At 72.4% G+C, this 55424-nt stretch carries 58 protein-coding genes and 1 pseudogene (1 of these 59 running past the window's edge); 21 read left to right on the top strand and 38 right to left on the bottom strand.

What is annotated here, in order from left to right; genetic code table 11:
• The 10 genes from ACGFMK_RS36390 to ACGFMK_RS36345 all read right to left on the bottom strand — a co-directional run.
• Positions 1 to 772, bottom strand: partial view of a GNAT family N-acetyltransferase gene (locus tag ACGFMK_RS36390; RefSeq protein WP_392773278.1) — the 5' portion only. 143 nt of this gene lie to the left of the window's left edge; only the first 772 of its 915 coding nucleotides appear in the window; the start codon lies at positions 770 to 772; the stop codon falls past the left edge of the window.
• Positions 769 to 1200: a type II 3-dehydroquinate dehydratase gene (gene aroQ, locus ACGFMK_RS36385; RefSeq protein WP_392773275.1), complete on the bottom strand. Its 432-nt coding sequence runs from the start codon at positions 1198 to 1200 to the stop codon at positions 769 to 771. The genes ACGFMK_RS36390 and aroQ overlap by 4 nt, the downstream gene beginning before the upstream one ends.
• On the bottom strand, positions 1197 to 2306 hold the full coding sequence (aroB, locus tag ACGFMK_RS36380; protein WP_392773272.1) for a 3-dehydroquinate synthase: 1110 nt from the start codon (positions 2304 to 2306) through the stop codon (positions 1197 to 1199). Before aroB ends, aroQ begins: the two co-directional genes overlap by 4 nt.
• 7 nt (positions 2307 to 2313) lie before the next feature.
• The gene (locus tag ACGFMK_RS36375) at positions 2314 to 2838 is read right to left on the bottom strand and encodes a shikimate kinase (protein ID WP_392773269.1); all 525 of its coding nucleotides are present in this window, start codon (positions 2836 to 2838) and stop codon (positions 2314 to 2316) included.
• Positions 2835 to 4022 (bottom strand): chorismate synthase, encoded by a 1188-nt coding sequence (gene aroC / locus ACGFMK_RS36370; protein WP_392773267.1) that lies wholly within the window; start codon positions 4020 to 4022, stop codon positions 2835 to 2837. Before aroC ends, ACGFMK_RS36375 begins: the two co-directional genes overlap by 4 nt.
• Before the next feature lie 276 nt (positions 4023 to 4298).
• Positions 4299 to 4907 (bottom strand): prepilin peptidase, encoded by a 609-nt coding sequence (locus ACGFMK_RS36365; RefSeq protein WP_392773264.1) that lies wholly within the window; start codon positions 4905 to 4907, stop codon positions 4299 to 4301.
• Positions 4908 to 4990: 83 nt separating this feature from the next.
• On the bottom strand, positions 4991 to 5152 hold the full coding sequence (locus ACGFMK_RS36360; protein ID WP_392773262.1) for a hypothetical protein: 162 nt from the start codon (positions 5150 to 5152) through the stop codon (positions 4991 to 4993).
• Positions 5153 to 5817: 665 nt separating this feature from the next.
• Positions 5818 to 6477 (bottom strand): anti-sigma factor family protein, encoded by a 660-nt coding sequence (locus ACGFMK_RS36355; protein WP_392773260.1) that lies wholly within the window; start codon positions 6475 to 6477, stop codon positions 5818 to 5820.
• Positions 6474 to 6986, bottom strand: a complete 513-nt coding sequence (locus ACGFMK_RS36350; RefSeq protein WP_392773258.1) for a sigma-70 family RNA polymerase sigma factor — start codon at positions 6984 to 6986, stop codon at positions 6474 to 6476. Before ACGFMK_RS36350 ends, ACGFMK_RS36355 begins: the two co-directional genes overlap by 4 nt.
• A 4-nt stretch (positions 6987 to 6990) precedes the next feature.
• Positions 6991 to 7359, bottom strand: coding sequence for a hypothetical protein (locus ACGFMK_RS36345; protein WP_392773255.1), 369 nt, complete (start codon positions 7357 to 7359; stop codon positions 6991 to 6993).
• Positions 7360 to 7472: 113 nt separating this feature from the next.
• Between ACGFMK_RS36345 and ACGFMK_RS36340 the strand changes: the two genes are divergently transcribed.
• Positions 7473 to 7910, top strand: coding sequence for a ubiquinol-cytochrome c reductase iron-sulfur subunit (locus ACGFMK_RS36340; RefSeq protein ID WP_392773252.1), 438 nt, complete (start codon positions 7473 to 7475; stop codon positions 7908 to 7910).
• Positions 7911 to 7985: 75 nt separating this feature from the next.
• On the opposite strand, the gene ACGFMK_RS36335 is transcribed toward ACGFMK_RS36340, so the two are convergent.
• Together ACGFMK_RS36335 and ACGFMK_RS36330 are read right to left on the bottom strand one after the other, a co-directional pair.
• On the bottom strand, positions 7986 to 8441 hold the full coding sequence (locus tag ACGFMK_RS36335; RefSeq protein ID WP_392773249.1) for a PTS glucose transporter subunit IIA: 456 nt from the start codon (positions 8439 to 8441) through the stop codon (positions 7986 to 7988).
• Positions 8438 to 8677 carry a PTS glucose/sucrose transporter subunit IIB gene (locus ACGFMK_RS36330; RefSeq protein WP_364568054.1) on the bottom strand — a complete coding sequence of 80 codons (240 nt, stop codon included), beginning with the start codon at positions 8675 to 8677 and terminating at the stop codon, positions 8438 to 8440. Before ACGFMK_RS36330 ends, ACGFMK_RS36335 begins: the two co-directional genes overlap by 4 nt.
• A gap of 242 nt (positions 8678 to 8919) precedes the next feature.
• On the opposite strand from ACGFMK_RS36330, the gene ACGFMK_RS36325 reads away from it, so the two are divergent.
• The 5 genes from ACGFMK_RS36325 to ACGFMK_RS36305 all read left to right on the top strand — a co-directional run bounded on the left by ACGFMK_RS36325 (position 8920) and on the right by ACGFMK_RS36305 (position 13642).
• Positions 8920 to 9705, top strand: coding sequence for a GntR family transcriptional regulator (locus tag ACGFMK_RS36325; protein WP_392773247.1), 786 nt, complete (start codon positions 8920 to 8922; stop codon positions 9703 to 9705).
• Positions 9705 to 10943 (top strand): PTS transporter subunit EIIC, encoded by a 1239-nt coding sequence (locus ACGFMK_RS36320; RefSeq protein WP_392773244.1) that lies wholly within the window; start codon positions 9705 to 9707, stop codon positions 10941 to 10943. Before ACGFMK_RS36325 ends, ACGFMK_RS36320 begins: the two co-directional genes overlap by 1 nt.
• A gap of 40 nt (positions 10944 to 10983) precedes the next feature.
• Positions 10984 to 11250, top strand: a complete 267-nt coding sequence (locus ACGFMK_RS36315) for an HPr family phosphocarrier protein (RefSeq protein ID WP_013224593.1) — start codon at positions 10984 to 10986, stop codon at positions 11248 to 11250.
• 92 nt (positions 11251 to 11342) lie between these two features.
• Positions 11343 to 12158 (top strand): serine hydrolase domain-containing protein, encoded by an 816-nt coding sequence (locus ACGFMK_RS36310; RefSeq protein ID WP_392773239.1) that lies wholly within the window; start codon positions 11343 to 11345, stop codon positions 12156 to 12158.
• Positions 12155 to 13642, top strand: a complete 1488-nt coding sequence (locus ACGFMK_RS36305; RefSeq protein ID WP_392773236.1) for an alpha/beta fold hydrolase — start codon at positions 12155 to 12157, stop codon at positions 13640 to 13642. Before ACGFMK_RS36310 ends, ACGFMK_RS36305 begins: the two co-directional genes overlap by 4 nt.
• A gap of 203 nt (positions 13643 to 13845) precedes the next feature.
• Here ACGFMK_RS36305 and ACGFMK_RS36300 read toward each other — a convergent pair whose 3' ends face one another.
• Positions 13846 to 14775 carry a D-2-hydroxyacid dehydrogenase family protein gene (locus tag ACGFMK_RS36300; RefSeq protein WP_392773233.1) on the bottom strand — a complete coding sequence of 310 codons (930 nt, stop codon included), beginning with the start codon at positions 14773 to 14775 and terminating at the stop codon, positions 13846 to 13848.
• A gap of 4 nt (positions 14776 to 14779) precedes the next feature.
• A pseudogene (locus ACGFMK_RS36295) lies at positions 14780 to 15555 on the bottom strand (endonuclease/exonuclease/phosphatase family protein).
• A 152-nt stretch (positions 15556 to 15707) separates the two neighbouring features.
• Here ACGFMK_RS36295 and ACGFMK_RS36290 point away from each other — a divergent pair.
• Positions 15708 to 16151, top strand: coding sequence for a hypothetical protein (locus ACGFMK_RS36290; RefSeq protein WP_392773231.1), 444 nt, complete (start codon positions 15708 to 15710; stop codon positions 16149 to 16151).
• Between the two features lie 25 nt (positions 16152 to 16176).
• The gene (locus ACGFMK_RS36285) at positions 16177 to 16836 is read left to right on the top strand and encodes a TetR family transcriptional regulator (protein ID WP_392773228.1); all 660 of its coding nucleotides are present in this window, start codon (positions 16177 to 16179) and stop codon (positions 16834 to 16836) included.
• Here the strand turns inward: ACGFMK_RS36285 and ACGFMK_RS36280 are convergent.
• The 7 genes from ACGFMK_RS36280 to ACGFMK_RS36250 all read right to left on the bottom strand — a co-directional run bounded on the left by ACGFMK_RS36280 (position 16823) and on the right by ACGFMK_RS36250 (position 25004).
• A complete protein-coding gene (locus ACGFMK_RS36280) occupies positions 16823 to 18079 on the bottom strand; it encodes a GrpB family protein (protein WP_392773225.1) in 1257 nt (418 codons plus the stop codon). The genes ACGFMK_RS36285 and ACGFMK_RS36280 overlap by 14 nt on opposite strands.
• Positions 18080 to 18138: 59 nt before the next feature.
• The gene (locus ACGFMK_RS36275) at positions 18139 to 18999 is read right to left on the bottom strand and encodes a shikimate dehydrogenase (RefSeq protein WP_392773222.1); all 861 of its coding nucleotides are present in this window, start codon (positions 18997 to 18999) and stop codon (positions 18139 to 18141) included.
• The gene (gene mltG / locus ACGFMK_RS36270; RefSeq protein ID WP_392773219.1) at positions 18989 to 21097 is read right to left on the bottom strand and encodes an endolytic transglycosylase MltG; all 2109 of its coding nucleotides are present in this window, start codon (positions 21095 to 21097) and stop codon (positions 18989 to 18991) included. The genes ACGFMK_RS36275 and mltG overlap by 11 nt, the downstream gene beginning before the upstream one ends.
• Positions 21094 to 21630, bottom strand: a complete 537-nt coding sequence (ruvX, locus tag ACGFMK_RS36265; protein ID WP_392773216.1) for a Holliday junction resolvase RuvX — start codon at positions 21628 to 21630, stop codon at positions 21094 to 21096. The genes mltG and ruvX overlap by 4 nt, the downstream gene beginning before the upstream one ends.
• Entirely contained in the window at positions 21587 to 24247 is a 2661-nt protein-coding gene (gene alaS, locus ACGFMK_RS36260) for an alanine--tRNA ligase (protein ID WP_392773213.1), read from the bottom strand. The genes ruvX and alaS overlap by 44 nt, the downstream gene beginning before the upstream one ends.
• A gap of 71 nt (positions 24248 to 24318) precedes the next feature.
• Positions 24319 to 24621: a hypothetical protein gene (locus ACGFMK_RS36255; RefSeq protein ID WP_392773212.1), complete on the bottom strand. Its 303-nt coding sequence runs from the start codon at positions 24619 to 24621 to the stop codon at positions 24319 to 24321.
• Entirely contained in the window at positions 24618 to 25004 is a 387-nt protein-coding gene (locus ACGFMK_RS36250; protein WP_323335218.1) for a DUF948 domain-containing protein, read from the bottom strand. Before ACGFMK_RS36250 ends, ACGFMK_RS36255 begins: the two co-directional genes overlap by 4 nt.
• A 149-nt stretch (positions 25005 to 25153) precedes the next feature.
• On the opposite strand from ACGFMK_RS36250, the gene ACGFMK_RS36245 reads away from it, so the two are divergent.
• Positions 25154 to 26032 (top strand): hypothetical protein, encoded by an 879-nt coding sequence (locus ACGFMK_RS36245; RefSeq protein WP_392773209.1) that lies wholly within the window; start codon positions 25154 to 25156, stop codon positions 26030 to 26032.
• On the opposite strand, the gene ACGFMK_RS36240 is transcribed toward ACGFMK_RS36245, so the two are convergent.
• The 4 genes from ACGFMK_RS36240 to ACGFMK_RS36225 form a co-directional block, all read right to left on the bottom strand.
• Complete coding sequence (locus ACGFMK_RS36240) at positions 26015 to 26863, bottom strand: NAD(P)-dependent oxidoreductase (RefSeq protein WP_392773207.1); 849 nt, start codon at positions 26861 to 26863, stop codon at positions 26015 to 26017. The two genes, ACGFMK_RS36245 and ACGFMK_RS36240, sit on opposite strands and share 18 nt — an antisense overlap.
• A gap of 111 nt (positions 26864 to 26974) precedes the next feature.
• The gene (locus ACGFMK_RS36235; RefSeq protein WP_392773204.1) at positions 26975 to 27352 is read right to left on the bottom strand and encodes a VOC family protein; all 378 of its coding nucleotides are present in this window, start codon (positions 27350 to 27352) and stop codon (positions 26975 to 26977) included.
• Between the two features lie 147 nt (positions 27353 to 27499).
• Positions 27500 to 29110 (bottom strand): purple acid phosphatase family protein, encoded by a 1611-nt coding sequence (locus ACGFMK_RS36230; RefSeq protein ID WP_392773202.1) that lies wholly within the window; start codon positions 29108 to 29110, stop codon positions 27500 to 27502.
• A gap of 100 nt (positions 29111 to 29210) precedes the next feature.
• Positions 29211 to 30587, bottom strand: coding sequence for a replication-associated recombination protein A (locus tag ACGFMK_RS36225; protein WP_392773199.1), 1377 nt, complete (start codon positions 30585 to 30587; stop codon positions 29211 to 29213).
• Positions 30588 to 30719: 132 nt separating this feature from the next.
• Here ACGFMK_RS36225 and ACGFMK_RS36220 point away from each other — a divergent pair, with 132 nt between their 5' ends.
• On the top strand, positions 30720 to 31415 hold the full coding sequence (locus ACGFMK_RS36220) for a TetR/AcrR family transcriptional regulator (protein WP_392773197.1): 696 nt from the start codon (positions 30720 to 30722) through the stop codon (positions 31413 to 31415).
• 31 nt (positions 31416 to 31446) lie between these two features.
• Complete coding sequence (locus ACGFMK_RS36215) at positions 31447 to 32664, top strand: cytochrome P450 (RefSeq protein ID WP_392773194.1); 1218 nt, start codon at positions 31447 to 31449, stop codon at positions 32662 to 32664.
• Between the two features lie 31 nt (positions 32665 to 32695).
• Here the strand turns inward: ACGFMK_RS36215 and ACGFMK_RS36210 are convergent, their stop codons facing one another.
• The 12 genes from ACGFMK_RS36210 to ACGFMK_RS36155 all read right to left on the bottom strand — a co-directional run bounded on the left by ACGFMK_RS36210 (position 32696) and on the right by ACGFMK_RS36155 (position 47694).
• The gene (locus ACGFMK_RS36210) at positions 32696 to 33550 is read right to left on the bottom strand and encodes an SGNH/GDSL hydrolase family protein (protein ID WP_392773291.1); all 855 of its coding nucleotides are present in this window, start codon (positions 33548 to 33550) and stop codon (positions 32696 to 32698) included.
• A 475-nt stretch (positions 33551 to 34025) separates the two neighbouring features.
• A complete protein-coding gene (locus tag ACGFMK_RS36205; protein WP_392773192.1) occupies positions 34026 to 35207 on the bottom strand; it encodes a phosphotransferase in 1182 nt (393 codons plus the stop codon).
• 79 nt (positions 35208 to 35286) lie between these two features.
• On the bottom strand, positions 35287 to 36234 hold the full coding sequence (locus tag ACGFMK_RS36200) for a DUF389 domain-containing protein (protein WP_392773189.1): 948 nt from the start codon (positions 36232 to 36234) through the stop codon (positions 35287 to 35289).
• Positions 36234 to 38012: an aspartate--tRNA ligase gene (gene aspS / locus ACGFMK_RS36195; protein WP_392773187.1), complete on the bottom strand. Its 1779-nt coding sequence runs from the start codon at positions 38010 to 38012 to the stop codon at positions 36234 to 36236. The genes ACGFMK_RS36200 and aspS overlap by 1 nt, the downstream gene beginning before the upstream one ends.
• Positions 38013 to 38118: 106 nt before the next feature.
• A complete protein-coding gene (gene merB / locus ACGFMK_RS36190; protein WP_392773184.1) occupies positions 38119 to 38721 on the bottom strand; it encodes an organomercurial lyase in 603 nt (200 codons plus the stop codon).
• Between the two features lie 588 nt (positions 38722 to 39309).
• Positions 39310 to 41220 carry an intein-containing Rv2578c family radical SAM protein gene (locus tag ACGFMK_RS36185; protein WP_392773182.1) on the bottom strand — a complete coding sequence of 637 codons (1911 nt, stop codon included), beginning with the start codon at positions 41218 to 41220 and terminating at the stop codon, positions 39310 to 39312.
• A 68-nt stretch (positions 41221 to 41288) separates the two neighbouring features.
• Positions 41289 to 42701 (bottom strand): Si-specific NAD(P)(+) transhydrogenase, encoded by a 1413-nt coding sequence (sthA, locus tag ACGFMK_RS36180; RefSeq protein WP_392773180.1) that lies wholly within the window; start codon positions 42699 to 42701, stop codon positions 41289 to 41291.
• Between the two features lie 269 nt (positions 42702 to 42970).
• Positions 42971 to 43921, bottom strand: coding sequence for an LLM class F420-dependent oxidoreductase (locus tag ACGFMK_RS36175; protein ID WP_392773177.1), 951 nt, complete (start codon positions 43919 to 43921; stop codon positions 42971 to 42973).
• Positions 43918 to 46017, bottom strand: a complete 2100-nt coding sequence (locus tag ACGFMK_RS36170) for a prolyl oligopeptidase family serine peptidase (protein ID WP_392773174.1) — start codon at positions 46015 to 46017, stop codon at positions 43918 to 43920. Before ACGFMK_RS36170 ends, ACGFMK_RS36175 begins: the two co-directional genes overlap by 4 nt.
• A gap of 20 nt (positions 46018 to 46037) precedes the next feature.
• Positions 46038 to 46892: a PPK2 family polyphosphate kinase gene (locus ACGFMK_RS36165; RefSeq protein WP_392773171.1), complete on the bottom strand. Its 855-nt coding sequence runs from the start codon at positions 46890 to 46892 to the stop codon at positions 46038 to 46040.
• Positions 46893 to 46909: 17 nt separating this feature from the next.
• Complete coding sequence (locus ACGFMK_RS36160) at positions 46910 to 47377, bottom strand: SRPBCC family protein (RefSeq protein ID WP_392773168.1); 468 nt, start codon at positions 47375 to 47377, stop codon at positions 46910 to 46912.
• On the bottom strand, positions 47374 to 47694 hold the full coding sequence (locus ACGFMK_RS36155; protein ID WP_392773165.1) for an ArsR/SmtB family transcription factor: 321 nt from the start codon (positions 47692 to 47694) through the stop codon (positions 47374 to 47376). The genes ACGFMK_RS36160 and ACGFMK_RS36155 overlap by 4 nt, the downstream gene beginning before the upstream one ends.
• Positions 47695 to 47838: 144 nt before the next feature.
• On the opposite strand from ACGFMK_RS36155, the gene rocD reads away from it, so the two are divergent.
• The 3 genes from rocD to ACGFMK_RS36140 all read left to right on the top strand — a co-directional run bounded on the left by rocD (position 47839) and on the right by ACGFMK_RS36140 (position 51229).
• Entirely contained in the window at positions 47839 to 49071 is a 1233-nt protein-coding gene (rocD, locus tag ACGFMK_RS36150; protein WP_392773162.1) for an ornithine--oxo-acid transaminase, read from the top strand.
• 157 nt (positions 49072 to 49228) lie between these two features.
• Entirely contained in the window at positions 49229 to 50587 is a 1359-nt protein-coding gene (locus ACGFMK_RS36145; protein ID WP_392773159.1) for a DUF2252 domain-containing protein, read from the top strand.
• 90 nt (positions 50588 to 50677) lie between these two features.
• Positions 50678 to 51229, top strand: coding sequence for a phosphatase PAP2 family protein (locus tag ACGFMK_RS36140; RefSeq protein ID WP_392773289.1), 552 nt, complete (start codon positions 50678 to 50680; stop codon positions 51227 to 51229).
• Here the strand turns inward: ACGFMK_RS36140 and zapE are convergent.
• Complete coding sequence (gene zapE, locus ACGFMK_RS36135) at positions 51183 to 52205, bottom strand: cell division protein ZapE (protein WP_392773156.1); 1023 nt, start codon at positions 52203 to 52205, stop codon at positions 51183 to 51185. The genes ACGFMK_RS36140 and zapE overlap by 47 nt on opposite strands.
• A gap of 100 nt (positions 52206 to 52305) precedes the next feature.
• Between zapE and ACGFMK_RS36130 the strand changes: the two genes are divergently transcribed.
• The 7 genes from ACGFMK_RS36130 (at position 52306) to ACGFMK_RS36100 (ending at position 55359) form a co-directional block, all read left to right on the top strand.
• Entirely contained in the window at positions 52306 to 53049 is a 744-nt protein-coding gene (locus tag ACGFMK_RS36130; RefSeq protein WP_392773153.1) for a pyrimidine reductase family protein, read from the top strand.
• Positions 53046 to 53606: an RNA polymerase sigma factor gene (locus ACGFMK_RS36125; protein ID WP_392773150.1), complete on the top strand. Its 561-nt coding sequence runs from the start codon at positions 53046 to 53048 to the stop codon at positions 53604 to 53606. Before ACGFMK_RS36130 ends, ACGFMK_RS36125 begins: the two co-directional genes overlap by 4 nt.
• Complete coding sequence (locus ACGFMK_RS36120) at positions 53606 to 54019, top strand: Asp23/Gls24 family envelope stress response protein (RefSeq protein WP_392773147.1); 414 nt, start codon at positions 53606 to 53608, stop codon at positions 54017 to 54019. The genes ACGFMK_RS36125 and ACGFMK_RS36120 overlap by 1 nt, the downstream gene beginning before the upstream one ends.
• Before the next feature lie 90 nt (positions 54020 to 54109).
• On the top strand, positions 54110 to 54547 hold the full coding sequence (locus ACGFMK_RS36115; protein WP_392773143.1) for an Asp23/Gls24 family envelope stress response protein: 438 nt from the start codon (positions 54110 to 54112) through the stop codon (positions 54545 to 54547).
• Positions 54544 to 54792 (top strand): hypothetical protein, encoded by a 249-nt coding sequence (locus ACGFMK_RS36110; protein WP_392773140.1) that lies wholly within the window; start codon positions 54544 to 54546, stop codon positions 54790 to 54792. The genes ACGFMK_RS36115 and ACGFMK_RS36110 overlap by 4 nt, the downstream gene beginning before the upstream one ends.
• Before the next feature lie 43 nt (positions 54793 to 54835).
• The gene (locus ACGFMK_RS36105) at positions 54836 to 55012 is read left to right on the top strand and encodes a hypothetical protein (RefSeq protein WP_013224542.1); all 177 of its coding nucleotides are present in this window, start codon (positions 54836 to 54838) and stop codon (positions 55010 to 55012) included.
• Positions 55009 to 55359, top strand: a complete 351-nt coding sequence (locus ACGFMK_RS36100; protein WP_392773136.1) for a hypothetical protein — start codon at positions 55009 to 55011, stop codon at positions 55357 to 55359. Before ACGFMK_RS36105 ends, ACGFMK_RS36100 begins: the two co-directional genes overlap by 4 nt.
• Positions 55360 to 55424: the final 65 nt, after the last annotated feature.

The raw sequence follows: 55424 nt of genomic DNA, 5'->3' as shown, positions 1-55424 counted from the left end.
CCCGGGCGGCCAGGTCGTCGACGTGAGCGCGGGTGTCCACGTGCAGCGCCAGGTGGTTCAGCCCGGGCCGGGTGCGTTCGTGCGCGGGTGCGCTCATCGCCGGGGATGCCTCGACGACGAGGTAGGTCGCGCCGAGCCGCCAGCTGACGCCGTCCGGCCAGCGCTGGAACTCGCGCCAGCCCAGCTCGCCCAGCAGCCAGCCCCAGCTCCGCTCGGCCGCGGCGAGATCGGGCACCCACAGCTCGATGTGGTGTGGCCGCCCGTGCGTGGCCGGCAGGGCGACCAGCACGCGGTGCAGGTCGCCGTAGTGGATGCCGCTGCCGACGTCGAGGAAACCCAGGCGCCCGGCCACTTTCCGGCTCGCCGCGTTGTTCTCGTGCACCAGCGCCCAGACCGCGGGCAGGCCGAGCCCGTCGAGCCCGTGGTCCAGCACCGCGCGGGCGGCCTCGGACGCGAGGCCCTGCCCGGCGTGCGCGGTGCCGACGTAGTAGCCCAGCTCGGGCACCCCGCCCGGCAGTTCGGGCGACGGGCGCAGGTGCGCGACGCCGATCACCTCGCCGTCGCGCTCGATCACCCAGTGGCCCTGCCCGGCCGGGCCGCGGTAGGCCAGCCGCCGGTCCACCATCCCGCTCGCCGCGGCCGGGTCGGCGAAGTCCGCGGCGAAGAAGCGGCTCATCTCCGGGTCGGAGAACACCTTCACGACGCTCTCGCGATCGGCCTCGACCAGCTGCCGCAGCTTCAGCCGCGACGTGGTCAGCGTCGGCAGGTTCATGCCGGGTGCGCGGCGAGCCAGCGCAGGGCCAGCGGGTAGCCGTCGACGCCGAGGCCCGCGATCACCGCGGTCGCGATGTCCGACAGCACGCTGTGGTGCCGGAACTCCTCGCGCTTGTGCACGTTCGAGATGTGCAGCTCGATCAGCGGCGCGGACAGCTGCGCCGCCGCGTCGCGGACCGCGATCGAATAGTGCGTCCAGGCGCCGGCGTTGAGCACCACCGGGTGGCCGCCGTCGGCCGCTTCGTGCAGCCAGCCGACCAGCTCGCCTTCGTGGTCGGTCTGCCGGACCTCGACCTCGATCCCCAGTTCCTCGCCGGCCTTCACGCACAGCGCGGCGAGGTCGTCGTGGGTGGTCGAGCCGTAGACCGACGGCTCGCGCTTGCCCAGCCGCCCCAGGTTGGGGCCGTTGAACACGAACGCCTTCACAGCAGCACACTCCCGCCGTTCTTCGGGGCGTCCGCCGCGATCGCCGAGTACGCGGCCGCGAGCAGCGACGGGTCCGGTCCCTCGAGCCGGCCGGGTTTGCCGAGGCCGTCGAGGACGACGAACCGCAGCACCCCGGAGCGGGTCTTCTTGTCGCCCTTCATGGTTTCCAGCAGCTGGGACAACGCGTCGGCGTCGTAGGTCGTCGGCAGCCCGAGCAGCTTCAGCACCGAGGCGTGCCGCTCGGCCGTGGCGTCGTCGAGCCGCCCGGCCAGGCGCGCCAGCTCGGCGGCGAACACCAGGCCGACGCTCACCGCGGCGCCGTGACGCCACCGGTACCGCTCGCGGCGCTCGATGGCGTGGCCGAGGGTGTGGCCGTAGTTGAGGATCTCCCGCAGGTCGGACTCGCGCAGGTCGGCGGCCACGACATCGGCCTTGACCTTGATGGACCGGCGGACCAGCTCGGCCAGCACTTCCCCGGTCGGGTCGAGCGCGGCGGCGGGGTCGGCCTCGATCAGCTCGAGGATCCGCGGGTCGGCGATGAAGCCGGCCTTGACGACCTCGGCCATGCCGGCGACCAGCTCGTTGGGCGGCAGCGTCTCCAGCGTCGTCAGGTCCACGAAGACCGCGCTCGGCTCGTGGAACACCCCGACGAGGTTCTTGCCGGCCTCGGTGTTGATGCCGGTCTTGCCGCCGACCGCGGCGTCGACCATGCCCAGCAGCGTGGTCGGCACGTTGACCAGCCGGACCCCGCGCATCCAGGTGCCCGCGACGAACCCGGCGAGGTCGGTGACCGCACCGCCGCCGAGGCCGACGACGACCCCGCGCCGGTCCAGCCCCATCCGGCCGAGCACCTCCCAGCAGAAGCCGGCGACGGTGAGCGCCTTGCCGTCCTCGGCGTCCGGGATCTCGACGCGGTGGGCCTCGAGGCCCGCCGCGGCCAGCTCCTCGCGGATGGCCTCGGCGGTGGTGGTCAGCGTGGGCGGGTGGATCAGCGCGATCTTGGAGGCGTCGGCCAGCTGCGCGGTGAGCTCGCCGAGCAGGCCGCGCCCGACCACGACGTCGTAGGGGCGGGCGGTGGCGACGGGGATGCGCACCGGTTCGGGCACGGGTGACTCACTCCTTGGCTTCGGCGGGGACGACGAGCCCCTTGACGAGGTCGGCGACGATCTCGGCGGGCTTCCGGTCGTCGGTGACGACCTCGACGGTGGCCACCTCGCGGTAGACCGATACGCGTTCGTCGAGCAGTTTCTTGAACGTGGCGCGGGGGTTCACCCCGGCCAGCAGCGGCCGCGCGCTCGACAGCCCGGTGCGCTGCACCCCGGCGGCGAGGCCGACGTTGAGGAACACGACGGTGTGCTCGGCCAGCCGGGCGCGGGTGCCGGGGGTGAGCGGCGCGCCGCCGCCGAGCGAGAGCACGCCGTCGTGCTCCGCCAGCGCGGTGGCGACCGCTTCTTCTTCCAGCGCACGGAAAGCGGGCTCGCCGTCGTCGGCGAAGATGTCGGAGATGCTGCGCCCGGTACGGGCGACGATGTCGGCGTCGCTGTCGCGGAAGACCAGGCCGAGCGCCTCGGCCAGCAGCGGCCCGACGGTGCTCTTGCCCGAGCCCGGCGGGCCGACGATGACCGCCCGGGGACTCACCAGCGCTCCTCGAGGGCCTTCAGGTACGCGTCGGCGTTGCGCTTGCTCTCGACGAGGGAGTCGCCGCCGAACTTCTCCAGCGCGGCGTCGGCGAGGATCAGCGCCACCACCGACTCCAGCACGACCCCGGCACGCGGCACCGCGCAGACGTCGGAACGCTGGTGGATGGCGACCGCCGGCTCACCCGTCCGGACGTCCACAGTGGACAGTGCTTTGGGGACGGTCGAGATCGGCTTCATCGCGACGCGCACCCGCAGCGGCTCACCGTTGGTGATGCCGCCCTCCAGGCCGCCCGCGCGGTTGGACCGGCGGGTGACGCCGACCGGGCCGGAGCCGCGGTCGATCTCGTCGTGCGCCTGGCTGCCCCAGCGGCGGGCGGTGGTGAAGCCGTCGCCGACCTCGACGCCCTTCATCGCCTGGACGCCCATCAGCGCACCGGCCAGCCGCGCGTCGAGGCGGCGGTCCCAGTGCACGTGCGAGCCGAGGCCCGGCGGCAGGCCGTAGGCGATGACCTCGATCACTCCGCCGACGGTGTCACCCGCCTTCCGCACGGCGTCGACCTCGGCGACCATCGCGTCGGTGCCTTCCTTGCTGAAGGCGCGCACCGGGCTCTCGTCGATCGCGGCCAGGTCCGCCGGCTTGGGCAGGTCCCCCTCGGGGGCGTCCGCCCCGCCGATCGACACGACGTGGCTGAGGATTTCGACGCCCAGCAGCTGCCGCAGGTAGTTCCGCGCGACGGTGCCCAGCGCGGTCCGCGACGCGGTCTCCCGCGCGCTGGCCCGCTCCAGGACCGGGCGGGCCTCGTCGAAGCCGTACTTCTGCATGCCGGGCAGGTCGGCGTGACCCGGCCGCGGCCGGGTGAGCGGTTCGTTGCGGGCCAGGCCCTCGAGGATCTCCGGGTCGACCGGGTCGGCCGCCATGACCTGTTCCCACTTGGGCCATTCGGCGTTTTCGATCTGCACGGCGACCGGGCCGCCCTGGGTGAGCCCGTGGCGGACGCCGCCGAGGAAGGCGATGTGGTCGGTCTCGAACCCCATCCGCGGGCTGCGCCCGAACCCGAGCCGGCGGCGGGCCAGCTGCCCGGTGACGTCGGCGGTGGTGACCGACACCCCGGCGGGCATCCCTTCGAGCACCGCGGCCAGCGCGGGTCCGTGCGATTCACCTGCGGTGATCCAGCGCAACATGTCCTCAATCCTGTCACGGCCGCCGAGGGCCCCGGGGAAGCGCCCCGGCCCCTCCAAGCGGAGCCGCGGTGATGGCGCGAGCGAAGCAGCACGCGCCGCCGGGCGGCAGCCTTCCCAGAGCTGCCACGACCAGGCCGGACAACGCCGCACCGTCACCCCGCGAACGGGAAGACCACACACAACCAAGCCCCGGTGATGGCGCGAGCGAAGCAGCACGCGCCGCCGGGCGGCAGCCTTCCCGGAGCTGCCACGGCCGGACCGGACAACGCCGCACCGTCACCCCGCGAGCGGGAAGACCACGCACAACCAAGCCGCGGCAAGGAGTGCGGGCCCGTGCGGGACGCGGCCCGTCCGCCGGGCGGCCGCCATGACGAGGGTGAGCAGTGCGGCCAAGAGCGTCGCCAGGGCGAGGGCGGGCCAGCCCGCCGCGCCCAGGACGGCGCCGAGGCTGCCGGACAGCTTCACGTCCCCCGCGCCGAGGCTGCCCGGCGCGAGCTGGCGCACCGCCGCGTGCGCGCCGCCGAAGAGCAGCGCGCCGGCCACGGCCCGGACGGCGAGCGAGGGCCCGCCGCCACCCAGCGCGGCCGCGCCGATCGCGGCGCCGAAGAGCGGGTACGCGGGCAGGGTCAGCACGTCGGGCAGCCGGAGGTGCCGCAGGTCGGCGAGGGCGAGCGGCACCGCCACGACGGTCAGCAACGCCGGCACCGGCAGCCACCAGCCGGGCCAGCCGCCGCTCAGCCAGCGCCCGGTGACGGCCGTGACGCCGAGGGCGGCCAGCCCGGCCGCGGTGGCGACCGGGATCGGCGCGGCCGCGTGCCGCAGCGCCCACGCCGCCACCGGTGCGGTGGCCGCCGCGGCCACGGCGATGAGAAGGAAGAAGATCACCTCGCCAGCCTGCTGCGACCGGGCTGACCAGCGCAAACCCCGAGCGGCACGAACGGTCCGTTCGCGACGCCCCGGCGCCGGTTTCACTCCTGTGGGCGACAGCCGGCGGCGGCTTCGGCCGGCCAGCGGGCGCAGAACGGCAGCGCGAAGGCGGTCACCGGCTCGCGGCGACACCGGACCCGGTCGCGCGGGCGCCGGCCCATGATGTCCACGGTGTACCCGGTCTCGCGGAGCACCTGCAGCACGCGTTCGCGGGTCTCGGGGGGTGATGCGCAGGCTGTCGGAGCCGTTCAGGGCCATCGAGACGACGGTCGGCGTGACAGCAGCACGGAAACACGACGCGAGGCGGCCAGTGGACGCACCAGCGCGGATCGAAGGCGGTTCACGGGCGCAGAACAGCGGACCGAGGCAGCCAACCGGGCACCGAAGGACGCCGCGAAGGTTCTGATCGCCACCATGAGGGGACCTGGTGTCACACGTTCAAGTCGTTCGATGGTCGGGGGCGGCCGCCTGCAACGGTTCCACCCCAAGGCGGCCTTCGGTGCCGTGAGCCGCTTATGGCCCGCGTAGACACGTGATCGGTGTGGCGGCAGGGTCTCCCGAGGTTGCTGTGCCGAGGTGCGATGCACCCGCCGCTGCCCAAGGTCGAGACTTCGGCGTCGCCGGACGCGCCGCGCGATCAGGATCACCGGTGGTTCCAGGTGAGACGGAACAAGGCGGCCTACCGGACCACCGCCGACCAACCTCGGACGCGCGAGACCTGATACCCCCTGGTGACCTTCAAAGCCGCGGACGACCAGGCCCGGCAGCAAGGGAGCGCCCGGCGTGAGAGAACCCGAATCGCCGAGGTCAACGAGAGAGTGGCCCGTCCGGGACCCCCTGCGTCCCGGACGGACCACGGCCACGGACGTCACAAACTCAGCCGCAGCAACGCCCGCCCGCTGCCGCCACGGACCTCGAGCGCCGCCATCTGCGGGGTCTTCAGCGCCGTGCCCACCACGATGCGGGCGGTGTTGTCCGGCAGCGCCTTCCAGGTCGCCAGCTCCGTCTCCTTGCCGTCGCGGTCGATCGCCACCAGGACGTACTCGCCGCCGCTGCGGCCGCCCGTGTAGCTGCACGACATGTCGACTTCGGTGCCCCACTCGTGGTCGCCGAGGCGCGCGTCGGCGCGGACCGGGAACTCGCCCAAGGCCGTCAACGCGAGCGGTTGCGGGCCGGCGGGAGCGACCGCCGGCGCCGGCAGCGACGCCACCACGCCGAGGGCGATGCACGCCGCCACCGCCACCGCGGCCGACACGGACGTCACCGCGTTGCGGATCCGGCGTCCCCGGCGCACCCGCTTCAGCACCGACGACAGCAGGTCCGGCGGTGGCGGACCGGCGTCCACGACCGCGCTGACCTGCGGTGGGCCGCTCTGGGCGAGCAGCCCCGGCAGGCCGGCCAGCTCGCGCACCGCGGCCGCGCACCGCTCGCAGCCGCGCAGGTGCTGCTCGAAGCGCGCCCGGTCCTCGGGGGACAGCGCCCCCAGCACGTACGCGGCGTCGAACGTCGCGAACGGGTCCTCGCTCACTGGGTCACCCCCCTCTCCTCCAGCACCAGGCGGAGCGCGCGCAGCGCGTAGTGCGTGCGCGACTTGACCGTCCCTTCGGCCACTCCCAGCGCCACCGCGGCGTCCGCTACGGAATAGCCCTGGAAGTAACACAGCACCAGCACCTCGCGGTGCCGTTCCGACAGCTCCGCGAGCGCCTCCGCGACCAGCCAGCCCTGCACCGCGCGGTCCGTGCCGTCCGCGACGGCCCGCTCCGGCGGCTGGTCGGTCGTCACCTCGGAGCGCGCCGACGCCGAGCGCCAGCCGTCGATCGCGATCCGCCGGGCGACCGTGAACAGCCACGCCCGCGCCGACCCCTGCGACTGGTCCAGCACCGTCGTCGACCGCCAGGCCCGCAGCAGCGTCTCCTGGACGACGTCTTCGGCGCGGATCCGGTCGCCGGAGGTCAGGTGGAGCGCGTACGACCACAGCGCGGCCGCGTGCTCCTCGTGCAGCGCGCGCATCAGCGCGTCTTCCGCGACTTTTCCCACCGGGCTAGACCGCGACGCGCCGCCGGTCCTTCACGAACATCAGCGCGAGGCCGCCGACGATGCAGACCGCCTCGGTGATCACGCCCCAGTACTCCGGCTGGCTGTTGAACTGGTCGTGGTTGCCGGCGAAGCCGACCGTCGCGGCCAGCACGTACGCACCGAGCGTCAGCACCCCGAACCCGGCCGCACCCAGCGCCGGCAGCCAGTGCCGCCAGGCCAGGACGGCGATCGCGAGCACCAGGCCGCCGATCGCGTCCAGGAGGAACAGCGGGCCGACGATGCCCGGGTAGTCCTCCGTCCACAGCACGTAGTGCACCCCCGCCGAACCCAGCAACGCCGCCGCCACGACGATCCGCAGAACCCAACCCACCATGATCGTTCCTCCGCTCCACACCCACTCGGGTACATACACGGAACAGGGGCCCTTCCGGTTCACCCGGCCCAGTGGGAATTGAACCGATCCGATGTCGATCTCGTTTAACGGGCATGACTGCCGAACTGCACTCCCGCCGCACCGTCCTCACCACGGGGGCCACCGTCGCCGGTGTCGCCGTGGGCGCCGTCGCGCTCACCGCCTGTAGCTCCTCGGACGACTCGAAATCCGGCACCGCGCAGGCGCCCATCGCCGCGGGCACCCCGCTCGTGGCCCTCGACGAGGTCCCGGTCGGCCAGGCCAAGGCGGCCAAGGCGCCGGACGGCTCCGACGTGATCGTGTCCCGCACCTCCGACTCGGCCGTCGCCGCGTTCAGCGCGATCTGCACGCACCAGGGCTGCACCGTCGCGCCGAAGGGTGCCGACCTGGTCTGCCCGTGCCACGGCTCGGTGTTCAACGCCCTCACCGGCGAGGTCAAGCAGGGGCCGGCGAAAAAGCCGCTGCCGCCGGTCCAGGTGAAGGTCGAGAACGGGAAGGTCGTCACCGGCTGACGGGCCGGGAGACAGCGAAGGGCCCTTGTGGACGGTGATCGTCCACAAGGGCCCTTCGTGTGTGACAAAAGCGACTCAGGCGTCCCAGGCGAACAGCCGCTCGCCCGCCGTGACGTCGCGGTCGCCGTCCAAACCGGACAGCACCTCCGCGCCGGCGTCCAGCGCGACGACGGGCACGATCGCCGAGTAGCCCGCCGCGGTCACCGCCTCCGGGTCCCAGCTGACGATCGGCTGCCCGGCCCGCACCTGCTCGTCCTTGACGACGTGCAGCGTGAAGCCTTCGCCCTTCTCCTTCACCGTGTCGATCCCCAGGTGCACGAGCACGGCCTGGCCGTCGTCGGTCTGGACGACGAAGGCGTGCGGGTGCAGCGTCTTGATCGTGCCGTCGACCGGGGAAACCGCGTCCGACCGGCCGCCCGAGGGCTGCACGGCGATGCCCGGCCCCACCATGGCCTGCGCGAACACCGGGTCCGGGACCTCGGTGATCGGCACCACGCGCCCGGCGACCGGGCTGAGGATCTCCAGGCTCACAGCAGGTCCTCGATGTCGCTGGCGATCGTGTCCGCCTCCGGCCCGACGATCACCTGCAGCGCGGTGCTCCCCATCTTGACGACGCCCATCGCGCCGGCCTTCTTCAGTGCCGCCTCGTCGACGAGGCCCATGTCCTCGACCTCGCACCGCAGCCGTGTGATGCAGCCCTCGACCTCGGTGAGATTGTCCGCGCCGCCGAGTGCCGCGAGGATCTTTTCCGGCCTGTCATCCGCCATCGCGGTCTCCTTGATCACTGTTTGTTCCCAACCTGACGCCCACCGCGTGTCCACCTGTACTACGCCGTTCGTCGGCATGCACCCCGCCGCGGGCCACGAACGGATAACGGTGGTTGACACCCGTCCGCACGGCGGAGCATCCTGCCCCATCAGATCATTGGTCTAGACCGGAACGTACCAATGTTCCGGACCGGACGCGAGCACCGGTCCCCCGGGACCCAGGAACAAGGAGGGTGACGCCGATGAGCGCGGCCGCGCACGTCCCGCCACCCGACCGGGTCGTCAACGGGCCCACGCCCAAGCACGCCCAGCTGCGGGAAATCCTCCGCCGCACGGTGGAGCGCGAGCTCCCGCCGGGTGCGCCGATCCCGTCGGAACGCGAGCTGGCGCAGCGCTACGGCGTGTCGCGGCTCACGGTCCGGTCGGCGATCGGCAAGCTGGTCGAGGAGGGCCTGCTCGCCCGGGTCCGCGGCAAAGGCACCTTCACCGCGGCCCGGCGGATGGAGCTCCAGCTCTACCTGATGTCGTTCACCGACGACATGCGGCGGCGGGGGCTGACCCCGACGACCGAGGTGGTCTCCGCGGCCACCGAGGTCCCACCCACCGCCTCCGCACACGCCCTCGGACTGGCCGAGGGTGCCGCCGCACACCACCTCGTGCGGTTGCGCCACGCCGACGGCGTACCCCTCGCCGTCGAACGTGGCTGGTACCACGCGGGCCGGGCTCCCGGCCTGCTCGAGCTCGACCTGACCCAGTCCCTCTACGCACAGCTGGCCGAGACGTACGACGTGCGTCCCGACCAGGCGTGGCAGACGGTCTGGGCCGAAGGAGCGGACCGCGAGACGGCCCGGCTGCTCGGCATGCGCGCCGGCAGTCCCCTGCTCGTGTTCCGCCGGGTCTCCAGCGCCAACGGCGACCCGATCGAAGACATCACGTCCTGGTACCGGGGAGATCACTACCAGGTGACCATGCAGTTGGACCGGAACACCCCGGAGTCCGGTACCCCACCCCACTATGGAGGTTCCTGATGAGCTCCACCACCGCGGAAGGGGCGACGAAGAAGAGCGGCAGCGGTCTTGCCGGTCTTCAGCGCTTCGGCCGTAGCCTCATGCTCCCCATCGCTGTGCTCCCGGCGGCGGGGATCCTGCTGCGTTTCGGGCAGGACGACATGCTCGGCAAGGACGGCCTCGGCTGGAACAAGGTCGCCTCGGTGCTGGGCGCCGCGGGTGGCACGCTGTTCAACTGGCTGCCCCTGCTGTTCGCGGTCGGCATCGCCGTCGGCTTCGCCCGCAAGGGTGACGGCTCCACCGCCGTCGCCGCGGTCGTCGGCTTCTTCGTCTTCAGCGCCGTCATCCAGGTGTTCGCCCCGCTGGCCGACCTGCCCGGCTACAAGGCGGGAGCCACCGAGCTCGCGCCGATCAAGTGGCCCTACTCCGTACTCGCCGGCGTCGTCGTCGGCATCGTGGCGGCGTTGCTCTGGCAGCGTTACCACCGCATCAAGCTGCCGGCCTACTTGGCGTTCTTCGGCGGCCGCCGGTTCGTCCCGATCATCACCGCGCTGGTCATGGTGGTCCTCGGCGTGATCTTCGGCCTGGTCTTCCACTGGGTCGACAGCGGCATCCAGGCGGCCGGTGACGCGGTCACCGCCTCGCCGATCGTCGGTGGCGGGATCTACGGCGCGCTGAACCGGCTGCTCATCCCGGTCGGTCTGCACCAGCTGCTGAACGTGCCCGTCTGGTTCATCTTCGACGGCGGCGACATCAACAACTTCGTCGCGGGCAAGCTGTCGGCCGGTGCCTTCACCACGGGCTTCTTCCCGATCTTCATGTTCGCGCTGCCCGCGGCGGCGCTGGCGATCTGGCAGACGGCCCGCCCGGCGCAGAAGAAGGTCGTCGGCGGTGTGATGATCGCCGGCGCGCTGACCTCGTTCCTCACCGGTGTGACCGAGCCGATCGAGTTCTCGTTCATGTTCGTGGCGTGGCCGCTGTACCTGTTCCACGCGATCATGACCGGCACCTCGCTGGCGATCTGCAACGCGCTGGGCATCCACCAGAGCTTCAACTTCTCGGCCGGCGCGATCGACTACCTGCTCAACTTCAACGCCCCGGCCGCCCAGAAGCCGTGGCTGCTGATCCCGATCGGGCTCGTCTACGCGGTGATCTACTACGTGGTGTTCCGCTTCGTGATCACCAAGTGGAACCTGCGCACCCCGGGCCGCGAGGACGACTCGGTCCAGAACGACCTCGAGGCCACGGCCGCGAAGTAACATCGGTACCGACGTAGAACCCTGAAGCGAGAGGACGAACATGCCGGAGAAACGCGTCGCCGTCGCGAGCAAGGTGGGCCTGCACGCCAGGCCGGCCGCGCTGGTGGCGAAGGCGGCCGCGGCGCAGCCCGTCGCGGTGCAGATCGCCAAGGCCGGGGGATCCCCGGTGGCCGCCGGCAGCGTGCTCAACCTGATGACCCTCGCCGCCGGGTACGGCGACGAGGTCGTCATCAGCGCCGAGGGCGAGGGCGCCGAGGAGGCCGTGGAAGCGGTCGCCCAGCTGGTCGCCACCGACCTCGACGCCTGAGTGACACCCCCGCTGTAACACGCCATGAAGGCCCCTTCACCGGTCCCCGACACCGGTGCGGGGGCCTTCGTGGCGTTTCGTAGGGTGGACGCATGGAGAGCGTGCGCCTGATCGACGAGTGGCCGGTGGACAACGCCGCGACGGCCGTGGTGGCCGCCGACGGGACCGTGGTGGGCCGCCACGGCGACACCGCGCGGAAGTTCCGGCTGGCCTCGGTCAGCAAGCCGCTGACCGCCTACGCGGCACTGATCGCGATCGAAGAGGGCGTCGTCGAGCTCGACACCCCGGCCGGCCCCGAGGGTTCGACCGTGCGGCACCTGCTCGCCCACACCTCCGGGCTCGCCTTCGACGCGCACAAGGCGATGGCCGCGCCGGGCACCCGGCGGCTCTACTCCAACGCCGGCTTCGAGCAGCTGGCCGACACGCTGGCCGAGCACTCCGGCATCCCCTTCGCGCAGTACCAGGCCGAGGCCCTGTTCGGGCCGCTCGGCATGACCGGCAGCAGCCTCGACGGCTCGCCCGCGTCCGGCGCGGTGTCCACTGTGGACGACCTGGCCGCCTTCGCGGCCGAGCTGCAGGCCCCGAAACTGCTTGCCCCGGCCACCGTCACCGAGGCCACGAACGTCGTCTTCCCCGGCCTTTCCGGTGTCCTGCCCGGGTTCGGCCACCAGAAGCCCAACGACTGGGGCCTCGGTTTCGAGATCCGCGACCACAAGAGCCCGCACTGGACCGGCTCGGCGAGCTCACCGCGGACCTTCGGGCACTTCGGGCAGTCGGGCACGTTCCTCTGGGTCGACCCGGACGCCGGCGCGGCCTGCGTCGCGCTGACCGACCGCGCCTTCGGGCCGTGGGCGGCCGAGGTCTGGCCGCGCTACACCGACGCCGTGCTGGCGGACCTGGGCGCGTGAAACGGCTCCTCCTTGCCGCACTGCTCCTGCTCGCCGCCTGCAGCGCGCCCGAAGCCGCGCCCGCGCCGCCGGTGTCGCCACCGCCGGCGGCCGCCGACGCTCCCCCGGCGCTGGGCACCAACGGTGCCGCGGTGCCCGCGCTGCACTGGACGCCGTGTCACGGCGGCTACCAGTGCACGCCCGCGTCCGTGCCGCTGAGCTACCGCGAGCCGAAGGGCCGGGCGATCACGCTCTCGGTGATCCGGCTCCCGGCGAGTGATCCCGGACGCCGGATCGGTTCGCTGTTCTTCAACTTCGGCGGCCCGGGCACCGACGGCGTCGGCGAGCTGACGCGGTTCGCCGCGCGCTACCCCGACGAGCTGCGCGCCCGGTTCGACCTGGTGAGCTTCGACCCGCGCGGGATCGGCGGGTCGGCGCCGATCAGCTGCCCGGGCGCGGACCACCCGCCGGCGACCCCGTCACCGCTGCGGCAGCCGGACGTCTTCTTCGCCGCGAGCGCGGCGCCCGGGAAGGCGTGCGCGGCCGGTTCCGGCGACCTGCCGGCCCACCTCTCGACGGCGAACGTCGCGCGGGACATGGACCTGCTGCGCCAGGCCGTCGGCGATCCGGCGCTGAACTTCTACGGTTACTCCTACGGCACCTACCTCGGCGGCACGTACGCGAACCTGTTCCCGGACAAGGTGCGCGCGATGACCCTCGACGGCACGCTCGACCTGGTCGCGAACGCCACCGGCAAGCCGGGGCAGGAGAAGCAGCCGGTCGACGTCCGGGCCGACGTCGCCGCCGCGCAGCAGCAGGAGCTGGACCAGTTCTTCACGGTGTGCGCCGCGGCCGGGCCGAAGTGCGCGTTCTCCGGCGGTGACCTCAAGGCGAAGTTCGCCGGCGTCTTCGCCCACGCTTCGCGCGGGGCGGGCGTGTCCTCCCTGATGCGGACGATCGACAGCGCGTTGTACCAGTCCGGCCGCTGGAAGCGCCTCGCCGAGACGTTCGCGGCCCTGCCGTCGGATCCGGGCGCCGCTTCGCCGGTGCTGGACCCGTACGTACCGACGCACTCCCCCAGCTTCCTGGCGGTCCAGTGCGTCGACAGCGACAACCCCTCGGCCCCGGCCGACTACGCCGCGCTCGCGGCGAGCGAAAGCAAGCGGCAGCCGTACTTCGGGCTCGGCGCGGTGTTTTCGATGGCGCAGTGCGCCGGCTGGCCCGCGCACGACGCCGACCGCTACACCGGCCCGTGGAACCGGGCCCGCAAGAACCCGGTGCTGGTGCTGAACAACCGGTTCGACCCGGCGACCCCGCTGCACAACGCCCAGGCGACGGCGGCGGAACTGGGCGACGGCCGGGTCCTGGTGGTCGACGGCTACGGCCACACGTCCCTGGACGTCCACAGCGCCTGCGCCACGGCGGCCGTGACCCGGTACCTGACCGACCTGGCCGTCCCGGCGGCGGGAACGACCTGTGCCCCGGACACGGTGCCGTTCCCCTGAACCGGAGCGGTCGTGAGTGGGAAACAGGGTTAGAACACTGTTTCTCACTCACGACCAACCCGCACCGCGCGTTCAGCCGGATGGCCGCGCCGGGCAGGGTCTTTGGACCCTGCCGCCGCCGTGGGCCGGGTGGTGTCATCTAGGGGTGCGGGCCCGCCGCCGGGCCGGTGCGGGGACCTCGGGCCCCGGCGGGCCGCACACCACTACTCCATGACGCGGATCGGGGACCCCGCCTGGAAGGCCGCGATGTCCTCGACCGCGTCGCCGTAGAAGATCTCGTAGACCTCCCGCGTGACGAAGCCGATGTGCGGGGTGAGGGTCGCGTTCTCGAGTGTCCTCAGTGGATGGTCGGCCGGGAACGGCTCGGTGTCGTAGACGTCGATCGCCGCGCGGATCACCTTGCGGCGCAACGCGTCCACCAACGCGGCCTCGTCGACGATCGGGCCGCGCGAGGTGTTCACCAGCAGCGCGCCCGGCTTCATCGCCGCGATTTCGTCCGCGCCGACCAGGCCGCGGCTGCGGTCGCTGAGCACGAGGTGGATCGACAGCACGTCCGAGCGGGCGAACAGGTCCTCTTTGGACACCGCCGTTACGCCGTGCGGCTCGGCCTTTTCCGGCGTGAGGTTCTGGCTCCAGGCGATGGTCTCCATCCCGAAGACCTGACCGATCTTCGCCGCGCCCGCGCCGAGCCGCCCGAGGCCGAGCAGGCCGAGCGTTTTGCCGTGCAGCATGGTGCCGACGCTCGTCTGCCAGCCGCCTTCGCGCATGGAGCGGAACTCTTGCGGCAGGTTGCGCGACGCCGCGAGGATCAGCGCCCACGTGTGCTCGGCGGTCGGCTCACCGATGTAGCCGGTGGCCGACACGACGACGCCGTTGCGCCGCGCGGCCGGCACGTCGATGGCCGCGTTCCGCTTGCCGGTGCTGACGAGCAGCTTCAGGTCGGGCAGCCGGTCGAGGACCTCGGCGGTGAACCGGGTCCGCTCGCGCATCGCGACGACCGCTTCGAAGCCCTGCAGCTGCTTGACGACGTCGTCCAGCGGCTCGGTGAAGACCGTGATGTCGGCCTCCAGCGAGTCCCAGTCCCCGAAGGTGCGGGAGACGTCCTGGTAGTCGTCGAGAATGGCGATCCGCATGATCTCACCGTAGCGGCACGAAGACGTCCACGCGGACCAGGTGATGGTCGGACGCGTCGTTCAGCCGGGACAGCTCGTCCGACGGCACCGGCCAGAACACCTCGGCGTACCGGGGCAGCAGGCCCTTCGACGGCAGCACGTGGTCCGTGCGCAGGTTGCCCGGCGTGACGTCGCCGAAGTCGCCGGTGTCGTAGAACGGGTCGCTCTTCTGGCCCACGTTCGCACCGCCCTGGGCCTGGGCGGCCGGCACGGCGCCGCGGCTGCCCGGGCGGGTCTGGATCACCCGGGGCGCGTTCAGCAGCTGCTGGATGGCGCCGGGCACGCTGTCGCCGTCGAGCGGGTCGGAGTTGTCGTCGCCCGCGACGACGAACCGCTCCCCCGCGCCCAGGCCGCCGCGGTGCCCGCGGTCGTCGCCCGTCGGGACGCCGGTGTTGACCGGCGCCGTGTAGCCGTACGGGTAGTCGATCGGCTTGGCGCCGTGCCGGCCCACGGCCAGGTAGTTCTTGCGGAACGCGTCGGCCGCGGCGTTGCCCGGCACGTAGTCGAACTCGTTGATCAGCTGGACGTCGGCGCGGTTGCGCTGCACGACCTCGGCGACCTTCTGCGCCTGGGCGTTGCCCGGCGTCGACAGGTCGGTCAGCAGCTGCCCGGCGGCGGCACGGTTGAGCGACGCGTTGAAGGCGGCGAAGCGGACACTCTGCCCGAAACTCGCGGAAGCGGAAGCGGCACGGCCAGCGCGACGAGCGCAGCCACCGTAAGCCCTACGGCGATGCGTTTCACGGTGGTACCTCCCGGTCGGCGGCCACCTTATGCGCCGAAAGCGCCCCGCCGAGCGACCGTCGGGTGAACAGGCGACGTGACCCAGCTCTCTTGAACGTGTTCAAAACTAGGCCTACAGTCCGCCTTGAACACGTTCAAAACTTGGAGGGACCATGGAACCCGTTGTTGTCGCCTACGCGCTCTACCTGCTGATCAGCATCCCGTTGACGGTGCTCGTCGCCCGGACGCTCAGCAAGCACGGCCGCACCTTCCTCACCCAGGTCTTCGAGGACAGCCCCGGCCTGGCCAACGCCGTCAACCAGCTGCTGGTCGTCGGCTTCTACCTGATCAGCCTCGGCTTCGTGACGCTCTTCCTGACCAGCCACGCCGACGTGCACGGCGCCCGCGAGGTGTTCGAGCTGCTGTCGGTGAAGGTCGGCGTAGTCGCGCTCGTGCTCGGCGTCATGCACCTGTTCAACGTGCTGGTGTTCAACGGCATCCGCCGCCGCCACCTGGCCCCGAAGGCCGTCCCGGTGCCCGGGCCGGTGCTCGCCGGCCGTCCCGTCCCCTACCCCGGCGCGCCCGGCCCGCAGGTCCCGCCCTTCCCCGCGCCCTGACGTGAGCGGCACTAACGTGCAGAGCGTGCCGAAGAGCGAGGAAACACGGTCCCTGATCGTCACCACCGCCATGCGGCTGTTCACCGAGAACGGCTACGACCGCACGACGATGCGCGCGATCGCCGCCGAGGCCGGGGTCTCGGTCGGGAACGCGTACTACTACTTCTCCTCGAAGGAACAGCTGATCCAGGGGTTCTACGACGAGATCGCGCGGCTGCACCTCGACGCCGCCCGCGCGCTGCTCACCGGCGAGCCCCGGTTCGCGGAGCGGCTGAAGGCCGTCCTGCTCTGCTGGCTGGAGCTGGCCGAGCCCTACCACCGCTTCGGGACGCAGTTCTTCGTCAACGCGGCCGACCCGGAGTCGCCGCTGAGCCCGTTCAGCGACGAGTCTTCGGCCGCCCGCAACGCCTCCATCGAGCTGATGCGCGAGGTCGTGGACGGCTCCGACGTCAAGCTCGACCCGGAGCTGCGCGCGCAGCTGCCCGAGCTGCTCTGGCTGTTCCAGATGGGTGTGGTGCTCTTCTGGGTGCACGACCGCTCGGCCCGCGAGAAGCGCAGCAAGATGCTGGTCGAGCGCAGTGTCCCGCTGCTGGCCCGGCTGGCCGCGCTCTCCCGGCTGCGGGTGTTCCGCCCCGTCAGCCGGGAGATCGTCGACCTGATCCAGGACCTCGCTAAGCGGGATTGACCGCCCGGAAGTACAGGAAGCGCGGCTTGCTCCGGAGGTTCTTCGCCCACTTCGGGTCGGTTTTGTCGGCTTCCGGCACCGGCATCGGCTCCACCAGGCGGTCGACGGCGAAGCCGGCGCCGCGGACCTCCTCGAACGTCCAGCTCAGCGGCCGCCGGTAGAACTGGACCGGGTGCTCGATGCCTTCGAGGCCGAAGTCGTCGTCGAGCAATTCGACCTCGAAGTAGTTCTCCTTGCCGAACCAGTGCCAGTCCTCGCCGGGGTGGTGCACGGAGAACACGAGGACGCCGCCGGGCTTGAGCACCCGCCGGAACTCGGCGAGGGTGGCGCCCCAGTCCTTCAGGTAGTGCAGCAGGAGCGACGCCGTGATGACGTCGATCGAGCCGTCCTCGACGGCCAGGGGCCGGGTGACGTCCGCCTGCTCGAAGCGGGCGACGTCGCCGAACTTGCGGCGGGCGACGGTGATCATGCCCGCGCTGGCGTCGACACCGAGGACGTCGGCGCCCCGCGCGGCCAGCAGCGCGCTCAGGTGCCCGGCCGCGCAGCCGACGTCCAGCACCCGCTTGCCCTCGACGTCGCCGGCCAGGTCCACGATCGCGGGCCGGTCGTAGAGGGCGTTGGTGACGGACTTCCCGGCGTGCTCGGCGTAGGCCTCGCTGTAGGCGTCGTACTGCTCGGCCCGCGCCCGGCCGATGATCTCCTCGATCACCTCGGTCTTGGCGTCGGCGTAGTTCTGGACGTACTTCCACTCCCGCGCGGCCAGCTCACGCTTCTTCGCCGCGTACAGCGCCAGCTCCTCCGGGTGCGAGCGCAGGCGTTCGCGGAAGAGCCGGTAGCGCGGCGTCTGGCCGTTGCCGGGTGAGTAGACGTGCAGGTTGATGTCCATGTCCGGGCCCTTGAAGCAGCGGTGCTTCTCCCAGTCCGGCTCGCGGATGACGAGCCGGTAGCCCGCGCCCTCCAGCGCCGGCAGGTAGGCGTCCTCCTCGTCGGAGTCCGGCACCTCGAGGAGGATGTCGACGATCGGCTTCGCGCACAGGCCCGGCACCGAGGTCGAGCCGACGTGGTCGAGGACGAGCGCCCGCTCCCCCAGGACGCTCCTGATCCGCGCGGCTTCACGCTCGAAAGCCTTGGGCCACTCCGGGTCGTAATCGACGAGGGTGACGGTCGAGTCGAGCTTCGGCGGCTCGCCGCCGACCCAGGCGTTCTCCAACTGGTCGTCGTCGAGTGCTTCTTGGCTGGTCATTCCGGTGGACCCCCTTGCTGAAGGCAGTCGGCCAGAATATCAACCCGGGGCAAGCGGATTTACCCGATCGGGAGCGGCAGGATGTTCCCGGTCGCCTCGCGCAGCGCGTCGCGCATCGCCGCGCGCGGTGCCGGGCGGCCGGTGAAGTGCTCGGCCTGGCCGAACGCCTGGTGCAGCAACATGTCCAGCCCGGTGGCGAGCCTGCCGCCGCGGGCCGCGACGGCCTCGGCGAGCGGCGTCGGCCACGGGTGGTAGATGACGTCGAGGACGTGCGCGACGGCCGCGAGGTCGGCCATGTGCGGCCGGACCGCGTCCGGCGGCACGGTGTTCACCAGCACCGCGGCTTCCGCCGCCAGCGCCGCGAAGTCCGTTTCGGCCCACCGCAGCACGTCGACGTCGAGCGAAGCACGCTTCGCCGCGTCGAGGGTTTCGGCCGCCCGCGCGGGATCCCGCACGACCAGGCGCACCTGTCGCACGCCCAGCGCGGCCAAGCCGACGACCGCCGCGGCCGCGGTACCGCCCGCGCCGAGCACGATCGCGGTGTCCGACGACGTCGGCGTGTACCCACCGGCCGCGCGCAGGGCGCCGGTGACCCCTTCGACGTCGGTGCAGTCGGCGAGCCAGCCCTTCGCGGTGCGGACCAGCGTGTTGGCCGCGCCGACCGCGGCCGCGCGCGGCGTCACCTCGTCCGCGTGGTCCAACGCCGCGCGCTTGCCCGGCATGGTGACCGAGAGCCCGGCCCACTCCGGGCCGAGGCCGTCGACGAACGCCGGGAGGTCCTCGGCGCCCGTCTCGATCCGCTCGTACGTCCAGCCGGTCAGGCCGAGCGCGCCGAACGCGGCGCCGTGCAGCACCGGGGACAGCGAGTGCGCCACCGGCCGGCCCAGGACCGCGGCCCGGCGAGGGGTCTCAGAAGACACCGCGTTCCTTGGCCAGGTCGACGTTCTTGCGGTGGTCGTCGAACGAGACCGCGAAGCAGGACAGGCCGTTCTTCTCGCACTTGACGAAGTACAGCCACTCGCCCTCGACGGGGTGCACCGCGGCCTGGATGGCCTCGGGGCTGGGCACCGAGATCGGGGTCGGCGTGAGGCCCGGGATCTTGTACGTGTTGTACGCCCCGGCCCGGGTCCGGTCCGCGTCGTTGGTCGCCAGGGTCGGCCGGTCCAGCACGTAGTTGACGGTGGAGTCCATCTGCAGCCGCATGGTGGCCGCCAGCCGGTTGTAGATCACCCGCGAGAGCTTGCCGAAGTCGGCCTTCACCGCCTCGCGCTCGATGATCGAGGCGATGATCAGCGTCTGGTACGGCGTCATCCCCGGGCCGGTCGACTGCGGGCTCAGGCCGGCGTTCTGGATCGCCTCGGTCGAGCTGCGGACCAGCTGGCCGACGATCTCCTGCGCGGTCGCCCCGGGCCGGACGTCGTAGAGCCCGGGCGCGATCAGGCCTTCCAGCCTGCGGTCCTTGCGGTCGGCCTTGTTCGCGTCCGCGACCGCCCAGTCGGGCACGCCGAGGGTCTTGAGGTCCGCGCCGTCGACGACCTTGCGCAGGTCGTCGGTGGTGACGCAGGTGCTCTTGCCGTTGAGCTGCGCGCACGACGCCTTCGCCATCAGGCTGTACACACCGGGCGTGACCTTGCCGTCGGGCTGGGTGATGTCGTCGAACTGCGTGTAGGGGCGGATCTCCAGCTGCCCCACCCGGGCGGTGGGCGAGACGATCCGGTCGACCGCGCTGGCCCCGGACATGTGCGACTTCATGACGTAGAAGCCGTGCTGGATCTTCGAGAGCTTCGGGTTGTCCTCGCCGGCCTTCACGAAGGCCTTGCTGCTGGCGACGACGCCGGCCGTCGTGAGCTTGGCGCCGATCGCCGACGTCGAGTCGCCGTCGTCGACCTGGAACAGGACGTCGCCGTCGCCGGCACCGTCGTAGTCCTCGTAGCCGAAGAACCTGTTGAAGCCGTAGTAGGCGCCGCCGGCGAGCAGGACGATCACCGCGACCGCGGCGATCCAGCCGAGCGCGCGCTTGCCCTTCTTCTTCCGGGGCTTCTTCTCCGGCTCGTCCTCGTAGTCCTCGTCGTACTCCCCGTCGTATTCCGGGTCGTACTCGGTCTCGTCGTAGTCGTCCGCGTATTCGCCGTCGTACTCGTCGTACTCCGCGTATTCGTCGTACTCGTCGCCGGCGAAGAGGTCGTCCTGGGCCGGCTCCTCGCGGGGCGCGTGGACGGGCTCGGGCGGGGGCGCCGGGGCCTGCGCCGGGATGATGTCGGTCACCGGCTCTTCGCGCGCCGGCGGGGGCGGCGGGCGGCGGCGCCGCGGCGGCTCGGCGCCGGGCGCGGGCACGCCGACAGAGCGGTCACCCGGTTGGCCGGTCCGCCGGGCGGGCGGCTGAGCGGCGGGAGCCGGCGGTTCGGCGGCCGCACGGCGCCGCTGCGGGGTTTCGAGCCCTTCGGCCGGTTCGGGAACCGCGCGGCGCGTCCGGATCTCCTCCGGCTCGGGAGCCGGACGGCCCCGCCGAGGCGGCTCGGCGACCTCTTCCGGCTCGGGGGCCGGGCGGCGCCGGCGCGGTGCCTGGACCTCGGCCTCGTCCGGTTCCGCGCGACGCCGTCTCGACACCGGCGCCTGCACCTCGGACCCCTCGTCGAGGCCGTGGCGGGCGCGGGCGGCCCGGGCGGGCGCGGCGCGCTGGGCGCGGGGGTCGAGCTCGTCGTCGACCGGGGGCAGCGTGTCCGGCGGCTCGAGCCGCCGACGGCGCCCGGTCGCGGGGGCGTCGCGGCGCGGGTCGGCGGGCGGCTGCCGCCGGGTCGGCTGGGGCAGCTCGTGCTGGCCGCTCGGGGCCTGCGGCCGGCGGGACGGCTGCGGAAGCTCGTGGTACCCGCTCGGCGCCTGCGCGCGGCGGGCTTCGGCGGCCCGCGGGTCACGCGGGTCGGCTCGGCGGGGCGCGGGCCGGGACGGCGGTGGGGCGGCGTCTTCCGGCTCACGCAGCCTCCGTCGGCCGCGCGGGCGCTCAGGCTGCTCGTCGTTCATCGGTCTCCCTCCCGGGCGCGGTGCGCAGCAGCGGCGTCGATCCAGGCCTGCAGGATCTCCACGGCGGCGGCCTGGTCGACCACCGCTCGCTGCTTGCGGCCTTTGACCCCGCGCTGGGAGAGGATGCGGGATGCGGTGACCGTGGTCAGCCGCTCGTCGCCCAGCCGGACCGGCACGGGCGCGACGCGCCCGGCCAGGCGTTCAGAATACGCGATCGCCAGCTCGGCCGCCGGACCCTGCCGGTTGGCGAGCGTACGCGGCAACCCCACGATCACCTCGACCACCTCGTGCTCGGTGACGAGGGCGGCCAGCTGGTCCAGATCACTGTCGTCGGTCGCATCGCGGGAGAGGGTAACCAATGGCGACGCGAGCACGGGGGCCGGATCGCTCAGAGCGACCCCGACCCGGACCGAGCCGACATCCACACCGAGCCGCCGGCCGCGGCCCGGATCGGACACTCCGGGCCGATCCGGGCCCCGGTTTCCGCGGTTAACCAATGCCGGCGATCGCCGCGCGCAGGGCCGTGACCGCATCGGCCGCGCCGGCCGGGTTCGTGCCACCGCCCTGGGCCATGTCGGGCTTGCCGCCGCCGCGGCCGCCGATCGCGCCGGCGAACGACGGGACGAGCTTGCCGGCCGCGATGCCCTTGTCCTGCGCCGCCTTCGTCGTCGCGACGACGAAGCTGAGCTTCTCGCCGGCCGGCGAGAACAGCGCCACGACGCCGGGCCGCGCGCCGAGGCGGCCGCGGATGTCCGACGCGAGCGCGCGCAGGCCGTTGCCGTCGACGTCCGGGACGACCTCGGCGACGACCGAGACGCCGTTGACGTCGACCGCCTTGTCGGCCAGCGCCCCCGTCGAGCCCAGCACCTGCTGGGTCTTCAGCTGGGCGATCTCCTTCTCGGCGTTCTTCAGCCGGGTCAGGACGTCCTCGATGCGGCCCGGCAGCTCGTCCGAGGGCACCTTGAAGGTGTTCGCCAGCTGCGAGACCAGCAGCTGCTCCTTGCGGACGTACTTGAGCGCGTCCGTGCCGACGAGCGCCTCGACGCGGTGCACGCCCGAGCCGATGGAGGCGTCGGAGACCAGCTTGACCAGGCCGAGCTGGCCGATCCGGTCCACGTGCGTGCCACCGCAGAGCTCGCGGGAGTACTCGCCCATGTCGACCACGCGGACGTCGTTGCCGTACTTCTCGCCGAACAGCGCGACCGCGCCGAGCTCGAGGGCCTTGTCCTTGGTCGTGGTGAAGCTGGTGACCTCGACGTCGGTCTGCAGGTAGTCGTTGACCTCCTGCTCGACCTCGGTGAGGACGTCCGCCGAGACCGAACCCGGCGTGGTGAAGTCGAACCGCATGCGGCCCGGCGAGTTCAGCGAGCCCGCCTGCGCCGCGCGCTTGCCGTAGGCGCCGCGGACCGCCGCGTGCACCAGGTGCGTCGCGGAGTGGGAGCGCTCGATGGACAGCCGGCGGTGCGCGTCGACCGAGCCGGTGACCTTGGAGTCGAGGCCGACCTCGCCGTCGAGCACCTCGACGCGGTGCACGAACAGCCCCGGGACGATCTTCTGGACGTCCAGGACCTTCAGCTCGACGCCGTCGCCGAGCAGCACGCCGGTGTCGGCGACCTGGCCACCGCTTTCGGCGTAGAACGGGGTGCGGTCGAGGACCAGCTCGGCCTTCTTGCCCGCCGAGACGCTGCGGACCGGCTGCCCGTCCTCCAGCAGCGCGACGACCTTGGCCTCGGCCTGCAGGTCGGTGTAGCCGAGGAACTCGGTCTCGCCGTGCTGCTCCAGGACCTTGCGGTACTCCGAGAGGTCGCCGTGGCCGGTCTTGCGCGACGCCGCGTCCGCCTTCGCGCGGGTCCGCTGCTCGTTCATGAGCGTGCGGAAGCCCTCCTCGTCGACGGTCAGGCCCTGCTCGGACGCCATCTCCAGGGTCAGGTCGATCGGGAAGCCGTAGGTGTCGTGCAGCTGGAACGCCTTGTCGCCGGCCAGCACGTCACCGCCGCCGCGCTTGGTCTCCTCGGCCGCCATGTCGAAGATGCGCGAACCGCTGGTCAGGGTCGAGAGGAAGGCCTCCTCCTCGATCCGGACGACCTCGTTGATCCGGTCGAAGCCGCTGACCAGCTCGGGGTAGGTCGGGCCCATCGTGTCGCGCACGACCTTCGCGAACTCCTGCAGCACCGGCTCGTGCACGCCCAGCAGGCGCGAGGAGCGGACGATGCGGCGCAGCAGCCGGCGCAGCACGTAGCCGCGGCCGTCGTTGCCCGGGGTGACGCCGTCACCGATCAGCATGACGCCGGTGCGGGCGTGGTCGGCGATCACGCGGAAGCGGACGTCGTCGGCGTGGTTGCCGCCGTAACGGCGGCCGGAGAACTCCTCCGCACGGCCGATGACCGGGCGCACCAGATCCGTCTCGTAGACGTTCTCGACGCCCTGCAGGATCGTCGCGACGCGCTCGACGCCCATGCCGGTGTCGATGTTCTTCTTCGGCAGCTCACCGATCGGCTTGTGCCCGAGCTTGGGGCTCAGCTCGCCGCGGATGTCCTGCATGAAGACGAGGTTCCAGATCTCGATGTAGCGGTCCTCGTCGGCGACCGGGCCGCCCTCGCGGCCGTACGCCGGGCCGCGGTCGTAGTAGATCTCCGAGCACGGACCGCCGGGACCGGGCACGCCCATGTCCCAGTAGTTGTCCTTGCCGTCGCGCGACTGAATGCGCTCGCCGGGCAGCCCGGTGAGCTTGCGCCACAGGCCGGCGGCTTCGGAGTCGTCCTCGTAGACCGTCGCCCAGATCCGGTTCGGGTCGAGGCCGTAGCCGCCTTCGCTCTGGGGCTTGGTGATCAGCTCCCAGGCGTTCTCGATGGCGCCTTCCTTGAAGTAGTCGCCGAAGGAGAAGTTGCCGGCCATCTGGAAGAACGTGTTGTGCCGGGTGGTCTTGCCGACCTCGTCGATGTCCGGGGTGCGCACGCACTTCTGCACGGAGGTCGCGCGCGGGTACGGCGGCGGCGCCTCACCGAGGAAGTACGGCTTGAACTGGACCATGCCGGCGTTGACGAACAGCAGGTTCGGGTCGTCAAGGATCAGCGGCGCGCTCGGCACGCGCGTGTGACCCTTGCTCTCGAAATGGCGCAGGAAACGGTCGGTGATTTCGTGTGTGTCCACGGGTCAAGGTCCTTGTGCTGGTGCCGGAGTAGGGGTGACGACGGCGGCGGAAGGGTCCGGGCGCGGCCCGGTCAGCCTTCCGCCCGGCGAGCTCGCCGGACGGGGCGCCGGGCGGCGGCGTGCCTGCCCTCGGCGCGCGGCGCCGTGACGCCCGTCCGCTCCTCGACCATGTCGTGCAACTCCTGCTCCCGCTCGTTCATGCCGGCGCGCACCTCGGCGCCGAAGGAACCCACGGCACCCGCCAGCTCGCGTACGGCGTCGCCCAGGTTCGATGCTAACCCCGCGGGAGTGGCCTGACGAGCGGTTTCGGCGGCCTTGCGGGACAGCGCGACGCCGGCGGCCACGCCGACACCGAGCCAGAACAGCCGCTTCACTTCGCGGCCTTCTTCGCGGCTTTCGCGGCGCTCTTCTTCCGGCGCGCGCGGATCGCCTTGCTGAGGCCGTAGGACAACGCCGCGGTCTTGACGAGCGGGCCGCCCAGCGTCGCGGTGAACACCGACGTCAGCGCGGAGACGTTGCCGGTGACGGCCTGCGCGTTCGACGTGATCCCGTCCACCCGCTCCAGCTGGGTGTTGACGTGGGTGATCGTCTGGTTCGCGCCGATCAGCAGCGGGTCGGTGTTGCTGTTGGTCCGCTCGATCGCCTCGGTGGCCGCGTCCAGCGTCTTGCCGAGCTTGATCAGCGGGATCGCCAGCAGGACGACCAGCACCACGAATGCTCCTGCGGCGATCAACGCGGCGATCTGCCCTGCCGACACGGGCCCTCCTCGGTTCAGTGTGACTTGGCGTCTTGGGTGCTGGTGAGGTTACCGCCTGGCCGGGTCCCCGACCGTGTCACCCCGCCGCCCGGTTCAGCGGGCCGGAAAACGCCTCGCTCCCCGCGAGGGCCACGCGGTACACCTGGGCGATGGGACACGACGACGGGCCCGGGCACCGGGTGCTCGCCGGGCCGGGCGGGACCGCGGCCGACGTGCTGGCCGGGCTGCCGGGCGCGGACCTGACGACCGTCCAGCTGGAGGTGGCGCGGCGGCGGGCGGCCCGGCTGTCGGCCGCGGACGTCCGGCGCCGGTACGGGACCGACCGGTTCGTCGGCCCCAGCCCGCTGCCGTTCGCCTTGCTGCGCCGGGTCGAGGACACGCTGCTGGCCGCGGCGCCGGCTTTCGAGCCGGTGACGCTGGCGCCGTTGACCCCGCTCGGGACCCACTCGGTGGTCACCGGGCTGGCCCAGCACCGGGTGGTGCCGACCGGCCGCGGCACCGAGGTCGCCGCCGATCCGACGACCGGGCTGGCTCTCGAAGCGGCGGTCCGGCGGTCCGGGACTGGTGCGGTGCGGCTCGCGGCCGTGCAGCGCGTGGTGCGCGCCCAGCAGGTCGCCGCGGGACTGTTCGCGCACTTCTCGCTGTTCGGCGCGGTGACGGCCGGGCGGGACACCGGGAACCTGGCGTTCGAGCGGCAGCACGTCACCGAGCACGCGCGGCTGATGGCGGCCGGGTGCCGCGCGCTGGGCGCGACGGAGGTCGAGCTGGCCGTGACCGTGCTGGACCCGCGGTTCGCCGGGCTGCTCGACGACGTGGACGTGCCGATCCGGCCGTACCCGGACCGCGAAGGCGGGCGGGGCGGGTACTACGAAGGACTCTGCTTCAAGGTCTACGCGTCCTTCGGCGGCGAACTCGCCGAGGTCGGCGACGGCGGCTTCACGCCGTGGACGCGCCGGCTCCTGGGCAACGCCAAGGAGCGCCTGATGACGAGCGGCCTGGGTGTCGACCGGCTAGCCACGCTCCTTTAGCACCGCGCGGTAGAGCACCGCCATGTCCTCTTCGCCGTGGCCGGCCTCGACCGCGGCTTCCAGGTGCGAGAGGACCGCCCGAGCGCCCGCCACGTCGACGTCGTCGCCCGCGGCCTCGACCACCAGGCGGGCGTCCTTCGCCGCCAGGTCCGCCGGGAACGACGCCGGGTACTCGCCCGACAGCATCGCCGCGCCCTTCACGTGCGCGTAGCCGACGTCGAGGCCGCCGCCCTTGATCGTCTCCAAGAACAGGGCCGGGTCCAGGCCCAGCGCCTTGGCCAGGCCGAGGCTCTCGGCGGTGCCGTTCGTCAGCGTGAGCACCCACGCGTTCATCACCAGCTTGAGGCGGCTGCCCTGGCCGGCCGGCCCGAGCCACAGCGTGCGGATGCCGACCGCGTCGAACACCGGGGTCGCGGCGGGCCGCGCCTCCTCCGGGCCGGACGCCAGGACCTGCAGCTGGGCCTGCTCCGCCGGCTGCCGGGTGCCGAGCACCGGGGCGTCGACGAACACCACGCCCGCCTTCTCCGCCAGCGCGGCGAGGCGGTCGGTCCAGTCGAGCCCGACCGTGCTCATCTGCAGCCACAGCGTGCCCGAAGCGGGCGAAGCGGCTTCGAACGCCGAAGCGACGGCCGGGCCGTCGGCGAGCATCGTCACCAGGATATCGGCGCCGTCGGCCGCGGCGGCCGCCGAATCGGCCACCGTCGCGACGTCGGCGAGCGGCTCGGCCTTCTCCCGCGTGCGGTTCCAGACGCGGACCTCGAGGCCCGCCTTCGCGATGTTGGCCGCCATCGCGGCGCCCATGATCCCGGTACCGAGGAATCCGATGCTCATACCGCCATCGTGCCGAACCCGGCGCCGCCCCGCAGCCCGAGATCCGCACCGCGGAAGGGTTTTACGGCACATCCCTCGCAAAGACGCCGTCAGGGCAGAGAAAACCGGGCGTCAGTAGTCGCCGAGGAGGCAGAACGGGTGGCCCGCCGGGTCGGCGTAGACGCGCCACCCCCGGCCGCCCAGGTCGGGGTCGAGCAGCCGGCCGCCGTAGGCGAGGACCTGGTGGTGCGTCTCGGCGAGGTTGTCGACCTCGAAGTCGAGGTGGAACTGCTGCGGGTACGACGGGTCCGGCCAGCGCGGCGGCCGGTAGTCGAGCGCGCGCTGGAAGCCCAGGACCAGACCGTTCACGTGCAGGGTCGACCAGTCCTCGTCCACCCGCCAGCGGGGGTCCGGCCGGTCGACCTCGCCACCCATGATCGCTTGGTAGAAGTAGGCGAGCTGAGCCGGTTCGGGACAGTCCAGGACGATGCACTGCAGCGTCGCGGGCACGGGAATGCCTCCTGCCTTCGCTGGGCCGCCCCCCTTGGTTCAGGCCGCCCCAAGGCGCGAAGCATACGAAACCCGATGATCTTGAAGTGCGCGGCCCACGTTCGGTGCGGGCCCCGGCACCCACCGTGCGGGGCCCGCACCCGATCGTCAGGCGTCGCCGGGGTCCGAACCGACCTGCGCCCGGCCGGTGAAACCGCCCGACGCGGTGTGCAGTCCCGCGGTGCGGCGCAAGGAGAACCGGTCGATTTCGACGCCGTCGTTGCGCAGGGTCCGCACGGTCAGCGTGGTCTTGCGGCCGAACCACGCGGGCTCGACGTCGATCGCGAGGAACGAGTAGCCGGTGTAGCGCACGCGCGACCAGCCGACGGTCTCCGTCTCCTTCCCGCCGCCCTTCACCCAGTGGTAGCTGGTGAACTCGCCGTCGAAGGTGTCCGGCACCGGGAAGCTGTAGACGCTCCGGCCGCCGCCACCGCACGTGGCGTAGACGGTGCCGTCGCGGTCCGGGTCGACGGTGTCGCCGATCGCGACCTTCTTGGTGACGCGGCCGCCGCGCAGCGCGTCGGTGCGCTCGTAGATGTGGTTGTGCCCGTTGACGACCAGGTCGACGTGGAACTGGTCGAACAGCGGCACCCACTCCTCCCGCACGCCGCCTTCGGACGCGTGCTGGTTGGTCGTCGAGTAGGCGCAGTGGTGGAAGAACACCACGATGAAGTCGACGTCCGGCTGCAGCCGCAGGTACCGCAGGCGGCGCTTGAGCCACGCGGTCTGCGAGCCGTGCGAGTAACCGCGGTTGGCCGGGATCTCGTACGAAACGTCGTTGGCGTCCAAGGAGATCACGCCGACGTTGCCGTAGATGAACGAATACACGCTCGGGCAGTCGGCCGGGCCGCTGCCGGGGAAGTCCCAGCGCTTGGTCTGGCCGCCGTAGCCGTCGGGCGAGTACAGCGCTTCCATGTCGTGGTTGCCGGTGGTGACCATCCACGGCACGGACGCCGCGACGCCTTCGATCTGGTTGTAGTAGGCGTCCCAGACCTTCGGGTCGTACAGGTCGTGGCCGCCGTCGGCGACCGGGCCGGGCGGGAGGCCAGCGCCGCTCGGGTCGGCGTAGGCGATGTCGCCGGCGAGCAGGTGGAACCGCGGGTGCTGCTTCGCGACCGCGCCGTCCTGGGCCAGCGCCGTCGTCGACACACCTTGGTCGCCGAACGCGGTGAAGGTGAACTTCCCCGCCGGGAACCCGCGGGCGGGCGCGGTGGTGAACGTCGAGAGCGCCGCGGTGCCGCCGTCGCCGTTCGCCGGGTCGTAGCCGTCGTGGCCGACCGCGTAGGTGTAGGTGCGGCCCGGGGTCAGGCGGCTCGCCTCGGCGTGCAGGTAGTACTGGTCGTACGGCGCGATGACTCCGGCGACCTCGGAGTGCAGGGCCCGCGTCTCGGCGGGAATCCGTTGTCCCCACTGATATCCATGGCGGTCGTGGTGTTCGGCGACGCGCAGGAACGGGTTCTTCACGCGGGCCGGCACCTGCCACGCGACGCGGATGTCCGTGCGCGGGTTGCGCCCGAAGGCGAGGTGACGGCCGGCCGGGGCGACCTTCGCGCCGTCGGCGTAGGCCGTGCCGGGCAGCAGGAGCGGGCCGGCGGCGAGCAGCGCGCCGGTGGCGGCCGCGCCCTTGAACAGGGAACGTCGGGAGAGGTACTCGTGCTGCTCGGCCATGGTCAGGCGGGCGGCCAGTGCGTCGGGAACGCCGACTCTCGGGATTTCCATGCGCGGATGCTCGCCGACGGATATGCCCGCTTCGCGTCGTCCGGGCGAACGGCAGCCGTCCAGTTCCCCCGGAGCACCCCAAGGGTTTCCCAAACCGCCTTTACCGCTCGCCGCGGATGGTCCGGCGCAGCTTGGGGACGCGCTCGGCGAGCGGACGTTCCGCGCCGCGCTGGGTCGGCTCGTAGTAGTCCCGGCCGACCAGCTCGTCCGGCGGGTACTGCTGGGCCAGCACGCCTTCCGGCACGTTGTGCGGGTAGCGGTAGCCCTGCGCGTTGCCGAGCTTCTTGGCGCCCGCGTAGTGCCCGTCACGCAGGTGCGGCGGCACGCTGCCGGCCAGCCCGGCGCGGACGTCGGCCAGCGCGGCGTCGATGCCGGTGACGACCGCGTTCGACTTCGGCGCCGTGGCCAGGTGGATGGTCGCCTGCGCGAGCGCCAGCCGGCCCTCGGGCATGCCGATGAACTGGACGGCGTGCGAGGCCGCGACCGCCGCCTGCAGCGCCGTCGGGTCGGCCATGCCGATGTCCTCGCTGGCGTGCACGACCAACCGCCGGGCCAGGAAGCGCGGGTCCTCCCCCGCCTCGATCATCCGGGCCAGGTAGTGCAGCGCGGCGTCGACGTCGGACCCGCGGATCGACTTGATGAACGCGCTGATGATGTCGTAGTGCTGGTCGCCGTCGCGGTCGTAGCGCACCGCGGCCTTGTCCACAGTGGACTCGACGATCGGCAGGTCGATCGTCTTCGCCTCGGTGGCCGACGCCGCGTCCGCCGCCGCCTCCAGCGCGGTCAGCGCGCGGCGCGCGTCACCCCCGGCGAGCCGGACGAGGTGGGCGCGCGCGTCGTCGGTCAGGGTCAGCTCGCCGCCGAGACCGCGTTCGTCGGTCAGGGCGCGCTCGATCAGCCGCGTGATGTCCTCGTCGGTCAGCGGGCGCAGCTGCAGCACCAATGAGCGCGACAGCAGCGGGGAGACGACGGAGAACGACGGGTTCTCGGTGGTCGCCGCGACCAGCAGCACCGTGCGGTCCTCGACCGCGCCGAGCAGGGCGTCCTGCTGGGTCTTGGAGAAGCGGTGCACCTCGTCGATGAACAGCACCGTGTTCTCGGTGTTGTACTGCCGGCGCCGCCGGGCCTCCTCGATGACCCCGCGCACCTCCTTGACCCCGGCCGAGAGCGCCGACATCGCGACGAACCGGCGCCCGGTGGCGATCGAGACCAGGTTGGCCAGCGTCGTCTTGCCGGTGCCGGGCGGGCCGTAGAGCAGCACGGACGCCGGAGCCGCGCCTTCCACCAGCCGCCGCAGCGGGGCGCCCTCGCGGAGCAGGTGCTGCTGGCCGACGACCTCGTCGAGCGAGCGCGGCCGCATCCGGACGGCCAGCGGGGAGCTCGCCGGATCCGCCTGCCGCTCGTCGGCGTTCGACGTCGTCCGCTCGGGCGGCGGCGCCACGTCGGCGTTCACGGTGAAGAGCTCGTCTTGTGCCACACGGATGACGTTAACCGACGGCACCGACAGAACCCTTGCCGTGGTCCGCGGGGCCGCGCTACCGTCGTGATGACTGGTTGACCGAAAGTGCGAATCCGGTCACCAGGTCAGATTCTCGGCGAAAGAGCGGGCATGAGCCATCCCAACCGCGAGCGCGGCGACCGCATCCTGGACGCGGCGGGCGAGCTCCTGCTGCGCATGGGCTACCGCAAGGTGGCGATCGACGACATCGCGCGCGCGGTCGGCATCGGCAAGGGCACCGTCTACCTGCACTGGCGCAACAAGGAGCTGCTGTTCCAGGCGCTGATGATGCGCGAGTCGGCCGACACGACCGGCGAGATCCTGGCCGCGATCAAGGCCGACCCGGCGATGATCCTGCCGCACCGGATGATCTCGGCCTCGTTCCTCGTCACCCACCGCCGTCCGTTGCTGATGGCGATGCTGCGCGGCAACGCCGAGATGTTCGGCTCGCTGGGCGACCTCGCCCTGCGCAAGCAGCAGGACGAGCTGCGCACGCAGTTCGAGGCCACGATGCTCCGGCACGGGCTCGTCCGCACGGACGTCCCGAACCTCACCTACGCGCTCAACGCCTCGACGCTCGGCTTCTACGTCGGCAACACGCTTTCCGACGAGTTCGGGGACATCCCGCCGGAGGAGAAGGCGGAAGTCCTCGCCTACCTGATCCGCACCGCCTTCGAGCCGCCCGGGGACCCGGACCCCCGCGCGGTCGCCGAGGTGGCGGCGGAACTGAGTGCGGCGCTCGAGGAGCTCGTCTCGAGCTACCGGCAGGGGATCTACGCACACGATCCCACCAGGGCCCCCGGCTGATCCCGGGGCCACACAGGGAAAAGGGGCGGACATGACCACCACACTCGCCGACACCTGGGGACTGCACGAATCCCAGTTCTGGCTGCGGGGCAAGCAACCCGCGGAGCGCGTGCAGCACGCGGCCGACCTCGGGTTCTGGAACGTCTACGGGCACCCGGAAGCCGAGGAGATCCTCCGCGACCCGGGGACCTACTCCTCCGACACCACGCGGCTGGTGCCGAAGGAGATGACGGAGGGCCAGGACATCGACCTCGAGGCGATGTCGGCGGGCAACCTGCTGCAGCTGGACCCGCCGCTGCACAACAAGATGCGCAAGCTCGTCAGCCGCGCGTTCACGCCGAAGGTCGTCGCGGACCTCGAGCCGCGCATCGCCGCGGTGACGAACGAGCTGCTCGACGCGGCGGGCGGCGACGGCCGGCTCGAGCTCGTCGAGGACCTGGCCTACCCGTTGCCGGTGATCGTGATCGCGGAGCTGCTGGGGGTCCCCGCGAGCGACCGGTACCTGTTCAAGGGCTGGGTGGACAAGCTGTTCAGCTCGTCCGAGCAGTTCTCGCTGAAGGAGCAGAGCGAGGCGCGGCAGGAGTCGGTCAAGACGTCCCTGGAAGGTCAGAAGGCGCTGATCGAGTACCTCGGCGGGCACGTCGACGAGCGACGCAAGCAGCCGCGGGAGGACCTGCTGACCAAGCTCGTCGAGGCGGAGCTCGACGGCGAGAAGCTGACGCGCAACGAGGTCGTCAACTTCGCGAACGTGCTGCTGCTGGCCGGGCACATCACCACCACGATGCTGCTGGGCAACGCCGTGCTGTGCCTGGACACGCACCCGGAGTGGGACGAGCGGGCGCGCGCCGACCGGTCACTGGTGCCGCCGGTGATCGAGGAGTCGCTGCGGTACCTCTCGCCGTTCGCGGCCGTGGCCCGCACGACGAACCGCGAGGTCGAGCTGGGCGGCGCCACGATCCCCGCCGACCAGATGCTGATGCTGTGGGTGGCGGCGGCCAACCGGGACGAGCGCGTGTTCACCGACCCGGACACGTTCGACCCGTCGCGCGAGGAGAACCCGCACCTGGCCTTCGGCCGCGGCATCCACTTCTGCATCGGGGCCCCGCTCGCGCGCCTCGAAGGCCGGGTGGCGCTGAACATCCTGTTCGACCGCTACCCCGCGCTGCGCACGATTCCCGGTGAGGCACCGAAGTTCCAGGTGAACCCGAACATGACGGGGGTCCGGGAACTGCCGCTCACCACGGGCTGAACCGGGCGTGCCGTGTTCGCACTTCGGGTGTTCAGCGCGTCCGTTCGCGGAACGAGTGCCACATGATCACCGCGGCGTAGGGCAGGAACTCGCGGCCGCGGCGCCACAGCCACGGAATCCCCTTCAGCACCAGCCATCCCACGTGTCCCGTGGTGCTCGGCTCGACCCCGCCGCCGCAGGTGAGGCTCACCGGCTCCGGCACGTCGAACCCGGCGCCGGCGAGCAGCCCGGTGAAGCCGGCGGCCAGCATCCGGTGCCCCAGCTCGGACGGGTGCAGGCGGTCGACGCTCCACGACGTCAGGTCGTAGGCGCCGGGCAGCCGGTCGAGGTCCAGGCAGGGCACGCCTTCGCGGGCGACGACCTCGTCGATGGCCGCGTTCAGCTCGGCGACGCGGGTGCTGAGCGCGCGTTTGAGGGCCGGCGGGAGGCGGAACACCTTGCTGTGGTCGTGGAACCGGACCGGGATGACGGTGGTGCCGGCCTCGCCGAGCCGCCGGACGACCTCGGTGAGGTCGGCGGCGATGGCCGCCGCGTCGAAGTCGGGCCGGAGGGTGTCGTTCATGCCGGCGACCAGCAGCGCCACGTCCGGCCGGTGCGCCACGGCGGCGGGCAGCTGCTTGCTGAGCACGCAGCGCATCCGCGCGCCGGTGAACGACGGGTTGAGGTAGCCGTCGGCGCCGACACCGAGCGCGGCGGCGGCCAGCGGCCCGACGCCGCGCCAGCCGCCACGCCTCGGCAGCGGATCACCGAGCCCGACGGCGGTCGAATCGCCGAGCACGACGAGCCGGCGCGCCTGGCGGAGCGCCGGGACCGCCGCGAGCGCGGGCCGGGAGGGTTCGGGGAAGGGAGTGACTTCGAGGCTGGTCACGGTCACGCCCCCGACCATCGGGCACGGAAGCTCACCTGCGGTGAGGACGAGGTAACGCGTCCGCGACACCGCGCCTAACTTTTGACGCTCAGCTCACAGATGCCCGAAAAGTCCCGTTCCCCCAGTGGGTTCCCCGGCGGGTTCCTGCGGCATCGCCCGCACAAAAGCAGCCCCCGCCCTCTCCGGGGGACCGGCCCCGCTTCCAGCGTATCGGGTGCCTCCGACAAACGGCCGGAAAAGCGGCTGCGGGCGCCCGGTTGTCCACATCACGACCAGGCTGTGGACAAGCCGCACGGATGCCCCGGTTCCCCCTTCGACGATGGCGGGTTTGGGACGCTGGACGTCCCGGAACCGCCACCACCGGAGCCGGAGGGGCCGCCGATGCGCCCCAATGTGGCGGGGGGGGGGGGGGGGGGGCCCCCCCCCCCCCCCGGGGGGGGGGGGGGGGGGCCCCCCCCCCCCCCCGCCACATTGGGGCGCTTGAGAGCCGGGGTCAGCGGAAGGCCGGGTAGAACGCCAGGTCCGCGTGCGGCCCCAGCCGTGCCGCCAGCGCCGCCGCCACCTTGGACGAGAACTCCGAGACCGCCGTCATCCGGACGTAGCCCGCGTGCTTGGCCAGGTCGCGCCACCACGTGACCAGGGCCGACTCGCGGCTCACCGGGGGTGCGTGGTGGGACAGGTCCAGCGCGCCGAGCTCCTCGCCCGTGATCAGCCAGACCCGCAGCAGCTCGCTGGTCGTCAGGTGCCCGGCCAGGGCCTCGTCGTCGGCGAAGGCGGGCCACACGCCCGCCACCTCCGCGCGCCAGGCCGCGATCATCGCCTCGCTCATGCCCGCCGGCAGGGCGAGCGCGTCCGGCCAGCTCGCGAACGGCAGGCGCAGGTTGGCGGCGTCGACCAGGGCGGAGCGGACGCGGCCGTACTCGAAGTCGAGGAACCGGACGCCCTCGCCGGTGACCAGGTTGTTGTCGGGGCTGAGCTCCACCGGGCTGAACGCGCGGAAGGCCGAGGACCGGGACTGCTCGACCGCGTGCGCGACCTCCTCACGCACCGCGTCGGGCACCGGGATGCCGAGACGCTCCTGGATCAGGCCCGGCACGCGCGCGCAGAGTTCGTCGACGACGCCGTGGTCGCTCTTCCCCGGGCCACCGAGGCGGCGCAGCAGGGCGTTGAAGTCGGCCTCGCGCCCGGCGGTGCTCGCGTGCAGCCGGCCCAGCGACCGGGCCCAGGACAGCAGCGCGCGTTCGGCCGCGCGGGAGTCGCGCGCGTAGAGCTTGTCCTCCAGCGTCGCCGTGCGGCCGAGGTCCTCCAGCACGAGCACCCGGTCGCGGCCGTCGTGGGCCAGCAGCTCCGGGCACATCCGCTCGTCGGCGGACAGCGCCGTGAACAGCTGGTAGCTGACGGCCTCCTGGGCGAAGGGGTCCGCGGCGCCCGGCTCCGGCACATCGGGGTAGTGCTTGATCACCAGCGTCCGTGGCAGCGCGAAGGACGACGACACCACTCGCGCGCGGACGACCGTGGCCGGTCCGCTGCCCGCGAGGTCCTCGGGCGAAACCAGCGTGATCGGACTGCCGAACCGGCGCGAGAGAACGGACTCGCCCGCCGCGACCGCCGCGGCGAGGTGCTCGGCTCCGGCCCCGACCTCAGCATCTCCGGCGGACGAGGTGTCGACTGTCATTGGCACCGACCCTACTCGTGACTGAGCAACCATGACTACTGACATCCGGACAACAAGAGGCATCCCGCCCGGATCCGGGTCACCCGGGTGAAAGCGGGCGCAGCCCCTCCGGGGAACGGTGCCCATTCCGGCGCACGATCAACACAACTGCCGCTGCTGCAACGATTCCGAGAAGGTTCACCAGCAGCTGGCCGATCGACTGGAGACACCTGCTCCACTCCCCCGCCACGGCCGCGACGACCGCGTATCCCGCGGCCGGCACCGTGGTCACCGAGATGAACACCCCCACGAGCGCGGCCGACTTCGCCGACGTCATGGCGAGCATCCCGGCCGCGCCGGCGAGCATCGCCACGACCAGCGACGGTACGCCCACCGAGAACACGAAGTCGACCTCGTTGTGCTGCTTCAACTCGAACGCCTGCGTGCCGAACACGTCCGTCACCCGGACCAGCAGCGCGCCACCGAGGGTGACGACCATCGCCAGCGGAAAGCCGACGCCCAGCGCCACGCCCGCCTGCCGGACCAGGTCCCAGCGCCGCAGCACCACCCCGACCGCCAGCGCCGCGAGCGGCCCGAACTCGGGGCCGACGACCATCGCGCCGACGATCGTCACCGCCGAGTCGGTCAGCACGCCGACCGAGGCGAGCAGGCACGCGATGGTGAGGAACGCCAGGAACGTCACGTTGAGCCGCGACTCGTCGCCGGTGCGCGAGAGCAGCTCCTGCCACACGACGGCGTCGGCGCCCTCCCCCGGCGCCTTTTCCTCGGCCTCGTCGGCGGCGTCGGACAGCGCGGTGTCGAGCGCCTCCAGGGTGATCCCGCCGGTGCGGTCGAGTTCGAGCACGCACAGCGCGTCGACGATCTCGTCCGCGGCCTCCCGCGCGATGTCGGCCTCGACCAGGTCGCCCTCGGGCGACACGGCGACCCCGCGGTGCACGACCAGGTGCGCCGTGCCGGCGTGGTCCCGCAGGATGTCGAGCGCCTGGGCGGTCTTCTCCTGCGGGCACACGGCCCTCAGGTGCAGCACTAGCTCTGCGGGGCGGGGGCGGCCGGCTTCGCGTCGATGCCCGCCTCCTTGCGCTGCTGCGCGGTGATCGGCGCGGGCGCCGCGGTCAGCGGGTCGTACCCGCCGCCGGTCTTCGGGAACGCGATCACGTCACGCAGCGAGTCGGCCTTGGCCAGCAGCATGACGATGCGGTCCCAGCCGAACGCGATGCCGCCGTGCGGCGGCGGGCCGAAGGCGAAGGCGTCGAGCAGGAAGCCGAACTTCTCCTGCGCCTCCTCCTCGCCGAGACCCATCAGCGCGAAGACGCGCTTCTGCACGTCGCCGCGGTGGATACGGATCGAGCCACCGCCGATCTCGTTGCCGTTGCAGACGATGTCGTAGGCGTAGGCCAGGGCGTTGCCCGGGTCCTGCTCGAACTTGTCGATCCACTCCGGGGTCGGCGAGGTGAAGGCGTGGTGCACCGCGGTCCACTTGCCGGAGCCGACGGCGACGTCGTCGCCGATATCCTCGACCGGCGCGAAGAGCGGCGCGTCGACGACCCACACGAACGACCAGGCGTCCTCGTCGATCAGGCCGAGGCGCTTGCCGATCTCGTCGCGCGCGGCGCCCAGCAGCGGCTGCGTGCTCGCGGCCTTGCCGGCGGCGAAGAAGATGCAGTCGCCCGGCTTGGCGCCCGCCGCGGCGGCGACGTTCTCGCGCTCGGTCTCGGACAGGTTCTTCGCGACCGGGCCGCCGAGCGTGCCGTCCTCGTTGACGAGGATGTACGCGAGGCCGCGCGCGCCGCGCTGCTTCGCCCACTCCTGCCACGCGTCGAGCTGGCGGCGCGGCTGGTCGGCGCCGCCGGCCATCACGACCGAGCCGACGTACGGGGCCTGGAACACGCGGAACGGCGTGTCGGCGAAGAACTCCGTCATGTCGGTGATCTCGAGGTCGAAGCGCAGGTCCGGCTTGTCCGAGCCGTACCTGGCCATCGCGTCGTGGTAGGTGATGCGCGGGATCGGCCGCGGGATCTCGTGCCCGATCAGCTTCCACAGCGCGGAGACGATCTGCTCGCCGATGGCGATGACGTCGTCCTGCTCGACGAAGCTCATCTCGATGTCGAGCTGGGTGAACTCCGGCTGGCGGTCGGCGCGGAAGTCCTCGTCCCGGTAGCAGCGCGCGATCTGGTAGTACCGCTCCATGCCGCCGACCATGAGCAGCTGCTTGAACAGCTGCGGCGACTGCGGCAGGGCGTACCAGGAGCCGGGCTTGAGCCGGGCCGGGACCAGGAAGTCGCGGGCGCCTTCCGGGGTGGAGCGGGTCATCGTCGGGGTCTCGATCTCGACGAAGTCCTGGTTGTGCAGCACCTCGCGGGCGGCGCGGCTGACCTCGCTGCGCAGGCGCATGGCCGCGGCCGGGCCGCTGCGGCGCAGGTCGAGGTAGCGGTGCTTGAGGCGGATCTCCTCGCCGACGTCGACCCGGTCGTCGATCGGGAACGGCAGCGGCGCGGCCTCGGACAGCACCTCGAGCTCGGTCGCGAGGACCTCGATCTCGCCGGTCGGGATCTCGGCGTTCGCGTTGCCCTCGGGGCGCTTCGCGACCTCGCCGACGATCTTGACGCAGAACTCCGAGCGCAGCGCGTGGGCGCGCTCGGCCATCTCACCCTCGCGGAAGACGACCTGGGCGACGCCGCTCGCGTCGCGGAGGTCGATGAAGATGACGCCGCCGTGATCTCGCCGCCGGGCCACCCATCCGGTGAGGGTGACGGTCTGTCCGGCCTGCTCGGCACGCAGGGTGCCGGCGTTGTGAGTGCGGAGCACTGCGACTGCTCTCCTTCGACATGGGCGGTTCTCGCTGCCCGGAAAGGCTAACGAACTGCCCAGCGTACGACGTCGGCAGGCTTGGCTTGCTCCGCGGGTACCGGCCTCAGAGCACGAACTTCGGGCGGGCCTCCAGCGCGGCCACCAGCCGGTGGGCCTGGGCGAGGTAGGCGGCGACCTGGTAGATGCGGCCGCCGGGGTGCGAGACCAGCCAGTTCGCGGCCGCCGATGCGGACGCGAAGAACGGCTGCCCGGCGCAGGCGACGGCGTCGACCCGGTCGAGCCCGAAGCCGAGGTCGACCGCGGCGACGACCGCCGACGGCGGGTCGGCCTGCAGGATGCCCCACGAGGTGAGCTCGATGCGGATGCGCGTGCCGGTGACCGGGCAGGTCGCGACGGCGTGCACCCGCTCGTTGGTCGCGATGGCCAGCAGGAACATGTCGACCGAGCCGTCCGGGCCTGCCCCGAGGGTGCCTTCGGCCGGTTCGAGCCGGTGGTGGGCCCCGCGCGGCGCCGGGCCGGTCGAAACGAGGTCGCGGTGCAGGGTGAACCCGATCAGTTCGACGAGCCGCCGCGCTTCGGCCGGGGTGACGCCGACGGTCGCGGCCAGCCGGTCGACCCCCACCGGGTGGCGCCCGGCCCGGGTCAGCTTCAGCGCGGCCCAGGCGAGCCGGGCGGCCGCGACACGGTCGGTATGCGAGGTCGTCAACGTCCGGCTCCTTTCGGTTCGATCCCTTCGACGTTAGGCGCCGGTGAGGGGAACGGACAACGACACGATCGGACATTTTCCCGGAAGCCACCGACACGGCCCACGCAAGCGCCCCCGGGTTACGGCGAACGGTGCAGCGGAGCCGGGTCCGGGGTGACGGCCTCACTCACACGGCCGCCCGGTGGGCGGATCACGTACCGGAACCGTGGTCCATAAAGGACGGTCAAAGCGCCGGGGGCGGGCCCGCGTCCCGGCGCCGTCAGCGTAGCCGGAATCGCCCGCGGCCGGGTCATCTTTCCACGGAACGGGCACGATATTGGTTGGCTGCCGTCGATTCCGCGACACCGGCCCGCCGACCGTCACAGCAACCGGAGCTGCCCACCGTCGGCGGGTGTCCGGGCGAAGCGGGCACCGGGCACCGCCATGAGGGGCACCCTCATGGCGGTTAAGACCATGAAAGTGCCCCTTACGGCAGCGACGTCGGCGAGCCGCCGCCTCCCACGGCGGGGTCGTCGAGTGTGTCCGCGCACCGCAGGCGGAGCCGCTCCGAGACGTCGCCGAACCGATCGGACATCCACCCGAAGACCGTCACAACAACCGGAGCTGCTCCACGGCCGGTGGCTCGCCGGGCGGAGCGGGCGGCGGTGGCGGTGGCGGCTCCGGCCCGCGCGGGTCGTAGCCCGTCTTCGGGGCCAGGCCGTGGCGGCGCAGCAGCGGCGCGACCCGCTCCCCCAGCCGCTCGCGGTAGGCCTTCCGGACGTAGCTGCCCTTCGCATACAGCTCCCGGTAGCGCGGCACCAGCGCCGGGTACGTCCCCGCCAGCCAGCGGCCGAACCATTCGCGGGCGCCCGGGCGCAGGTGCAGCGGGATCACCGTGACGCTCGACGCGCCCACCTCGGCCAGGCGCCCGAACAGCGCGTCGAGGGCCTCGGCGGAGTCGGTCAGCCACGGCAGCACCGGCGCCACCAGCACCGAGCACGGCAGCCCGGCCTCGCGGGCCTTGCGGACCAGCTCCAGCCGCGCCTGCGGGCTCGGCGTGCCCGGCTCGAGGCGGTGCTGCAGCTCGCGGTCGAGCAGCGCGATCGACACCGCCAGGCTCACCGGGACGTCCCGGGCGACGTCCTGCAGCAGCGGCAGGTCCCGGGACAGCACGGTGCCCTTCGTGAGGATCGACAACGGCGTGCCCGAGCGGGCGAGCGCGGTGATGATGCCCGGCATCAGCCGGTAGCGGCCCTCCGCGCGCTGGTACGGGTCGGTGTTCGTGCCCATCGCGACGTGCTCGCGCCGCCACGACGGCCGTTTCAGCTGCGCCGCCAGCACCTGCGGGGCGTTGATCTTGACGACCACCTGGGTGTCGAAGTCGCGGCCGGCGTCGAAGTCGAGGTAGGTGTGGGTGTTCCGGGCGAAGCAGTTGTGCGACACCATGCCGTCGGCGATGAAGTCGCCGGTGCCGGTGGTGATGTCGAACAGCGGGAGCTGCAGCCCCAGCGGCTCGATCGCCTCGACGAGCCGCCTGCTGGCGCCGATCACCGAGCCGTCCAGCGACCGTTTCCAGCCGACCGCCGGGTTGCTCAGGTGCAGGAACCGGAGCACCTCGGCCGCGCCGCCCAGCAGCCGGACCTCCTGGCGCGTCGGGAACTTCGGCACCTCGTCGAGCTGGTGGGCGAAGCCGAACGCGGTGAGCGCCGCGGCGAAGGCGTCGGCGATCTCCGGCTCGTCGTGCGCGACCGACAGCATGCCGCGGCCGTGGCTGCCGGCGAGGTCGAAGACGCCGGCCAGGAACCCGCGCCGCCAGTGCGCGTCCGGGGCGGCCGGCACCTTCAGGAACCCGACCGAGGCCCCGAAGTCCGGCAGGTACTCCACCGCCCGCGCGGCCGCGTCCGGTTCCGCGGCGAACCCGCCGGACCGCAGCATCCCGCACAGGTAGCCGGCGCGGTAGCCGAGGGTCTCGTCCGGCGTCGGCGCGAACCGGCCGACGCCGATCAGCTCGGTTCCCGGTGTCAGGTGCGGGCGCTGCGCGGCGCCGAGCTTGCTGCCGGTGACGTGCTTCCAGCCCTTCGAGGTGAGGAACCGGTGGTCGCCGCTCGCGACGAGCCGGGTGCCGTCTTCGAGGGTGACGCGGTAGGCGTCGCGCAGGGTCGTCCAGTGCGCGAGCACCCTGGTCGGCACCAGCCGCCGGGCCGCGCCGTGGCCGCGGGTGCCGTAGATCTCGTCGCCGGCCTTCAGCTCGGACAGCGCCCGCGTCCGCCCGTCGGCGAGCAGGATCCGGGTGCCGCCGTCGAGGCAGTAGGTGCAGGCGTGGGAGCACCCGCGGTAGGGGTTCACCGTCCAGCTGAACGGCACTCCGGAGCCCGCGGGCACCTTGTTCAGCACCGAGCGGGCGTTCACCTCGTGAAAGGTGACGCCGTCGAATTCCGGTGAGCGCACGGAGCGCACCAGGCCCTCCAGCCCGGGCAGTGCCGGCTCACCCTCCCCTGCTCGCTGCCGATCCCATCGCACGAGCGTCAGTCGAACATATGTTCTAGTCGAGTGTCAAACGCGTTCGCCCGGAGCGGAGTGGACGCGCGTCAGGCGGTGAAGCGGTCCAGCGCGCGGATCTTGTTGTGCGCGTCCAGCGCCGCGACCTTGTAGGCTTCCGAAAGCGTCGGGTAGTTGAACACCGCGTCCACCAGGTAGTCGACCGTGCCGCCGCAGCCCATCACCGCCTGTCCGATGTGGACGAGGTCGGTCGCGCCCGTGCCGAAGACGTGCACGCCCAGCAGCTTTCGGTCCTTTGTGGACACCAGGAGCTTCAGCATGCCGTAGCTGTCACCGGTGATCTGGCCGCGCGCGAGCTCGCGGTAGCGCGCGATGCCCACCTCGTACGGCACCGAAGACGACGTCAGCTGCGCCTCGGTCGAGCCGACGTAGGAGATCTCCGGGATCGTGTAGATGCCGATCGGCTGCAGCGCGCCGAGGCCGTTCGCCGGTTCGCCGAACGCGTGGTAGGCCGCGAGCCGGCCCTGGTCCATCGACGTCGCCGCCAGCGCCGGGAAGCCGATCACGTCGCCGACCGCGTAGATGTGCGGGACCTCGGTGCGGTAGTACTCGTCGACGACGAGCCGGCCGCGCTCGTCCGCGGCCAGCCCGGCCGCGTCCAGCGCGAGCGCGCCGGTCATGCCCTGGCGGCCGGCGGAGTACATCACGCCGTCGGCAGGGATGCGCTTGCCGCTGACCAGCGTCGTGATCGTCGCGTCTTCGGACACCGCGACGTCGGCGACCTTCTCGCCGAAGCGGAACGTGACGCCGAGGTCGCGCAGCTGGAACTTCAGGGACTCGACGATCTCCGGGTCGCAGAAGTCGAGCATCTGGTCACGCTGCTCGACCACGGTGACGCGCGAGCCGAGCGCGGCGAACATCGACGCGTACTCGATGCCGATCACGCCGGCGCCGACCACGACGAGCGACGACGGGATCTGCTCCAGCCGCAGGATCTCGTCGGAGTCCAGGACGCGGGCGGCGTCGAAGTCGACGTGCCCGGGCCGCGCGGGCCGGGTGCCCGTGGCGATCACCACGTAGTCCCCGGTCAGCGTCCGGCGGTCGCCGGCGTGCTTGCCGTCCACGATGACCGTGTGCGGGTCGGCGAACGAGCCGGTGCCGGCGATCAGGTCGACGTGGTTGCGCATCAGCTGCGCCCGCACCACCTGGACCTCGCGCCCGACCACGTGCTGGGTGCGCGCCAGCAGGTCGGCGATGGTGATGTCCTGCTTGACCCGGTAGCTGGCGCCGTACAGCTCGCGCTGGTTCATACCGGTCAGGTAGAGGACCGCTTCGCGCAGCGTCTTGGAGGGGATCGTGCCGGTGTTGACGCACACCCCGCCGACCATGTCGTGCCGGTCGACGACCGCCACCTTCTTGCCCAGTTTCGCCGCCGCGATGGCGGCCTTCTGCCCACCCGGGCCCGAACCGATGACGATGAGGTCGTACTCGTGCTCGCTCACGGTGTCGAGCCTGCGCACCCGGAGCCCGCCGCGCAACCCCCTGCCGGTGAAGATCCGCGCGCGAGGACGTCTTCCACGAGATCCCGGGGGACGCCGACGCAGGGACCCACGACCCGCGACGCCGGGCTCGCCGGCGCCTCGGTGCCGCGCGGCGTCGAAGGTTACGCCGGCGGCGTCGTCGATCCACCCGACGCGGATCCTCTCGCTGTCGGAGGACACGCCGATGGTCGAGGTGGTCCGGCACGCCGGCCGCCCGGGCTGCCCCGGCGTCAGCGCGGCGCCAGGGCGCGGACCTGCTCGAACGGATCACCGCCCGTCGGGAGCAGGGCGATGATCGGCGTGGTCAGGCCGTTGTCCACGTAGGACCGGACCTGCTCGCGGCACGAGTCGAGGCTGCCGTGGACCACCAGCTCGTCCACCACCGAGTCGGGGATGACCTGGTTGGCCTTCTGCCGGTCGCCCGCGGCCCACGCCTCGTGCATCGGCGCGAGGGCCTCGCCGCGGCCGAGCCACTCGTGGAACGCCGCGTACACCGGGACCGTCAGGTAGCTCGAGATCAGCATCCGGCCCAGGCCGCGGGCCGCGGCGGCGTCCTCGGTGGGGCAGACGAAGATCCGGGCCGCCAGCTCGACGTCGGGGCCCACGACAGAGCGCACCTTCGGCACGTCGGAAGCGGCCAGCCAGTTCGTGATGGCGCCGTCGGCCTCGCGGGCGGCCAGCCGCAGCATGCCGGGGCGCAGCGCGGCCAGCATGATCGACGGCGGCGGGTCGGCCGGGCGCTCCAGGCGGAACTTGCTGACGGAGAACGTGTCGTACTTCTCGCTGACCTTCTCGCCGGTCAGCGCCGAACGCAGGAAGCGCAGCGTGTCGCGAGAACGCTTGAACGGCTCTTCGAACGGGGCCGCGTTCCAGTTCGAGACGATCACCGGGGACGACGCGCCGATGCCGAGCACGAACCGGCCCGGCGCCAGCTCCGCCACGGTCGCCGCCTGCATCGCCAGCAGGCCGGGGCCGCGCGTGTAGACCGGCACGATCGCCGTGCCGAGCCGCAGCTGCGGCGCCCACTGCGACGCGAGCACGAGCGGCGTGAACGCGTCCGTGCCGGCGGTCTCGGCCGTCCACGCGTCGGTGTAGCCCAGGTCGGGCAGCTGCTCGACCAGCTCGCGGTGCGCCGTCAGCGGCACGCCCGTCAACGGAATCGTGATGCCCCAGCGGCTCATGCGGTCTCCTTCTCCACGGCGGAAAGCTCACGCAGGATCCAGTCGACCTGGGTGCGCATCAGGTTCTCCGCGACCTCTTCGGCCTGCGGTGTCATGTGGGTGGCCCCCGCCAGCGGCAGGAACACGTGGGGGCGGCCCTTCGCCAGCAGCGCCGACGAAAGCCGCAGCGAGTGGGCGACGAACACGTTGTCGTCGGCCAGCCCGTGCACGATCAGCAGCGCGCGGCTCAGCTCCCCGGCGCTCTCGATCAGCGAGTTGTGCGCGTAGCTCTCCGGATCGTCCTGCGGTTTCCCGAGGTAGCGCTCGGTGTAGTGCGTGTCGTAGAGCGACCAGTCGGTGACCGGCGCGCCCGCGACCGCGGCGTGGAAGACGTCCGGGCGGCGCAGCACGGCCAGCGCGGACAGGTACCCGCCGTAGGACCAGCCGCGGATCGCGACGCGCTCGACGTCCAGCTCCGGGAACCGCGCGGCGGCCGCCTGCAGGGCGTCGACCTGGTCCTGCAGGGTGACGTCGGCGAGGCGGCCGTGCACCTCCCGCTCCCAGAGCGCACCGCGGCCGGGCGTGCCGCGGCCGTCGGCGACGAGCACCGCGAACCCCTGGTCGGCGAGCCACTGCGAGGTCAGGAACGCGTTGCGGCTCTGCAGCACGCGCTGGGCGTGCGGGCCGCCGTACGGGTCGAGCAGCACCGGCAGCTTGCCCTCACTCGGCTCGTACCCGCGCGGCAGCAGCAGCGCCGCGCGCAGGCCGCGCTCCCCCAGCGTCAGCCAGGTCAGGTTCGGCACGATGTCGGGATCGACGGTCTCCGAAGCGATCGACGCGACCTCCGAGCCGTCGCGCAGCACCGAGACGCGCGGGCCGCTGTGCTCCAGGCTCCACGACGACAGCACCGTGACACCCGCGTTGCCCGCACCGTGGTGCACACCGTCCACAGTGGACAGACGGCGCACCGAACCGGTTTCCGTGCGGTAGACGTGGATCTGCGTCGAGTCCGCGTCCGACGCGCTGAAGAGCAGCTCGTCACCGACGTCGAGCACGCCGCGCAGCTGCAGCCCGGCCGGGGTGACCGCCTCGTCGCCGACGTAGAGCCGGTGGTCGCCGTCGACCATGCGCTCGGTGACCAGGCGCCCGTCCGGCGTCCACGCGGGGACACCGCCGACGATGTCGATCCAGTGCTGGTCGGTCGCGGTGTGCACGACCGACGTCGAGCCGTCGGTGACGTCGAGGGCGAGCACGTCCAGCCGCGTCTGGTCGCGCGGCTCCACGGCCAGCAGCGGCGCGCCGCCCGCCGACCAGTGCACCGAGGCGAGGTACTCCCACTCGCCGGGCGCGACGTCGACGCGCGAGCCGTCGAGACCCAGGATCGCCAGGCTGACCAGCGCGTTCGTGGTGCCGGCGGCCGGGTAGGCGACGACGTTGGCCGGGTTCTGCGGGTTGGCCGGGTCGGCGATGGTCCAGCGCGGCACCGGGCCACGGTCGGCGCGCTCGGCCAGCAGGCTCGCGCCGTCGGGGGCCCACCAGTAGCCGCGGGTGCGGTCCATCTCCTCGGCGGCGATGAACTCGGCCTGCCCCCAGGTGACGTCCTCGTCCTCCTCGCCGGCCAGCACCCGGTCCTCGCCGGTGGCCAGCTCCAGCACGTGCAGCTGCCGGTTCTGCGCATACGCGACGTGCGTGCCGGCCGGGTTCGGGCGCGGGTCGACGACCGCGCCGTCGACCCGCAGCGTCACCTCGCCGGACGCGAGATCCAGGGTGTAGAGCTTGCCCGAGAGCGAGAACGCCGCGACCGTGAAGCCCGCGTCGACGCCGTAGTGCACGACCCCGCCGCCGGTCTCGCGGGCCCGTTCGCGCCGCGCCCGCTCCTCGGCGGGCAGCTCCTCCTCGCCGGGCAGCAGCTCGGCGGCGTCGACGAGCTTCGTCTCGGCGCCGCTCGCGAGGTCGGCCGACCAGAGGCTGTGCCGCGGGTCGGTGCCCGACTCCGCGCGCAGGAACAGCACACGCGAACCGTCCGGGGCGACCCGGAACGCCTTCGGCGCGCCGAGGGTGAAGCGCTGGGTACGGGCCTGTTTGCGGAGGAACGGGAGATCGTCGACGTCGGTCACGCCCGCACTCTTTCAGACGCTCACGCCGGTACGCCAACACCCTTCAGCTTCGCCAGCTCGGCGGCGACGTCGAAGCCCGGTTCGGGGAACTTCGGGTCCAGCTCGGTGAGCGTCTCGATGAGCAGCTCGGCGACCGCCCAGTTGCGGTACCACTTGTGGTCGGCCGGCACGACGTGCCACGGCGCGTGGTCCGTCGACGTCTTCTTGAAGATGTCGGCGTAGGCCTCCTGGTAGGCCGGCCAGTGCGACCGCGCCTCGAGGTCGCCGGGGTTGTACTTCCAGTGCTTCTCGGGCGTCTCCAGCCGGGCCTTCAGGCGTTTGAGCTGTTCCTCGGGCGAGATGTGCAGGAACACCTTGACCACGGTCGTGCCGCCTTCGGCCAGCTCCTGCTCGAACGCGTTGATCTCGCCGTACCGGCGCCGCCGTTCGGCCGCGCTGAGCAGGCCGGACACCCGCGGCACGAGGATGTCCTCGTAGTGCGAGCGGTCGAACACGCCGATCTGGCCGGCCACCGGCAGCTGCTTCCGGATCCGCCAGAGGTAGTGGTGGCGGCGCTCGGCCGGGGTGGGCGCCTTGAACCCCGCGTAGTGCACGCCCATCGGGTTGACCAGGCCGAGCACGTGCGAGACGGTGCCGCCCTTGCCCGAGGTGTCCATGCCCTGCAGCACCAGCAGGACGCTGCGGCGCCCGCCGCCGACCCCCTCGGCGTAGAGCGCCTCCTGCAGCGCGGCCAGCCGCTGCCCCGCGTCGTCGAGCTTCGCGAGGGCCTTCGGCTTCTTGCCGGGCCCGACCGGCGCCGAGCCCGGGTCCGGCAGCTCCCCGGTGATCCGCAGCGCGTCCCGGACCCGGCTTCCCTCGTCCTTCTTCTTGGCCATCCCGAGACGATAACCAGTCAGGCGGCGGCTTTCTCGGCGAAGAGCTTCAGCAGGCCGCCGTGTCCGCCGTCGGACGAGACGCCGTCACGGACCTTCGCCGCGGTCTCGCCGTGCCGCTCGAACGCGCGGTGCTCCAGCTCGACGCGGGTGCTGCGCGGCCCTTCCGCGAAGAAGCGGACGTCGATCTCGCTGGCGTGGGCCGGGTCCGGGTCGGCCTTCCAGTCGCCGTCGATCCGCCACGACAGAACCACTCGGGCGGGTGGCTCCCAGACGAGGACCTCGCCCCAGTCGCACTCGGAGCCGTCGGTCAGCCGCTCGTACCAGCGCCCGCCCGCCTTCGGCTCGAGGACGGCTTCGGCGAGGCCGGCCTCGCCCAGGTGGTGCTCGCGCGGCCACCAGCTGTCGAAGGCCTCGGTGTAGGTCCTGAACGCGTGCTCGCGCGAGCACGCGACGGTGATCGTCTTGCGGATCGGCTCGAGGGTCATGACTGCTCCTCTTCGGTGGATTCCGCCAGGTCGGCGAAGGACTTCAGCGCGTCGGACCACATGCGGTCGAGGTAGGCGCGCACCGCGGCGATGCCGTCGGGCTCGAGGCGGTAGAGCCGCTTCGTGCCCGCCGCCCGGTCGGCGACCAGGCCGGCCTCCTTGAGCACCTTGAGGTGCTGGGAGACGGCCGGGCGGCTGATCGGCAGGTCCGCGGCCAGCTCCCCGACCGCGCGCGGCCCGGCGCGGAGCGCTTCGACGATCGCGCGCCGCGACGGGTCGGCCAGCGCGGCCAGCTGGTCGCTTCCGTAAGTCGCCACGAACCGTAAGTTACGGCTTACCGACACCCGCGTCAACCGCCGCGCAGCGTTTCGGGGGTCGACGCTCGATACTGCGCAACGAACAACGGGTGAAAGCAATGATTCCCGGCTGAAGTCTGCGTGTACTGCCTCTAACCTGAACGTATGACGACGTTCGCCGGCCGGGAGACCGCCGCCCCCTCCGCCGCGAGCTTCATCGAGCTCGACGAGCAATGGAGCACGCACAACTACCACCCGCTGCCCGTCGTGATCGCCGAAGCCTCCGGGGCCACGGTGACCGACGTCGAAGGGCAGTCCTACCTGGACTTCCTCTCCGGCTACTCGGCCCTGAACTTCGGCCACCGCCACCCGGACCTGATCGAGGCCGCGATCGCGCAGCTCGGCCGCGTCACGCTCACGTCGCGGGCGTTCCACCACGACCAGCTGGGCCTGTTCTGCCGCGAGCTGGCCGAGCTGACCGGCACCGAGATGGTGCTGCCGATGAACTCGGGCGCCGAGGCCGTCGAGTCCGCCGTCAAGCTGGCCCGCAAGTGGGCGCACCAGGTCAAGGGCGTGCCGGACGGCACCGCCGAGATCATCGTGGCCGGCTCGAACTTCCACGGCCGGACCACCACGATCGTGTCGTTCTCCACCGACGAGACCGCGCGCGCCGGCTTCGGCCCGTTCACCCCGGGCTTCGTCACGGTGAAGTACGGCGACGCCGCCGCGCTGCGCGACGCGATCACCCCGCGCACGGCCGCCGTGCTGCTCGAGCCGGTCCAGGGCGAGGCCGGCGTCATCGTGCCGCCGGAGGGCTACTTCGCCGACGTCCGCGCGGCCTGCGACGAGAACGACGTCCTGCTGATCGCCGACGAGATCCAGTCGGGCCTGGCCCGCACCGGCACCGTGCTGGCGCTGGACCACGAGGGCGTCCGCGCCGACGTCTACACGCTGGGCAAGGCCCTCGGCGGCGGCATCCTGCCGGTGTCGGCGGTCGTCGGCAGCCGCGCCGTGCTGGGCGTGCTGAAGCCGGGCGAGCACGGCTCGACGTTCGGCGGCAATCCGGTCGCGTGCGCGGTCGGACGCGCCGTCGTCAAGCTGCTGCGGACCGGCGAGTTCCAGCAGCGCTCCACCGAGCTGGGCGCCCACCTGCACTCGCGGCTGACCGACCTGGTCGGGAACGGGCTGTCCGAGGTCCGCGGCCGCGGCCTGTGGGCGGGCATCGACATCGCCCCCGGCGGCCCGTCGGGGCGCGAAGCCTCGGAGGCGCTGGCCGCCAGTGGCGTGCTGTGCAAGGAGACGCACGAGCGCACCCTGCGCGTCGCGCCGCCGCTGGTGATCACCCGCGAGGAGCTGGACCGCGGCATCGACGCGATCGCCGCGGTGATCCGCCCCTGAACCACCGGACGCCGCCGGGTGAGCCTCCCGCCCCGGCGGCGTCCGGGACGACCCCGCTCGAATAGCCGTGAATGGCCCATTGAGGGACTCTAAAGTCTCTCAATGGGCCATTCACGGCTTTCGGGAGCTAACCGGGCGGATCGGGCGTTGGGCGGGTATGGGATCAGGGGAATGGGTCGAGCGGCCGCTGGTCGGCGCGGCCAGCGTCACACCGGCCGAGCTGTACGAACAGGGGAAGCGGCTCCGGGAGAAAACGCCGGTCACCGCGCACGACCACGACGCCGCCGGGACGGATCGGCCGAGTCCGAAACAGTATTTCGAAGCCAGCGGTGAGGGACGGCTGCCCGAGCTGGCGGAGCTGCGCCGGGAGCGCATGCTCGCCTCGCCGTTCACGTTCTTCCGCGGCGCCGCCGGGCTGATGGGCGCCGACCTCGCCGGCACGCCCGATTCCGGGCTCACCGCGCAGCTCTGCGGCGACGCGCACGCGGCGAACTTCGGGCTCTACGGCACGCCCGAGGGCCGGATCGTGATGGACATCAACGACTTCGACGAGACCGTGCCCGGTCCGTGGGAGTGGGACCTCAAGCGGCTCGCGGCCAGCCTGGTTCTGGCCGGGCGGGAGGGCGGCATCGGCGAGTCGGGCTGCCGGGAAGCCGCCGAGGACGCGGCGAAGTCGTACCGGCGGACCATCCGCGCGCTGGCCGAACTGCCGTTCCTGCGCTCGTGGAACGCACTGCCGGACTCGTCGGTGCTGTCGAAGGCCCGCGCCGGCGAGCTGATCGACGACTTCGCCGACGCCGCCGAGAAGGCCCGCAAGAACGACAGCGCGAAGGTCGTCGCGAAGTGGACCGAGCACGTCGACGACCACGAAACCGGCCTGGCGCGGCACCGGTTCGTCGAGGACCCGCCGGTGCTGACGCACGTCGACGAGGCGACCGCCGAGGCCGTCGCCGCCGGACTGGTGTCCTATGTGGACACCCTGCGCGCGTCGCGGCGCACGCTGATCTCGCGCTACCGGCTCGCCGACGTCGCCTTCCGCGTGGTCGGCACCGGCAGCGTCGGGCTGCGCAGCTACGTCGCGCTACTGCACGGCAACGACGACGAAGACCTGGTGCTGCAGGTGAAACAGGCCCAGGCACCCGCGCTCGCGCCGTACCTCGGCCTGCCCGCGGCGGAACACGAAGGCCGCCGCATCGTCGACGGCGCCCGGCTCGTGCAGGCCGAGACCGACATCCTGCTCGGCTGGACCACGATCGACGGCGTCCCGTTCATCGTCCGCCAGTTCCGGAACCTCAAGGGCGACATCGACCCGGCGGAGCTGGAGAAGGACCACCTCGACGACTACGGCAGGCTCGCCGGCGCGCTGCTGGCCCGCGCCCACACGCGGTCGCTGCACCCGCAGCTGCTGTCCGGCTACTTCGCCGACGACTCGGAGCTGGACGAGGCGATCGGCGCGTACGCCGTGCGGTACGCCGACCGGACGGAAGCCGACCACGCCGCCTTCTCGGGGACCTGACCGGACCGGGCCGCCGGCGGCGACGCGGCAGCGCCGAAGTCATCGAACCCGCCGGTCAGGGCTACCCTCGCACGGGTGAGGACGATGTGGGTGCTCGCCGCGGTGTGCGGCCTGCTGGCCCTGCTGCTGGGGCTCCCGTTCGCCGGCGACACGACGCCCGGCGCGGTCGACTCGGCCGCCGCGGCCGCCGTCGCGCGGCTGGGGCCGGGCGCGGCGCGGGTCCTGGTGCTGCCGACCGAGCCGTACGTCGTGTTCGCGCTGGGCGTGACCGCCGTCTTCCTGTGCCTGCGCGCCGGGCGGCGGGTCGAGGCCGTGCTCGCGCTGGCCGGGCCGCTGCTGGCGATCCTGCTCAACACCTGGCTGCTCAAGCCGGTGTACGACCGGTGGAAGAACGACACGCTGGTCTACCCGAGCGGGCACACGGTCGGCCTGGTCTCGGTGCTGACCGTGCTGGTGCTTGTCACGCGCCGGGCCTGGGTCGCCGTGCTGAGCGCGCTGGCGCTGCTGGCGGCCGCGGCCGGGCTGGTGGGGATGGGCTACCACTACCTCACGGACGTCGTCGGCGGGACGCTGTTCGCGGTCGCCGTCGTGCTCGTCACGTGGTCTGTGCCGCGTCGCGTGCCAGCGCCGTCAACCGGCTGACCGCGCGCAGGTACTTCTTCCGGTAGCCGCCCTCGATCATCTCCTCGGTGAACAGCGACGGCAGCGGGTCACCCGAGACGACGACCGGGATCGCGCGGTCGTAGAGCCGGTCGGCCAGGGCGACCAGCCGCAGCGCGACGTTCTGGTCCGGCGCCGGGTGGACGCCGCGCAGGTGCACGCGGGTGACGCCGTCCAGCAGCCGGCCGTACCGCGACGGGTGCAGCTCGCCCAGGTGCGCGCACAACGCGTCGAAGTCGTCCACAGTGGACCCTTCGTGTGCCGCGACGGACGCTTCCAGCTCGTCGGCCGAAACCGGCGGCGGCGCGTCCGGCAGCCCGCGGTGCCGGTAGTCGGGGCCGTCGACGCGCACCACACCGAACCGGGCCGACAGCGTCTGGATCTCGCGCAGGAAGTCCTCGGCGGCGAAGCGCCCTTCACCGAGTTTCTCGGGCAGCGTGTTCGACGTCGCCGTGACGTACACCCCGGCGTCCATCAGCTCCTGCAGCAGCCGGGTGACCAGGGTGGTGTCGCCCGGGTCGTCCAGCTCGAACTCGTCGATGGCCAGGATCCGGTGCTCCGACAGGCGCCGCACGGCCTCGGCGAAGCCCAGCGCGCCGACCAGGTGGGTCAGCTCGACGAACGTGCCGTACGCCTTCGGGGACGGCGCCGCGTGCCACGTCGAGGCCAGCAGGTGGGTCTTGCCGACGCCGAACCCGCCGTCGAGGTAGAGCCCCATCGGGCCGGCCGGCTCGGCCGAGCCGGCCCCGAAGAGCCGGAACTTCTTCTTCTCGCGACGGGCACCGACGCGCTCGGCGAACGCGGCGCACGCGTCGACCGCGGCGGCCTGGCTGGGCTCGTCCGGGTTCGGGAGGTACGTGTCGAACCGCACGGCGTCGAAACGCGGCGGCGGCACCAGCGCCGTGATCAGCTCGTCGGCGCCGATCTCGGGACGGCGGTCGGTCAGGTGCGCGGGCATGGTCGCAGAGCCTATCCGCCGCCCCGGCGGCCCCAGATCACCGGTGAGTAGCCGTATCCCCCGGTGGAGAACGGGTTTCGGGCCATGTTGGGATGACCGGGTGCGGAGTGTGTGGCCACCATCACCGGGCGAGCTGACCGGAACCGACCTGGAGGCGATCTACGCCTACCCGGAGGCGCTGGACCGACCCTGGGTGCAGGTCAACTTCGTCTCCTCCGCCGACGGCGCCGTCGAGGTCGACACGACGTCCGCGGGCCTCTCGCACGCCGCCGACCGGCAGGTCTTCCTGCTGGGCCGGGACCTCTGCGACGTGATCCTCGTCGGCGCCGGCACCGCCCGCGCCGAGAACTACCGCGGGGTCCGCGCGGGCGCGAAGCGGCTGGAGCGCCGCCACCGTCTCGGCTTCACCACCGTCCCGCCGATCGCCGTCGTGACGCGCACCGCGGACCTCGACCCCCACTCTCCGCTGTTCACCGACACGATCGTGCCCCCGATCGTGGTCACCACGACCGGCGCCGACACCGGGCACCTCGAGGCCGTCGAAGGCGTCGAGGTGCTGCGCGCCGGGGACGGCGACGTCGACGTCACGCGCGCGCTGGAGCTGCTGGCCGGGCGCGGCCTGTACCGCGTCGACTGCGAAGGCGGCCCGCGCCTGTTCGCCGAGCTGATCGCCGCCGACCTCGTCGACCAGCTGTGCCTGACCGTCGCGCCGCTGCTCGTGGCGGGCGGCGCCGGGCGCATCGCCGCGGGCCCGGCGCCCGCCGTGCCACGCCGGATGGAGCTCGCCTCCGTGCTCGTCGAGGACGGCTTCACGCTCCTGCGCTACCGCCGGGGCGCCGGATGAGCGACGACGTCACGCTGGTCGAACGCGCCGCCGAAGGCGACGAAGCCGCGTTCGGCGCGCTCGTGCGGCGGCACACCCCGCGGATGTACCGGGTGGCGCTGCGGATCACCGGCAGCGCCGCCGAAGCCGAGGACGTCGTCCAGGAGGCGTGGCTCGCCGCCTGGCGCTCGCTGGGCGGCTTCCGGCACGAGTCGGCCGTGTCGACCTGGCTCTACCGCGTCGTCACCAACGGCGCGCTGGCGATCCTGCGCCGCCGGAAGCCGACGATCTCGCTGGACGCGCCCGAACCCGCCGGGAAGTCCACTCTGGACAGTGCGCTGCTGGCCGCGGCCCACCCCGGACCCGAAGGGCGCGTCGTGCGCGCCGAGGAGGTCGACGCGGTGCTGCGCGCGATCGGCAGGCTCGAGCCGTCCCAGCGGGTGCCGCTGGTGCTGCGCGAGCTGGAGGGTCTGAGCTACGAAGAGGTCGCGGAAGTACTCGACGTGAACGTCGGCGCCTTGCGCTCCCGCCTGCACCGGGCCAGGGTGGCGCTGCTCGCCGAGCTGAGGGAGCGGTGATGGCGCCGGAAACCGACCCGGAGCAGGACCCCCGCTGGGACGCGGTGCGCGCGGCCGCCCGGCGCCGCGTGCCGACCCCGCCCGGCCTGGTCGAACGCGTGCTGCGCGCGGTGGCGCGCGGCCGCCGGACGGCGCTCGACGTGCCCGGCGAAGCGGGCAGCCTGCGGGTGACCGAGCAGGTCGTCGTCCGGCTGGCCGCCACGATCGCCGCGGCCCGCGCGCCCGACGGTGTCCGGATCTCGGCCGTGGCGGTCGAGGAGGACGTCGTCCAGGTGCTGGTGTCGGTCCGCTTCGGCGTCGCGGCCGACGAAGCCGCGGAGACGCTGCGGCGGGAGATCACCGCCGAGCTGTCCCGCCAGCTCGGCGTCACGACGGCGGTGAACGTGCACGTCGTCGACGTCCACCCCGGCTGACCGTTCCCCCGAACGGGTGACCTTGCGTGAGAGCCCCGTGGACGCGGGCATCGTAGGGACGACAAGACCGCTCGAGAGGAGCTTCCAGGCATGCATCCGGAACGGACCGAAAGCCCCGGCACGGTGACCCCGCTCAACGAGGAGGGCGCCGCCGGCCGCACCACGATCTCGTCGCTGGTGGTGCAGAAGGTCGCCGGCATGGCCACCCGCGAGGTCACCGGGGTGTACGCACTGGGCGGCGGCATGTCGCGGGCGTTCAGCGCCCTGCGCGAGCGCATCCCCGGCTCCGGCACGGTCACCACGTCCGGCGTGTCGGTGGAGGTCGGCGAGAAGCAGACCGCGATCGACCTCGACGTCGTCGTCGAGTACGGCGCGCGCATCGCCGACGTCGCCCGCGCGGTGCGGCGCAACGTGATCACCGCCGTCGAGCAGATCACCGGGCTCGAGGTGATCGAGGTCAACATCGCCGTCAACGACATCCACCTGCCGGGCGAGGACGTGCCCGAGCTCCCGTCACGGGTGGAGTGACCGGGCACCGGCGGGACGACCCGGAGGCCCGCGCGGCCTTCCGGGAGTTCGTGCGCACCCACCACCCCGACGTCGGCGGCGACCCGGCCGAGTTCGCCGAGGGACTGGCGCGGTTCCGGGCCGGTCAGTCCGAAGTGGACGATCCCAGGTTCGACGCGCCGATCCGCTTCGTGGTGAACCGCCGCGGGGTCGCCGCCGTGCTCGCGCGGCTCCGCCGGCGACGACGCCCGCCCCGCGTGCAGTGACTCCCCGCAATCAACCGCTCCCCGTCCGTCCTAGGAGGACAACGTGAACGCAACGCAGACCGGGCTGCTGGCCGGGCTCATCCTCGGCCTGGCCGCGACCCAGGGGTTCACCGCGTTCCTGGTGACCCTGGCCGTCGGGATCATCGGCCTGGTGGCCGGCCGGGTCCTCGACGGCGAGCTCGACCTCGGCGAGCTGTTCGGGAAGGGCCGCGACAAGTGAGCAGGCTCCTCGACGTGCCGCGCGAGCTCGCCGAACCGGACGAGCGCGGCACCCTCACCATCGGCCACGCCGTGGTGCGCAAGGTCGCCCAGCACGCCGCCGACCAGGTGCCCGGCACCGCGCGGGCCGGCAAGAAGGGCGCGAACGCGCGGGTCGGCGGGCACGATGACGAGGTGGATCTGGCGCTGGAGCTCGCCCTGCACTACCCGGGCGCGGTGCGCGCGGTCGTCGGCGACGTCCGCGAGCGGGTCGTCGAAGAGGTCGAGCGGATCACGTCGTACCAGGTGCGGTCCCTGGCCGTGACGGTGTCGGCGCTGCTGCCCGATGTCCCGCCGAGGGTGCGGTAGCCGTGCGCCCGCTCGTCCGCCTCCTGTCCACCCTGCTCGGCCTGGCCTTCGCCGCCGCCGGGGCC

This window comes from Amycolatopsis sp. NPDC049252 (assembly GCF_043197175.1).
Classification (GTDB): domain Bacteria; phylum Actinomycetota; class Actinomycetes; order Mycobacteriales; family Pseudonocardiaceae; genus Amycolatopsis.
This window is presented reverse-complemented; position numbering and strand designations above follow the sequence as displayed.

Coding starts and splice junctions, on each gene's coding strand:
- aroC (WP_392773267.1), bottom strand. CDS start 4,022: ATGTTGCGCTGGATCACCGCAGGTGAATCGCACGGACCCGCGCTGGCC.
- ACGFMK_RS36345 (WP_392773255.1), bottom strand. CDS start 7,359: ATGGTGGGTTGGGTTCTGCGGATCGTCGTGGCGGCGGCGTTGCTGGGT.
- ACGFMK_RS36340 (WP_392773252.1), top strand. CDS start 7,473: ATGACTGCCGAACTGCACTCCCGCCGCACCGTCCTCACCACGGGGGCC.
- ACGFMK_RS36330 (WP_364568054.1), bottom strand. CDS start 8,677: ATGGCGGATGACAGGCCGGAAAAGATCCTCGCGGCACTCGGCGGCGCG.
- ACGFMK_RS36325 (WP_392773247.1), top strand. CDS start 8,920: ATGAGCGCGGCCGCGCACGTCCCGCCACCCGACCGGGTCGTCAACGGG.
- ACGFMK_RS36320 (WP_392773244.1), top strand. CDS start 9,705: ATGAGCTCCACCACCGCGGAAGGGGCGACGAAGAAGAGCGGCAGCGGT.
- ACGFMK_RS36315 (WP_013224593.1), top strand. CDS start 10,984: ATGCCGGAGAAACGCGTCGCCGTCGCGAGCAAGGTGGGCCTGCACGCC.
- ACGFMK_RS36310 (WP_392773239.1), top strand. CDS start 11,343: ATGGAGAGCGTGCGCCTGATCGACGAGTGGCCGGTGGACAACGCCGCG.
- ACGFMK_RS36300 (WP_392773233.1), bottom strand. CDS start 14,775: ATGCGGATCGCCATTCTCGACGACTACCAGGACGTCTCCCGCACCTTC.
- ACGFMK_RS36290 (WP_392773231.1), top strand. CDS start 15,708: ATGGAACCCGTTGTTGTCGCCTACGCGCTCTACCTGCTGATCAGCATC.
- ACGFMK_RS36280 (WP_392773225.1), bottom strand. CDS start 18,079: ATGACCAGCCAAGAAGCACTCGACGACGACCAGTTGGAGAACGCCTGG.
- mltG (WP_392773219.1), bottom strand. CDS start 21,097: ATGAACGACGAGCAGCCTGAGCGCCCGCGCGGCCGACGGAGGCTGCGT.
- ruvX (WP_392773216.1), bottom strand. CDS start 21,630: ATGCGGTCACGGCCCTGCGCGCGGCGATCGCCGGCATTGGTTAACCGC.
- ACGFMK_RS36245 (WP_392773209.1), top strand. CDS start 25,154: ATGGGACACGACGACGGGCCCGGGCACCGGGTGCTCGCCGGGCCGGGC.
- ACGFMK_RS36240 (WP_392773207.1), bottom strand. CDS start 26,863: ATGAGCATCGGATTCCTCGGTACCGGGATCATGGGCGCCGCGATGGCG.
- ACGFMK_RS36230 (WP_392773202.1), bottom strand. CDS start 29,110: ATGGAAATCCCGAGAGTCGGCGTTCCCGACGCACTGGCCGCCCGCCTG.
- ACGFMK_RS36220 (WP_392773197.1), top strand. CDS start 30,720: ATGAGCCATCCCAACCGCGAGCGCGGCGACCGCATCCTGGACGCGGCG.
- ACGFMK_RS36215 (WP_392773194.1), top strand. CDS start 31,447: ATGACCACCACACTCGCCGACACCTGGGGACTGCACGAATCCCAGTTC.
- ACGFMK_RS36210 (WP_392773291.1), bottom strand. CDS start 33,550: ATGGTCGGGGGCGTGACCGTGACCAGCCTCGAAGTCACTCCCTTCCCC.
- ACGFMK_RS36205 (WP_392773192.1), bottom strand. CDS start 35,207: ATGACAGTCGACACCTCGTCCGCCGGAGATGCTGAGGTCGGGGCCGGA.
- ACGFMK_RS36175 (WP_392773177.1), bottom strand. CDS start 43,921: ATGAGCCGCTGGGGCATCACGATTCCGTTGACGGGCGTGCCGCTGACG.
- ACGFMK_RS36165 (WP_392773171.1), bottom strand. CDS start 46,892: ATGGCCAAGAAGAAGGACGAGGGAAGCCGGGTCCGGGACGCGCTGCGG.
- ACGFMK_RS36160 (WP_392773168.1), bottom strand. CDS start 47,377: ATGACCCTCGAGCCGATCCGCAAGACGATCACCGTCGCGTGCTCGCGC.
- rocD (WP_392773162.1), top strand. CDS start 47,839: ATGACGACGTTCGCCGGCCGGGAGACCGCCGCCCCCTCCGCCGCGAGC.
- ACGFMK_RS36145 (WP_392773159.1), top strand. CDS start 49,229: ATGGGATCAGGGGAATGGGTCGAGCGGCCGCTGGTCGGCGCGGCCAGC.
- zapE (WP_392773156.1), bottom strand. CDS start 52,205: ATGCCCGCGCACCTGACCGACCGCCGTCCCGAGATCGGCGCCGACGAG.
- ACGFMK_RS36125 (WP_392773150.1), top strand. CDS start 53,046: ATGAGCGACGACGTCACGCTGGTCGAACGCGCCGCCGAAGGCGACGAA.
- ACGFMK_RS36120 (WP_392773147.1), top strand. CDS start 53,606: ATGGCGCCGGAAACCGACCCGGAGCAGGACCCCCGCTGGGACGCGGTG.
- ACGFMK_RS36115 (WP_392773143.1), top strand. CDS start 54,110: ATGCATCCGGAACGGACCGAAAGCCCCGGCACGGTGACCCCGCTCAAC.